The 57671-nt window shown below is 63.1% G+C and carries 52 protein-coding genes, 1 tRNA gene and 1 other RNA gene (1 of these 54 running past the window's edge); 9 read left to right on the top strand and 45 right to left on the bottom strand.

What is annotated here, in order from left to right:
• Positions 1-282: the end of an ABC transporter ATP-binding protein/permease gene (locus CYR32_RS15405; protein WP_101825980.1), read on the top strand. Its footprint begins 1464 nt before the window's first position; 282 of the gene's 1746 nt are visible here — the last part of the coding sequence; the start codon falls outside the window, past its left edge; the stop codon is at positions 280-282.
• A 67-nt stretch (positions 283-349) separates the two neighbouring features.
• Here CYR32_RS15405 and CYR32_RS15400 read toward each other — a convergent pair whose 3' ends face one another.
• The 13 genes from CYR32_RS15400 to xerD form a co-directional block, all read right to left on the bottom strand.
• A complete protein-coding gene (locus tag CYR32_RS15400) occupies positions 350-1990 on the bottom strand; it encodes a PTS transporter subunit EIIC (protein ID WP_101825978.1) in 1641 nt (546 codons plus the stop codon).
• Positions 1991-2201: 211 nt separating this feature from the next.
• Positions 2202-3476, bottom strand: a complete 1275-nt coding sequence (gene fabF, locus CYR32_RS15395; protein WP_101825976.1) for a beta-ketoacyl-ACP synthase II — start codon at positions 3474-3476, stop codon at positions 2202-2204.
• The gene (locus CYR32_RS15390; protein ID WP_420912845.1) at positions 3473-4000 is read right to left on the bottom strand and encodes a winged helix-turn-helix transcriptional regulator; all 528 of its coding nucleotides are present in this window, start codon (positions 3998-4000) and stop codon (positions 3473-3475) included. The genes fabF and CYR32_RS15390 overlap by 4 nt, the downstream gene beginning before the upstream one ends.
• A gap of 206 nt (positions 4001-4206) precedes the next feature.
• Complete coding sequence (locus CYR32_RS15385) at positions 4207-4386, bottom strand: hypothetical protein (RefSeq protein ID WP_101825972.1); 180 nt, start codon at positions 4384-4386, stop codon at positions 4207-4209.
• A 40-nt stretch (positions 4387-4426) separates the two neighbouring features.
• A complete protein-coding gene (locus CYR32_RS15380) occupies positions 4427-5494 on the bottom strand; it encodes a class I mannose-6-phosphate isomerase (RefSeq protein ID WP_101825970.1) in 1068 nt (355 codons plus the stop codon).
• Positions 5495-5511: 17 nt separating this feature from the next.
• Positions 5512-6369, bottom strand: a complete 858-nt coding sequence (locus CYR32_RS15375; RefSeq protein ID WP_101825967.1) for a glucose 1-dehydrogenase — start codon at positions 6367-6369, stop codon at positions 5512-5514.
• A gap of 371 nt (positions 6370-6740) precedes the next feature.
• Positions 6741-6814 (bottom strand) — tRNA-Gly (locus CYR32_RS15370).
• Between the two features lie 104 nt (positions 6815-6918).
• Entirely contained in the window at positions 6919-10047 is a 3129-nt protein-coding gene (locus tag CYR32_RS15365; RefSeq protein ID WP_101825965.1) for a chitinase, read from the bottom strand.
• 167 nt (positions 10048-10214) lie between these two features.
• Positions 10215-11732, bottom strand: coding sequence for a lysine--tRNA ligase (lysS, locus tag CYR32_RS15360; protein WP_101825963.1), 1518 nt, complete (start codon positions 11730-11732; stop codon positions 10215-10217).
• 9 nt (positions 11733-11741) lie between these two features.
• Positions 11742-12840, bottom strand: a protein-coding gene (prfB, locus tag CYR32_RS15355) for a peptide chain release factor 2 (RefSeq protein WP_101825961.1) whose coding sequence is annotated in 2 segments (ribosomal slippage) — positions 11742-12764 and positions 12766-12840 — 1098 coding nt in all. Because the reading frame shifts where the segments join, the coding sequence is not laid out codon by codon here.
• 129 nt (positions 12841-12969) lie between these two features.
• The gene (gene recJ, locus CYR32_RS15350) at positions 12970-14697 is read right to left on the bottom strand and encodes a single-stranded-DNA-specific exonuclease RecJ (RefSeq protein WP_420912844.1); all 1728 of its coding nucleotides are present in this window, start codon (positions 14695-14697) and stop codon (positions 12970-12972) included.
• Positions 14698-14723: 26 nt separating this feature from the next.
• Positions 14724-15431 (bottom strand): bifunctional protein-disulfide isomerase/oxidoreductase DsbC, encoded by a 708-nt coding sequence (gene dsbC / locus CYR32_RS15345; RefSeq protein WP_101825957.1) that lies wholly within the window; start codon positions 15429-15431, stop codon positions 14724-14726.
• Between the two features lie 42 nt (positions 15432-15473).
• Positions 15474-16379, bottom strand: a complete 906-nt coding sequence (gene xerD / locus CYR32_RS15340; RefSeq protein WP_101825955.1) for a site-specific tyrosine recombinase XerD — start codon at positions 16377-16379, stop codon at positions 15474-15476.
• Positions 16380-16499: 120 nt separating this feature from the next.
• Here xerD and fldB point away from each other — a divergent pair, with 120 nt between their 5' ends.
• Entirely contained in the window at positions 16500-17018 is a 519-nt protein-coding gene (gene fldB / locus CYR32_RS15335) for a flavodoxin FldB (RefSeq protein ID WP_101825953.1), read from the top strand.
• A 6-nt stretch (positions 17019-17024) separates the two neighbouring features.
• Here fldB and CYR32_RS15330 read toward each other — a convergent pair whose 3' ends face one another.
• Positions 17025-17480, bottom strand: coding sequence for a protein YgfX (locus CYR32_RS15330; RefSeq protein ID WP_101825951.1), 456 nt, complete (start codon positions 17478-17480; stop codon positions 17025-17027).
• On the bottom strand, positions 17461-17727 hold the full coding sequence (gene sdhE, locus CYR32_RS15325) for an FAD assembly factor SdhE (RefSeq protein ID WP_101826006.1): 267 nt from the start codon (positions 17725-17727) through the stop codon (positions 17461-17463). Before sdhE ends, CYR32_RS15330 begins: the two co-directional genes overlap by 20 nt.
• 228 nt (positions 17728-17955) lie before the next feature.
• Here sdhE and ygfZ point away from each other — a divergent pair, with 228 nt between their 5' ends.
• Entirely contained in the window at positions 17956-18951 is a 996-nt protein-coding gene (gene ygfZ, locus CYR32_RS15320; protein ID WP_101825949.1) for a tRNA-modifying protein YgfZ, read from the top strand.
• Positions 18952-19026: 75 nt separating this feature from the next.
• Here ygfZ and trhA read toward each other — a convergent pair whose 3' ends face one another.
• Entirely contained in the window at positions 19027-19683 is a 657-nt protein-coding gene (gene trhA / locus CYR32_RS15315; protein ID WP_101825947.1) for a PAQR family membrane homeostasis protein TrhA, read from the bottom strand.
• Between the two features lie 192 nt (positions 19684-19875).
• On the opposite strand from trhA, the gene CYR32_RS15310 reads away from it, so the two are divergent.
• Positions 19876-20484, top strand: a complete 609-nt coding sequence (locus tag CYR32_RS15310) for an HD domain-containing protein (RefSeq protein WP_101825945.1) — start codon at positions 19876-19878, stop codon at positions 20482-20484.
• Positions 20485-20488: 4 nt separating this feature from the next.
• On the opposite strand, the gene rbsK is transcribed toward CYR32_RS15310, so the two are convergent.
• The 12 genes from rbsK to gudD form a co-directional block, all read right to left on the bottom strand.
• The gene (gene rbsK, locus CYR32_RS15305) at positions 20489-21415 is read right to left on the bottom strand and encodes a ribokinase (protein ID WP_101825943.1); all 927 of its coding nucleotides are present in this window, start codon (positions 21413-21415) and stop codon (positions 20489-20491) included.
• Positions 21412-22320 (bottom strand): allose kinase, encoded by a 909-nt coding sequence (gene alsK, locus CYR32_RS15300; protein ID WP_101825942.1) that lies wholly within the window; start codon positions 22318-22320, stop codon positions 21412-21414. Before alsK ends, rbsK begins: the two co-directional genes overlap by 4 nt.
• A 14-nt stretch (positions 22321-22334) precedes the next feature.
• Entirely contained in the window at positions 22335-23006 is a 672-nt protein-coding gene (alsE, locus tag CYR32_RS15295) for a D-allulose 6-phosphate 3-epimerase (RefSeq protein ID WP_101825940.1), read from the bottom strand.
• Positions 23007-23050: 44 nt separating this feature from the next.
• The gene (locus CYR32_RS15290) at positions 23051-24070 is read right to left on the bottom strand and encodes an ABC transporter permease (protein WP_101825938.1); all 1020 of its coding nucleotides are present in this window, start codon (positions 24068-24070) and stop codon (positions 23051-23053) included.
• Positions 24071-24089: 19 nt separating this feature from the next.
• Positions 24090-25070, bottom strand: a complete 981-nt coding sequence (locus CYR32_RS15285) for an ABC transporter permease (protein WP_241523833.1) — start codon at positions 25068-25070, stop codon at positions 24090-24092.
• Positions 25071-25146: 76 nt separating this feature from the next.
• Positions 25147-26685, bottom strand: coding sequence for a sugar ABC transporter ATP-binding protein (locus tag CYR32_RS15280; protein WP_101825934.1), 1539 nt, complete (start codon positions 26683-26685; stop codon positions 25147-25149).
• A gap of 2 nt (positions 26686-26687) precedes the next feature.
• Positions 26688-27671, bottom strand: a complete 984-nt coding sequence (locus CYR32_RS15275; protein WP_101825932.1) for a substrate-binding domain-containing protein — start codon at positions 27669-27671, stop codon at positions 26688-26690.
• A 57-nt stretch (positions 27672-27728) separates the two neighbouring features.
• A complete protein-coding gene (locus CYR32_RS15270; protein WP_101825930.1) occupies positions 27729-28550 on the bottom strand; it encodes a DeoR/GlpR family DNA-binding transcription regulator in 822 nt (273 codons plus the stop codon).
• A gap of 514 nt (positions 28551-29064) precedes the next feature.
• The gene (locus tag CYR32_RS15265; RefSeq protein ID WP_101826004.1) at positions 29065-30207 is read right to left on the bottom strand and encodes a glycerate kinase; all 1143 of its coding nucleotides are present in this window, start codon (positions 30205-30207) and stop codon (positions 29065-29067) included.
• A 101-nt stretch (positions 30208-30308) separates the two neighbouring features.
• Entirely contained in the window at positions 30309-31193 is an 885-nt protein-coding gene (gene garR, locus CYR32_RS15260; protein ID WP_101825927.1) for a 2-hydroxy-3-oxopropionate reductase, read from the bottom strand.
• Between the two features lie 68 nt (positions 31194-31261).
• A complete protein-coding gene (gene garL, locus CYR32_RS15255; protein ID WP_101825925.1) occupies positions 31262-32029 on the bottom strand; it encodes a 2-dehydro-3-deoxyglucarate aldolase in 768 nt (255 codons plus the stop codon).
• Between the two features lie 28 nt (positions 32030-32057).
• Positions 32058-33443, bottom strand: coding sequence for a glucarate dehydratase (gene gudD, locus CYR32_RS15250; RefSeq protein ID WP_101825923.1), 1386 nt, complete (start codon positions 33441-33443; stop codon positions 32058-32060).
• A gap of 440 nt (positions 33444-33883) precedes the next feature.
• Here gudD and garD point away from each other — a divergent pair, with 440 nt between their 5' ends.
• Positions 33884-35449: a galactarate dehydratase gene (gene garD / locus CYR32_RS15245; RefSeq protein WP_101825921.1), complete on the top strand. Its 1566-nt coding sequence runs from the start codon at positions 33884-33886 to the stop codon at positions 35447-35449.
• Positions 35450-35465: 16 nt separating this feature from the next.
• On the opposite strand, the gene CYR32_RS15240 is transcribed toward garD, so the two are convergent.
• The 8 genes from CYR32_RS15240 to CYR32_RS15205 form a co-directional block, all read right to left on the bottom strand.
• Positions 35466-36212 (bottom strand): SDR family oxidoreductase, encoded by a 747-nt coding sequence (locus CYR32_RS15240; protein WP_101825919.1) that lies wholly within the window; start codon positions 36210-36212, stop codon positions 35466-35468.
• Positions 36213-36275: 63 nt separating this feature from the next.
• The gene (gene gcvP / locus CYR32_RS15235; protein WP_101825917.1) at positions 36276-39155 is read right to left on the bottom strand and encodes an aminomethyl-transferring glycine dehydrogenase; all 2880 of its coding nucleotides are present in this window, start codon (positions 39153-39155) and stop codon (positions 36276-36278) included.
• Between the two features lie 79 nt (positions 39156-39234).
• On the bottom strand, positions 39235-39621 hold the full coding sequence (gene gcvH, locus CYR32_RS15230; protein WP_101825915.1) for a glycine cleavage system protein GcvH: 387 nt from the start codon (positions 39619-39621) through the stop codon (positions 39235-39237).
• Positions 39622-39705: 84 nt separating this feature from the next.
• Entirely contained in the window at positions 39706-40803 is a 1098-nt protein-coding gene (gene gcvT / locus CYR32_RS15225; RefSeq protein WP_101825913.1) for a glycine cleavage system aminomethyltransferase GcvT, read from the bottom strand.
• A 487-nt stretch (positions 40804-41290) separates the two neighbouring features.
• A complete protein-coding gene (ubiI, locus tag CYR32_RS15220; RefSeq protein WP_101825911.1) occupies positions 41291-42502 on the bottom strand; it encodes an FAD-dependent 2-octaprenylphenol hydroxylase in 1212 nt (403 codons plus the stop codon).
• Between the two features lie 19 nt (positions 42503-42521).
• Positions 42522-43700, bottom strand: coding sequence for a 2-octaprenyl-6-methoxyphenyl hydroxylase (gene ubiH / locus CYR32_RS15215; protein WP_101825910.1), 1179 nt, complete (start codon positions 43698-43700; stop codon positions 42522-42524).
• A gap of 4 nt (positions 43701-43704) precedes the next feature.
• Positions 43705-45015 carry a Xaa-Pro aminopeptidase gene (pepP, locus tag CYR32_RS15210; RefSeq protein WP_101825908.1) on the bottom strand — a complete coding sequence of 437 codons (1311 nt, stop codon included), beginning with the start codon at positions 45013-45015 and terminating at the stop codon, positions 43705-43707.
• A gap of 63 nt (positions 45016-45078) precedes the next feature.
• Complete coding sequence (locus CYR32_RS15205) at positions 45079-45654, bottom strand: YecA/YgfB family protein (RefSeq protein WP_101825906.1); 576 nt, start codon at positions 45652-45654, stop codon at positions 45079-45081.
• Positions 45655-45898: 244 nt separating this feature from the next.
• Between CYR32_RS15205 and zapA the strand changes: the two genes are divergently transcribed.
• From zapA to CYR32_RS15190, 3 genes are all read left to right on the top strand, one after another.
• Positions 45899-46228, top strand: a complete 330-nt coding sequence (zapA, locus tag CYR32_RS15200) for a cell division protein ZapA (RefSeq protein WP_072932761.1) — start codon at positions 45899-45901, stop codon at positions 46226-46228.
• Between the two features lie 99 nt (positions 46229-46327).
• Positions 46328-46511, top strand: a non-coding RNA gene (gene ssrS, locus CYR32_RS15195) — 6S RNA.
• Between the two features lie 77 nt (positions 46512-46588).
• The gene (locus CYR32_RS15190; protein WP_101825904.1) at positions 46589-47200 is read left to right on the top strand and encodes a 5-formyltetrahydrofolate cyclo-ligase; all 612 of its coding nucleotides are present in this window, start codon (positions 46589-46591) and stop codon (positions 47198-47200) included.
• 56 nt (positions 47201-47256) lie between these two features.
• Here CYR32_RS15190 and serA read toward each other — a convergent pair whose 3' ends face one another.
• Both serA and rpiA read right to left on the bottom strand, forming a co-directional pair.
• The gene (gene serA, locus CYR32_RS15185) at positions 47257-48498 is read right to left on the bottom strand and encodes a phosphoglycerate dehydrogenase (protein WP_101825902.1); all 1242 of its coding nucleotides are present in this window, start codon (positions 48496-48498) and stop codon (positions 47257-47259) included.
• Positions 48499-48885: 387 nt separating this feature from the next.
• Entirely contained in the window at positions 48886-49542 is a 657-nt protein-coding gene (gene rpiA, locus CYR32_RS15180; RefSeq protein WP_101825900.1) for a ribose-5-phosphate isomerase RpiA, read from the bottom strand.
• Positions 49543-49727: 185 nt separating this feature from the next.
• On the opposite strand from rpiA, the gene CYR32_RS15175 reads away from it, so the two are divergent.
• Positions 49728-50621, top strand: a complete 894-nt coding sequence (locus tag CYR32_RS15175; RefSeq protein WP_101825898.1) for a LysR family transcriptional regulator ArgP — start codon at positions 49728-49730, stop codon at positions 50619-50621.
• Positions 50622-50669: 48 nt separating this feature from the next.
• On the opposite strand, the gene CYR32_RS15170 is transcribed toward CYR32_RS15175, so the two are convergent.
• From CYR32_RS15170 to CYR32_RS22100, 7 genes are all read right to left on the bottom strand, one after another.
• A complete protein-coding gene (locus CYR32_RS15170) occupies positions 50670-51392 on the bottom strand; it encodes an oxidative stress defense protein (RefSeq protein ID WP_101825896.1) in 723 nt (240 codons plus the stop codon).
• 273 nt (positions 51393-51665) lie between these two features.
• Positions 51666-52283, bottom strand: a complete 618-nt coding sequence (gene argO / locus CYR32_RS15165) for an arginine exporter ArgO (RefSeq protein ID WP_101825894.1) — start codon at positions 52281-52283, stop codon at positions 51666-51668.
• 187 nt (positions 52284-52470) lie between these two features.
• On the bottom strand, positions 52471-53409 hold the full coding sequence (gene mscS / locus CYR32_RS15160; RefSeq protein ID WP_101825892.1) for a small-conductance mechanosensitive channel MscS: 939 nt from the start codon (positions 53407-53409) through the stop codon (positions 52471-52473).
• A 315-nt stretch (positions 53410-53724) separates the two neighbouring features.
• Entirely contained in the window at positions 53725-54804 is a 1080-nt protein-coding gene (fbaA, locus tag CYR32_RS15155; protein WP_101825890.1) for a class II fructose-bisphosphate aldolase, read from the bottom strand.
• A gap of 121 nt (positions 54805-54925) precedes the next feature.
• Positions 54926-56089: a phosphoglycerate kinase gene (pgk, locus tag CYR32_RS15150; protein WP_101825888.1), complete on the bottom strand. Its 1164-nt coding sequence runs from the start codon at positions 56087-56089 to the stop codon at positions 54926-54928.
• A gap of 69 nt (positions 56090-56158) precedes the next feature.
• On the bottom strand, positions 56159-57175 hold the full coding sequence (gene epd / locus CYR32_RS15145) for an erythrose-4-phosphate dehydrogenase (protein ID WP_101825886.1): 1017 nt from the start codon (positions 57173-57175) through the stop codon (positions 56159-56161).
• Positions 57176-57572: 397 nt separating this feature from the next.
• Positions 57573-57671, bottom strand: a 99-nt coding sequence (locus CYR32_RS22100) for a hypothetical protein (RefSeq protein WP_420912846.1), incomplete at its 5' end; no start/stop codon positions are given.

Below are 57671 nucleotides of genomic sequence, written 5' to 3'. Positions count from 1 at the left end.
CACCGCCTCTCGCCGGGCGAGCAGCAGCGGCTCGGCTTTGCCCGCGTGTTGCTGATCAAGCCTGACATCCTGTTCCTGGACGAAGCCACCAGCGCGCTGGATGACGAAACCGAGCAGCAGATGTACACGCTGATGGTGGATTACCTGCCGAAGATGACGCTGGTGAGCGTGGCGCACCGCAACAGCGTGGCGAAATACCACCAGCACTGCTGGCGCTTCTCGAATGACCGGGAGCAGCGCGCGATTGTGCTGACCCCCGCAGCGCTGCCGGTGGTCTCCTGACCTGAGGCAGTAAACAGAAACGGCGGCCACTGGCCGCCGTTTTACATAGATCCCGCTCAAGGGCTGCTTATGCCGTTGTGCCCAGCGCCACCTTCACCTGGTTGGCAATCCTCTCCACCTGCGGGCCATAGATCACATGCACATCGTGCTCGGTAACCCGCTTCACGCCGTGCGCACCGGTGGTTTTCAGTTTGTCATCCAGCACCTGCGCCATGTCATTGACCTTCACCCGCAGGCGGGTAAAGCAGCAGTCCACCTGGAGGATGTTGGCCACGCCGCCCAGCCCGTCGATGATCACCTGCGACTGGTCACCGGCGGCAGGTTTGGTGCCCACGGCCGCCGTGGTGCCGGTAGCGGGCTGCGGCGAGTTGGTGACTTCCCCCAGCTCCCCTTCACTTTCGCGCCCCGGGGTTTCTACCCGCATTTTCAGGATCACCCAGCGGAAGGTGAAGTAGTAAAGCGGCGCATAGATCGCCCCAAGGATCAGCGCATCCCACCAGTGGGTGCGCGCGCCGCCCAGCACGCCGAAGATCAGGAAATCGATCGCCCCGCCCTGCACATTGCCGATCATCACATTCATGATCTGCATCAGCATAAACGACAGGCCGGTCAGCAGCGCATGCACAATGTAGAGCACCGGCGACACGAAGATAAAGCAGAACTCCAGCGGCTCGGTGATGCCGGTGGTAAACGAGGCCAGCGCCCCGGCCAGCATCAGCGCCTTGACCCGCTCCTTATGCTGCGGCCGGGCGGTGTGGTACATCGCCAGCGCGGCGGCGGGCAGGCCGAACATCATCACCGGGATCTTGCCCTGCGCCAGGAAGCGCGTCGCCTCGCGCGTCACCTCATCGGGGATGGAACCGGGCGTCGAGAGCGCGGCGTTGAAGATGTTCAGTGCGCCGACGATGCTCTGGCCGTCCACGGTGGTCATGCCGCCAATCGGCGTGAAGCGCACGGTTTCATTGATGATGTGGTGCAGCCCGGTCGGTATCAGCAGCCGTTCCGAGGCGGCATAGATAAAGGTGCCGATTTCCCCGGTTTTGCCGATAAGCTCACCCACCCACAAAATGCCCAGCGCCACGGCCGGCCAGATCAGCGCCATCACCACCCCGACCAGCGGCAGCACCAGCACGGTGATGATCGGCACAAAGCGCCGGCCGCCGAAGAAGGCGATCGCCGTCGGTAGGGTGATGGTATAGAAGCGGTTATGCAGCAGCATCACGATAAGCCCGGTCAGCACCCCGCCCAGCACGCTCATGTTGTAGGTAAAGATGCCGAGCGTGTTGGTGAATTCGGCGGCGTACATCATCGCCTCGGTCTGCTCCATGCCCTGCCCGGTGAGGTGCGCCACCGTGGTGGTGGCCGCAGTAATGCCCTGCGCCTTCAGGCAGAAATTCACCCCGACATGCAGCGCGATAAAGCCAATCGCCGCCGAGAAGGCCGCCGTGGCTTTCTCCGCATTCGCCAGCCCCATTGCCGTCGCCACCGCAAAGAACAGCGGCAGGTTGGCAAACAGCGCCCCGGAAACCGCCCGGATAAAGCCGATAATCAACTGCGGGTAGCGCATATCGTTGAACGCATCCCCGGTGATGGCCGGGTTCTGCAAGGCCGCCGCCAGCCCGAGGAAGATCCCGGCTGCGGCGATCACCGAGATAGGCGTCATCAGCGCCTTACCCAGATCATGGATTTTGCTGCTGAGTTTGATCATGTGCCGAACTCCTTGAGGCAAGGTGAAAATTCGTACTTTGAGTAAAGTCACGAACCCCGGCGTTGTATAGACGCTATCCCCCAGAGTATGAGTTTGGTCACATTTTCACCGTTTCGTCAGGCCAATGATTTTCCCTGCACAATTATGCGTTTTCGCGCCCCGGCGAATGGTGATGGCCGGATTTACCCGATCATCACCGCCTGCCGTTGCCTCAGCCTTCCCAGCGTTTGAAGATCACGCTGGCGTTGACGCCGCCAAAGCCGAACCCGTTGGAGAGCGCGTACGCCATCGCCATCGGCCGCGCCTCCCGGCCCACCAGATCCACCCCTGCTGCTTCCGGGTCGGGCTGCTCGAGGTTGCGGGTCGGCGGCGCAATCTGGTCACGCAATGCCATCACCGTGAAGATCGCCTCAATGCCGCCCGCCGCGCCCAGCAGGTGCCCGGTAGAGGATTTGGTCGAGGTGACGGCGATGCGGTTTTCACTGCCGAACAATGCCTTGATTGCCGCCAGCTCGCCGCGGTCGCCCACCGGGGTGGAGGTGGCGTGGGCGTTCAGGTGCTGCACCTGGTGCGGTTCAATGCCCGCCTGGCGCAGCGCGATGCTCATCGCCCGCCGTGCGCCGCTGCCGTCTTCCGGCCCGGCGGTCAGGTGGTAGGCGTCGGCGCTGGTGCCGTAGCCCACCACTTCCGCCAGCGGCGTGGCCCCGCGTGCCAGCGCATGTTCCAGCGTCTCTACCACCAGCATCCCCGCGCCCTCGCCCATTACAAAACCGTCACGGGCGGTGTCGAACGGGCGCGATGCCTGTTCCGGCGTGTCGTTGAAACCGGTAGAGAGCGCCCGCGCCGCGGCAAACCCGCCGAGGCTGACGCGGTCAATCGCCGCTTCGCTGCCGCCGCAGATCACTACATCGGCTTCATTGTTGCGCAGCAGGCGCGCCGCATCGCCAATCGCCTGCACGCTGGCGGCACAGGCAGCCACCGGCGTCCCCATCGGGCCTTTAAAACCAAACGCCATCGAGACATGGCCCGCTGCCATATTGGCGAGGAACGAGGGGATGGTGAACGGCGACAAACGGCGCGGCCCACGGTTTTCAGTGGTGGTCACGGCGTTGGCAATCGCCGGGAAGCCGCCGATGCCGGAGGCGATCACCGTGGCGGTGCGTTCGCGCTCTTCCTCCGTCTCCGGCTGCCAGCCCGCCTGCGCCAGCGCCTCTTTGGCTGCCCCCAGCGCGAAAGTGATGAAGCGGTCCATCTTTTTCTGCTCTTTGACCGGCACAGCCTGATCGACGTCAAACCCCGCTTCCGGGTCTTCGGCGATCGTCGGCACCACGCCGCCGATTTTTACCGGCAGGTCGGCCACCACCGGCTCCGCCAACAGCCGGATGCCGGATGCGCCCGCCAGCAGGCGCTGCCAGACCGGCCCGACGCCACAGCCCAGCGGGGAGACGATCCCCATGCCGGTCACGACAATGCGTTGCAAACTCATGGTGTGTTCTCCTTGTTGGCTGATTCAGCCTGATGTTCGGCAGCGGCGCGCGCGAGGCGGGCCACCATTTTCTCGTCGGCGGCCGGGCCGGCCACCAGGTGATGGGTGCTGAGGCTGACGGGTGTCTGGTGAACCGGGTCAAACAGCACCGGCTCGACCACCGTGCCGGTGCTGCGCGCTGCCAGCGCGATGCTGGCCCCCTCCGGCGAGAAGTGGGCGTTGCCCCACTGCAACAGCGTGAACAGCACCGGCTCCAGCCCGCGCCCGGCGGGCGTCAGCCGGTATTCATAACGCAGCGGCCGGGTACTGTAGGGCGTTTTTTCCAGCAGCCCGTTCTCCACCAGCGTCGCCAGGCGGCGGCTGAGGATATTTGGCGCAATCGCCAGGCTTTGCTGGAACTCATCAAAGCGGCTGAGGCCGTGGAAGGCGTCACGGATAATCAGCAGGCTCCACCACTCCCCGACCCGTGCCAGGCTGCGCGCAATCGGGCAGCGCTCATCGCCTAAATTTTTGCGTTTCATCATTACCTCACTTGCATAATGCAAGCCACTCTACCGGAGTCACTTTTATTATGCAATCCACTCATTGGACGCACGGTTTATGCCCTGGCGAGGCTGAGTCATGGAAAAACAGAAGGCACGTGGCGGGAACGGCGGGACGCGGAGAGCAGGAAGCGGGAGGCACCGGCCGGCGCCTCCCGATTAAGGCGGTTGATCAACCACCGCGCGGATCAGGGCACCGGCACCACAGAGATAATCTTGACCTCTTTGCCGTTGGCCTGCTGCTTCGCCTTCTCCAGCACTTCCGGGCTTTTGTCGGTGAGTTCCTGCTCACTCACAATCACCAGCTCTTCGGCGCTGGCATGGCTGCCGTCCTGACGTTCAAAGACCACTTTATAACTGGCGCTCATCTCTGCTCCTTTGGTTAACTTGTTTATGGGCGGCGGCCGTTTACCGCCGCGTATCCCACACATCGCCCAATAAGCCGATGGTGTGGTCATCGCACCCCTGCGCACGCAGCGGGGCGCGCACATCCTGTTCCAGATCCGGCACATAGCCCACCAGCACCTCGCCGGGGCCGTGGAACGTCACCTGCCCCAGCGCCGCCGGCAGCAGCAGGCTTTCCGCCCGGCCCAGCGGATAACGCACGCCGTCAGCTTCCAGTTCGCACGGCTCGCCGATGTTGGCGATGAGCCGCACACTGCTGAACCGGTAGTCATACTGCGCGCTGAGCTGCCAGCGCTCCAGCGCGAAATAAGGCCCGGCACAGCACAGGATGCGGCGGCAGGCGGGCGTCTCTTCCCGCAGCAGCCCCGGGTGCGGCAACGAGACCAGCTCCGGGCGCAGCTCATCAAGCAGCGCGTCGATGTTTTTCTCCTGCGTGGCCCGGGCGATGGGCGATCCATCCTCCATCTGCCACGGCATGGCGTGCTGCTGGATGTTGGAAGTCTGCTCGATCTCATAGATCAGCGTGTCCGGCCCGAATGAGTGCAGCATGCCGCCCGGCACGTAGAAGGTGTCCCCGGCGCGTACCGGGTAGCGGTACATGACGGCATCGTAGTTACCGTCCAGCAGCGCACTGCGCAGGGCGGCGCGATCCACCCCCGGCTTGATGCCCAGCAGGCAGGTCGCGCCCTCGGCGGCCCAGAGGATATGCCACGCCTCGGTTTTGCCGTTGGGCTGGCACTCCAGCCGCGCCGCTGCCTCGTCATTGGCATGGAGATGCACCGGCAACATGCCGTGGCCGTCAATAAACTTGGTCAGCAGCGGAAAATGGGGGCCGCGCCAGCCCGGCGCGACCAGGTGATCGGGATAGCGTTTGGTAAGCTCGCGCAGGCTCATGCCTGCCAGCTCCCCGTTTTTCACGGTGGCGATCATGCCGTCTACGTCGCTGACCTCCCAGGTTTCAGCGACCCGGCCTTCCGGCAGCCCTGCCTTGCCCAGTCTTTCCCTGATGTTATGCCCGCCAAACGCATGTGTGGCGAGCGGCAGGGTCAGCGATAAAGGATAAGCCTTCATGCGTCCTCCTGCGGGCATCAGATGATGGGCTGACCACCCGTGACGGCGATGTTGGCACCGGAGATGTAGCTCGCTTCGTCGCTGGCCAGCATGACATACGGCGCAGCCAGTTCAGCCGGCTGGCCGACACGTTTGATCGGCATGGCGCTGCCCAGCTCTTTGACCTGTTCGGCGGGCATGGTGGCCGGGATCAGCGGCGTCCAGATCGGGCCGGGCGCGACAGTGTTGGAGCGGATGCCCTTCTCAGCCAGTAACTGTGCCAGGCTGCCGGACATATTGAGGATGGCGGACTTGGTCGCGGAGTAGGCCACCAGCATCGGTTTCGGCTGGTCAGCGTTGATAGAGGTGGTGCTGATGATTGAGCTGCCTTGCGGCATGTGCGGCACGGCGGCTTTCACGATACGGAACATCGCATAGATGTTGGTTTTCATCGTGCGGTCGAACTCTTCTTCGCTGATCTCATCCAGCGACTGGCGCACCATCTGGAAGGCGGCGTTATTGACGATGATGTCGATGCGGCCGAACTCCTCCACGGCTTTGTCGACCACGGCGCGGCAATGTTCAGCCTCGGTCAGGTCACCCGGCACCAGCACCGCTTTCTGCCCGGCCTCTTCCACCAGCCGCGCGGTATCTTTGGCATCTTCATGCTCATTCAGGTAGGAGATCAGCACATCGGCCCCTTCGCGGGCATAGGCAATGGCGACCGCCCGGCCGATGCCGGAATCGCCGCCGGTGATAATGGCTTTTTTGCCCGTCAGCCGGCCGGAGCCTTTGTAGCTGGTTTCACCGTGATCCGGCGTCGGTTTCATATCAAAAATGGTGCCCGGTACGGATTGCTGCTGTTCAGGTTGCGGGGGAGTTGGACGGTTTGTCATGACTCTGTCTCCTGTTAGCTGATGGCGAAGATCGCCTGAGAATGGGGCCAGGCTGTGGCCTGACGCTAAAAATTCGATGTACCTCACAGGGTTATGCAAAACGTTATGCTGTTTTCAGTATAGTCCATTGACGGAGATTGCAAGTTTGGGGGCGGGGAAGAGAAGGAAGAGGTGCCGGTAACAGGTGAAAAAGAAAGGATGTCCGGCAGGCGTGCAAACGCCATGAATAGAAGCATGGTGGTGCGATAAACGTACCAGGTAATAGGGGATAACAAGAAAATACAATGTGGGAAATGGGGATTAAAATCAGCTTTTAAGCTTTGCTAGAACTGGGTTTGCTGGAGGTCAGAGGGTGTTGCTGGAGGTGTTTTTGGAGCGGGTGAAGGGAATCGAACCCTCGTATGCAGCTTGGGAAGCTGCCGTTCTACCATTGAACTACACCCGCGTCGGTGTGCGTTGGGCATTATAACCCTAACCGCCTGAGTGACAAGCGATAAAACACCGCCAATTGGCGGTGTTTTGAGCAGTCAGTTCAGCGGAGGCGAAAATTTACCGGTTGAAGCGGCACGGGGCCTGATAGTAGGCGCGCATTTTCTCTGCCAGCCAGCCGCCATCGTCGCCGTTGGAGTGGATGGTGGTGATGCTGACGGTAGACCCGCCGCCCCAGAGGATAGAGAAAATGTTGTAGTCCGGCAGGTTATAGACCTGCTGTTGTGACCAGTCATAGCCGTTGTCACGTTGCAGGAACTCCCCCACCCGGCTGACGCCGTAATTCACCGGGTTAACCGCCGTGTTGCGCAGCCCGCTGTAGACCCTGGAGACGTCGCGGCCGATGCGTTCATCGCCCATAAAGAAGCTGCCGCCGGAGCCGAAGTGTGAACTCGCGATCAGCCGGGTGCCCTCCTCTTCCGTCGGCATATGGCCGCCGGGGATCTGCCAGATCATCGCCGGTTTGTTCAGCCCGGCGGCGGTGTATTTCACCAGCTTCAGGTAGTTGAGCCAGCTTGAGGCGTTCCAGCCGTAGTGCGGCAGCGCGTCGGGGCTGAAGCAGTCACGCTCGAACTTATCAAACACGATGAAGTCCGGCGCGTACTGGCCCTGGTAGACGCGCAGCTCGTCGATGAAGTCCACCACCGCGTCGGCGTGGGCGCGCGCATCCACATTCTCCCGCAGTACCCAGTCCGCGGTGCCGGTCGCCCAGACGTTGGTCTGCCAGCCGAAAGGCACATCCGGGGCGAAGTGGCGCACGATAAAGTTAATCGCCTGCAGGTAGCCGTACAGATCGTCGCTGAAGGTCGGCAACAGCGGCATGTTGAACTTCAGCAGCGGCTGGAGATCCCGCACCGCAATCTGCAACTGGCTGTTGACCTTCACGCTGCCCAGCGCCCGCACCACGGTGTAGCCGTGCGGCTCCTGCTGCATCGCACCGAGGAAATCGGGGTTCAGCACAAAGGTCACCGGCACCGGGTGCGCCGCGTCTTTGTGGCTCTGCGCCGCCACGCACTGGGTGATGAAGCTGCCGAAGTGGTTCCGCAGCCGCTGCATATCCTGGAGGTCCGGCAAGGCGCTGCCGCCGCTGGCGTTGGCGGTGTAGACCACCATCACCGGCATCACCGGGCGGTTCGCCGCCTGCGCAATTTTACGCGCCACCTCGCAGGTGCGGTGCACCGGCAGGCTCTCAAGATCCAGATAACCGTCGCGGTTTTTATCCACTTCTGCCGCCGGAATCGGGTCACCGCCGCCGTCGAAGCCGTCATATTTGAAGATGGCGCTGACCGGCACGCCGTTGTAGGCGGTGACGGAGGCCTCGGCGTTGACCGTGACGCCGCCGTGAGCGAGGTAGTCCGGCCAGCCGCGCACCTGGAGATCCACCCCCTGTTCGAACACCAGCCGCAGGTCATGGCTGCTGCCGGAGACGGTGACGATGCCGTCGCGCAGCGGCAGGTAGCTGCGGCCGTTCAAGACCAGTTTCTCCGCGCTGATGCGGTACTCCCCCGCCGCCAGCGGGTACGGGATCGCCAGCTTGCCGCTGCCGTTCAGGGTGAAATAGTACTGGGTCGCGCCGTCGGGGCTGATCAGGGACACATTGAGTTTATGGCTGCCGGCGGGCAGCCCGCTGGCCTGAAGCGTCGCCTTGATCATCGCCCCGGTATTGAGCCGCCGGGTCTGGTAATCCACCGTCACCGGCAGGGTGTTGTTTTTATTCGGGATAAAGGAGGTCAGCGCCGTCAGGCCTGAGAACTCGGTGTTATTGATGCAGGTGGTGCTGATCTTCACCTGGCAGGCGACCTGATGCGCCAGCTTATGGAGGGTCAGCGGCGTGCCGAAGGTCAGGCGGTGGTCGCCTGCTACCGTCTGCCCGCCCTGGGTCAGGGTAATGCCGATGCTGCCCTGCTTCACGCTGCTGTTGCTCATCAGCGACAGCGAGGCAGAGGCGAAAATCAGCGGCGCACGGTAGGCCAGCGTCAGGTGGTAAGGCGAGTTAGTGTCTGAGAGCGTCAGCGTAAGCTGCGGCTGTTGCGGGGCCAGGCTCGCTTCCTGATTCTCCAGCACCGGCAGTTGCAGGCTGTAGCGCCCGTAGGCCAGGCTCTTGATGCGCTGCGTGCTGTTCCATTGCAGGGTATAGGTCTCGCGGCTGTTGTCCGGGCCGGTGAGGGTCACCTGCGGCGCGGGGAAACCGGGCAGCGGCCCGGCGGGGGTGGCGATCACCAGTTCCCCCTGCCGCGCCGGGTCATTGACCAGCGTGACATAGACATCGCCCAGGGTCACCGGCGTCTGTGTGGCGCTGAGGCTGAAGCTCAGGGTGCCGGTGGCCCCGGGGGCCAGGCTCATTTTTCCGCCCTGCGGCAGCACCAGCGTGTTTTTCTCCAGCGGCCAGCCGCCGTCACGGGTCACGGTGGGCGCGGTGCCGGAGAAGAGCGTGCCGCCGAAGGTGCTGTATTCGTCCGGGTGGCCGGTGGCCAGGAACTCAATTTTCGCCTGCGCCAGGTCGATCATCTGTTGGCAGGTGTTGGTCAGGCTGAAGGTGACTTTCTGGTACCAGCTGCTGGAGGAGATGGCGCTGACGCTCACCGCCACGCTGGCCCCTGCCGCCGTGCCGCCGGGGGTGGCCGGTGCCTCTTCCGGCTCCGGGTCAGCCTCTGCGGCGTCCGGCACGGGAGGTTCGTCCGGCAGCACAGGGTCTTCCGGAGGCATTGGCTCATCCGGCAGTTCCGGCTCCTCCGGCACATCAGGCAGGAAGTCATCGGCCGGGGGCTGCACCTCCGGCTCTGCGGGCGCGTCCGGTATTACCGGCCCGCTCTCCTCGCCGGAGGCCAGCGTCAGCGTCCAGTGGCTCACCTTAAACGGGATCTGGGTCGCCGCCAGGTTGAATACCAGCGTGCCCTTCTTCCCCGGTGCCAGCAGCAGCGGCCCGCCGTTATCCAGCACCACCCGGCTGTGTTTCACCGGCCATTCATCAATAAAGGAGATATCCGGCGTTTTGCCGGGCATCAGGGTGCCGCCGACCGGCGCGTACTGGTCGATGCTGCCGTTGGCGGTAAAGCAGAGTTCGGCCTGATTGAGATCCAGCGGCTGGGTGCCGAGGTTACTGAAGGTCAGCGTCGCCGGCTGGTACCAGCTGTTGACATCAATCGCGCCGGCGGCCAGCTGCAGGCCGGACGGTAGTTGTGTTGCCATGGTGTGCCCCTCGTCTGAACGTGTCTGACAAGCGTCACACTAAGCCCCTGTTATTCCTATCATTTACATTATAAAAAAATATCAGGGCCGGTCATAACACATCACTCACGCCGGATAACAGGCATAAAAAAGAGCGCCGGAGCGCTCTTTCAGGACATCACAACGGGTTATTTCTGCGGGCGCATCGCCGGGAACAGAATCACGTCGCGGATGGTGTGGCTGTTGGTGAACAGCATCACCATACGGTCGATGCCGATGCCCAGGCCGGCGGTCGGCGGCAGGCCGTGCTCCAGCGCGGTGACGTAATCTTCGTCATAGAACATCGCTTCGTCATCCCCTGCATCTTTGGCATTCACCTGCTGCTGGAAGCGCTCCGCCTGATCTTCGGCGTCGTTCAGCTCAGAGAAGCCGTTGCCGATTTCACGGCCGCCGATGAAGAACTCAAAGCGATCGGTGATCTCCGGGTTCTCGTCGTTGCGACGCGCCAGCGGCGACACTTCCGCCGGGTACTCGGTGATGAAGGTTGGCTGGATCAGGTGGCTTTCAGCGGTCTCTTCGAAGATCTCCGTGACCACGCGGCCCAGGCCCCAGCTCTTCTCAACCTTGATACCGAGCGAGTGCGCAATGGCGACGGCTTTGTCGAAGTCATCCAGGTCGGCCAGGTTGGTTTCCGGGCGGTATTTCTGGATCGCCTCTTTCATCGTCAGCTTGTCGAACGGCTTGCCGAAGTCGAACTCCTGGTCGCCGTACGGCACCACGGTGGTGCCCAGCACATCCTGCGCCAGGGTGCGGAACAGGTTTTCGGTCAGGACGATCAGGTCACGGTAATCCGCGTACGCCATGTAGAGTTCCATCATGGTGAACTCAGGGTTGTGGCGCGGGGAGACCCCTTCGTTACGGAAGTTACGGTTGATTTCGAACACGCGTTCGAACCCGCCGACCACCAGGCGCTTCAGGTAGAGTTCCGGCGCGATACGCAGGTACATGTCGATGTCGAGCGCGTTATGGTGCGTGATGAACGGACGCGCCGACGCGCCGCCCGGGATCACCTGCATCATCGGCGTTTCGACTTCCATGAAGCCGTGCTCCACCATAAAGGTGCGGATGCCGGACATGATCTGCGAACGCACCTTGAAGGTGTGGCGTGACTCGTCGTTGGCGATCAGGTCGAGGTAACGCTGACGGTAACGGGTCTCCTGGTCAGCCAGGCCGTGGAACTTATCCGGCAACGGGCGCAGGGCTTTGGTCAGCAGGCGCAGTTCGGTGCAGTGGATCGACAGTTCGCCGGTTTTGGTTTTGAACAGCTTGCCGCGCGCGCCGAGGATGTCGCCCAGGTCCCACTTTTTGAACTGCTCGTTGTAGACGCCTTCCGCCAGATCGTCACGCGAGACGTAGATCTGGATCTTGCCGCCGACGTCCTGCAGGGTGGCGAAGGAGGCTTTGCCCATGATACGGCGGGTCATCATGCGGCCGGCGACGGTGACTTCGACGCCCAGTGCTTCCAGCTCGTCGCTCTCTTTGCTGTCGTACTCAGCGTGCAGGATGTCGGAGGTGCTGTCACGGCGGAAATCGTTCGGGAACGCCACGCCATTTTCGCGCAGGGCGGCCAGCTTTTCGCGGCGCGCCTTGAGTTCGCTGTTGAGTTCCTGCGCCTGCTCTGCGCCTTGGGGTTGTTGCTCAGACATTTCGGTTCCTTATAACCCGGCTTTCAAACTTGCCTCAATGAATTTGTCCAGGTCACCGTCCAGCACGGCCTGGGTATTACGTGTTTCAACGCCGGTGCGCAGATCCTTGATGCGGGCATCATCCAGCACATAGGAGCGGATCTGGCTGCCCCAGCCGATGTCAGACTTGTTCTCTTCCATCGCCTGTTTCTCAGCATTTTTCTTTTGCATCTCAAGCTCATACAGCTTCGCCTTCATCTGCTTCATCGCTTGATCTTTGTTTTTATGCTGGGAACGGTCATTCTGGCACTGGGTGACCGTGCCGGTCGGAATGTGGGTAATACGCACCGCGGATTCCGTCCGGTTAACGTGCTGGCCGCCCGCGCCCGAGGCACGGTAGACGTCAATGCGCAGGTCTGCCGGGTTGATCTCGATGTCGATGTCCTCATTCACTTCCGGGTAGACAAACGCGGAGCTGAAGGAGGTGTGGCGGCGGCCGCCGGAGTCAAACGGGCTTTTGCGGACCAGGCGGTGGACGCCGGTCTCGGTGCGCAGCCAGCCAAAGGCGTAGTCGCCGATGATCTTGATGGTGGCGGATTTCAGCCCGGCCACGTCGCCGTCGGACTCTTCGATAATTTCGGTTTTGAAGCCTTTGGCCTCGGCCCAGCGCAGGTACATACGCACCAGCATACTGGCCCAGTCCTGGGCTTCGGTGCCGCCGGAACCGGCCTGGATGTCCAGGTAACAGTCGGCGCTGTCATACTCACCGGAGAACATGCGGCGGAACTCAAGCTGTTGCAGCTTGCCGTCCAGCCCGTTCAGCTCCTCAACGGCTTCGTTGAAGGTGTCTTCGTCCTCGGCTTCCACCGCCAGCTCCAGCAGGCCGGAAACATCTTCCAGCCCCTGGTTCAGCTGGTCGAGGGTTTCGACGATCGCTTCCAGTGAGGCGCGCTCTTTGCCCAGCGCCTGCGCGCGTTCAGGCTCGTTCCAGACGTCGGGCTGTTCCAGCTCGGCGTTTACTTCTTCCAGTCGCTCTTTCTTGGCATCGTAGTCAAAGATACCCCCTCAGGACCGCTGTCCGTGCAGACAGGTCCTGAATACGGTTTTTTACCGGATTAATTTCAAACATAGTTTTTAAGTCTTACGTTAGTGTCGCAGATGACGGAATGCCATTCGAACCGGTAATTCTAGCGGATCTGGCAGCCGGTTTATAGCGAGTTGCGCCGATTTCTGGCCGGTGGCCCTGCCCTGCGGCCGCTCAGCGCGGCCACAGGTGCTGGATTAATAATTGCACATTACGGTTGCCGCGGAACTCATTGACGTCGAGTTTATACGCGAGCTGCACTTCGCGGACGCTGCTGTCCGGCCAGAGGGTGGTGTCGATGTTGAAGGCGATGCCGTCCAGCAGCGGGCCGCCGCCCAGCGGCTCCACCATCAGCTTGAGGTGGCGCTCGCCCACCAGCCGCTGTTGCAGGATGCGGAACATGCCGTCAAAGGTCGGCTCCGGGAACGCCTGCCCCCAGGGGCCGCCCTCGCGCAGCAGCTCGGCCGTCTCCAGCGTCATCTGCTGCGGGGCCAGTTCGCCGTCTGACCAGATCACCCCTTCGAGCTGGGCCGGGTCGAGCCAGTCACCCACCAGCTCGGCAAAGCAGTCGCGGAAGCGCTCAAACTGCGCCTCCTCCAGCGACAGCCCGGCCGCCATCGCGTGGCCGCCGAACTTGATCATCAGGCCGGGGTGCAGGGTGTCGAGCCGCTCCAGCGCGTCACGCATGTGCAGCCCGGCGATCGAGCGGCCCGAGCCTTTCAGCACCCCTTCGCCCGCCGGGGCGAAGGCGATCACCGGCCGGTTGAAGCGCTCTTTGATGCGTGAGGCGAGAATGCCGACCACGCCCTGGTGCCACTCCGGGTGATACATCGCCAGCCCGTAAGGCAGCTCGGTGGTGGTGCGCTCCAGCTGGTCGCAGAGCACCAGCGCTTCCGCCTGCATCCCCTGTTCAATCTCGCGGCGCGTCTGGTTCAGCGCGTCGAGATCGCTGGCCAGCGCGCGCGCCTGGCCGATGTCATCACTCAGCAGCAGCGCCACGCCGATCGACATATCATCCAGCCGCCCGGCGGCGTTGAGCCGCGGCCCGAGGCCGAAGCCGAGGTCGCTGGCCGCCAGCGTGCGTGCCTCGCGCCCGGAGACCTCCAGCAGCGCGCGGATGCCGGGGCGGCATTTGCCGGCGCGGATGCGGTTCAGCCCCTGGAACACCAGGATGCGGTTGTTGGCATCCAGCGGCACCACGTCCGCCACTGTGCCGAGCGCCACCAGGTCGAGCAGCTCCGCCAGGTTCGGCTCTTTCAGGCCGCGCTGGGCGAACCAGCCCGCGTCGCGCAGCGCGGTGCGCAGCGCCAGCATCAGGTAGAAGGCGACGCCGACCCCCGCCAGGGATTTGGACGGGAAGGCGCAGTCGGCCAGGTTCGGGTTGATGATCGCCTCCGCTGCGGGCAGCGTCTCGCCCGGCAGGTGGTGGTCCGTCACCAGCACCTGAATCCCCTTCTGGTGCGCCAGGTCGACGCCCGCATGGGAGGAGATGCCGTTGTCCACGGTGAGGATCAGCTCCGCGCCGCGCGCGGCCGCCTGCTCCACCACTTCCGGGCTGAGGCCGTAGCCGTCATCAAAGCGGTTCGGCACCAGGTAGTTCACCTCGCTGCCGCCCATGCTGCGCAGCGCCAGCACGGTGAGCGCGGTGCTGGTCGCGCCGTCGGCGTCGAAATCCCCGACCACCATGATGCGCCGCCGCTCAGCCAGTGCCTGTTGCAGCAGCGCGACCGCCCGGTCAATGCCGCTGAGTTGCTGGTAGCTGAGCAGGCCGCGCACGCCGCGCTCCAGCTCCTGGGGCGCACGGACGCCGCGTGCCGCATAGAGGCGGCGCAGCAGCGGGTTAATGTCGGCGGGCAGGCCGTCGGCGGGGGCCGCCTCGCGGCGGCGGAGGGTTGTTTGCATGATCACTCAGGGCTTACCACCGTTCTTTAATTTTGTGCGGATTTCTGGGCATCCAGCATCGCCGCCATCTCTTTCGGCGGCTGGTAGCCGGGCACCATGCTGCCGTTTTCCAGCACGATGGCCGGGGTGCCGGAGACGCCGAACTGCACGCCCAGCTCGAAGTGGCGGGCGATGTCGGTGTTGCAGGTGGCCGGGGAGACTTTCTCACCGCGCATCGCCTCATCAAAGGCGTTGTTGCGGTCAGCCACGCACCAGATGGCCTGCATCTGCTTCTCAGTCACCGACTCCAGCCCCTGGCGCGGGAACGCCAGATAGCGCACGGTGATGCCCAGATCGTTGTACTCTTTCATCTGCTCATGCAGTTTGTGGCAGTAGCCGCAGGTGATGTCGGTGAACACCGTAATCACATGTTTCTGGTGCGCCGCCTTGTAGACGATCATCTCCGGCTCAAGTTTGTTCAGCTTGTCCAGCAGCAGGCGGTTGGTGGTGTTCACCGGCTGCTTGCCGCTGACGTCATACAGCGGCCCCTGCACCATGTAACGGCCGTCGTCGGTGGTGTAGAGCACGCCGTTTTCCGTGAGCACGGTTTTCAGCCCGGCCACCGGCGCAGGCAGGATCTCAACATGCTGCACGCCCAGCCCTTTCAGGCTGGCTTTAATGGCGGCGTCGTCCGCCTGCGCGGTGCCGCACAGCACGGCGGTCAGCAGCGCCAGCGACACAAAACGGTTTTTCATGGTCTGTTCCTTGTGCGTAAGTCTGAAGAGTTCACCCGGCACTCAGGCGCGGGGGTGATGCTGTTGGTGCAGCTGTTTCAGCCGTTCCGTCGCCACGTGGGTGTAAATCTGGGTGGTCGAGAGGTCGCTGTGGCCCAGCAACATCTGTACGACCCGCAGATCCGCGCCGTGGTTCAGCAGATGGGTGGCGAAGGCGTGGCGCAACACATGGGGCGACAGCCGCTCGCTGTCAATGCCGGCAAGGATCGCATAGTGCTTGATGCGATGCCAGAAGGTCTGGCGCGTCATTTTCTGGCTGCGGTTGCTGGGGAACAGGATGTCGAGGGCCTGGCCGTTGAGCAGCCAGCCGCGGCCGAACTCCAGGTAAGTTTCCAGCCAGTGGATCGCCTCCTCGCCCAGCGGCACCAGCCGCTCTTTATTGCCTTTGCCGATCACCCGCACCACGCCCTGCCGTAAACTGACGTCGCTCAGCGTCAGCCCCACCAGCTCCGAGACGCGCAGCCCGGTGGCGTAGAGCAGCTCCAGCATCGCCTTGTCACGCAACTCCAGCGGGTTTTCGGTGCTGGGGGCCTGCAACAGCGCCTCGATCTGCGCCTCGCTGAGGTCTTTCGGCAGCCGCTGCGGCAGCTTCGGCGACGAGAGCAGCGCCGTCGGGTCATCGCTGCGCTGCTTTTCGCGGTAGAGGTACTGGAACAGGCGGCGCATGGCGCTGAGCAGGCGCGCCGAGCTGCTGGCCTTGTAGCCGCCCTCGACCCGTTCGGCCAGAAACGCCTGCAGCGCCGGGGCGTCGGCGGTCAGCAGTGTGGCCTGATGGTGGTGCAGCCAGGCCGCCAGCGCCTGTAAATCCAGCCGGTAGGAATCGAGGGTGTTCTGTGCCAGATTGCGCTCCAGCCAGAGGGCATCAAGGAACTGTTCAATCAGGCTGTGATCGTGCTCATGCTCTGTCACGCTGGCTCCCGGGATGAGGTAAATTCGCCCGCCATTATGCCTTATCAGCGCGCAAAAGCGTGGGCCAAATCTGATACACTCACCTTATCTGCAATTCAGTAACCAAATGGCAACATAAAGATGAAGATTGGTCTGTTTTACGGTTCAAGCACCTGTTACACCGAAATGGCAGCAGAAAAAATCCGCGACATCCTGGGCGAGGAGCTGGTTGACCTGCACAACCTGCGCGATGCCGACCCCAAACTGATGGAAGAGTACCCGGTATTGATCCTCGGCATCCCCACCTGGGATTTCGGCGAGATCCAGGAGGACTGGGAGGCGGTCTGGAACCAGCTGGTCACGCTGAGCCTGAAAGGCAAGATTGTGGCGATGTACGGCATGGGCGACCAGCTCGGCTATGGCGAATGGTTCCTCGACGCCCTCGGCCTGCTGTATGACCAGCTGAAGCCGAAAGGCGTGCATTTTATCGGCTACTGGCCCACCGACGGCTTTGAGTTCACCAGCCCCAAAGCGGTCACCCCGGACGGCAAACACTTTGTCGGGCTGGCGCTGGATGAGGTCAACCAGTACGACCTGAGCGATGAGCGCATCCAGCAGTGGTGCGAGCAGATCCTCGAAGAGATGGCCCCGCTGCTGTAACGCCCGTCAGGCGCTGCCGTGGCCCGCGCCGGGCGAGGCGCCCGGCTGGCGCGCATAAAGGCAGAGGCTGCGCCACGCCGCCGGCGTCATGGCGTCAGAGGCGAGCCAGAGACGCCGGCGGCGGCGCTGCCAGAACGGCTGCCGCGTGCCGTTGGGCAGCGGTTGCAGCGTCAGGATCATGCCGCTGCGCAGCTGCCACGGCGCGCGCACCAGTTGCCACTCACGCTGTTTCCAGCGCAACTGCCCCGGCGAGAGGAACACCAGCTCCCCGTGCCGCGCGGAGATGTTTTTCTGGCTGCGGATGCACTGGAACACCAGCAGCACCACCAGCGACAGCCACACCAGCAGGTAGCCCTCCGGCCACGGGGCCAGCAGCACCAGCAGGATCAGCCCGCCATGCAGGAACAGGGAGAAGAGCTGGGTACGCCAGGAGACGCGGACATCACATCGCCACTGGGCCACGGTCTTTATTTCGCGTCTGAATCAGGGTAACCATGCGCTGCAATTCGCTGTCCTGCGGCGCGCCGTGATTCATCAGCCAGTTGAACAGATCCGGGTCGTCGTTCTCCAGCAGGCGGACGAACAGCTGCTTATCCGTGTCGTTCAGGGTGTCATATTCATGTTCAAAGAACGGCATGATGGCGATATCCAGCTCACGCATACCGCGGCGGCATGCCCAGTGGATGCGCGCCCTATTATTAATATCCATGTGTTTTACCGGCCTTTTTTCTGTCAGGGGAAGTTCATCATTGTAAATTGATTTTAACATTCTGCACGCACTCCGGCGTGGCAATTCGGCACATGCCGAAAAAAGAGCCGGCGGCGGCGGTGTGCATCCTTCTGCGCGGCCGATGCCACGAATACCTGTTGCAATCCCCGGCACCTCTTTTACCATTAAGGCAAACCCTTATGGCCCCTCTACTGGCAGGAACCTTATATGGCGTATACCACCCCGTTTCCCCCGCAAAAACCGTCCGCGTCTTCCCATCTGCCCCTGACCCTGATCTCGCTGGAGGCGTGGGCGCTGGTGACGGTCACCGGCGCTGACACGGTCAGTTACCTGCAAGGCCAGGTCACGGCCGATCTGGCGTCGCTGGGCGCTGACCAGCATGTGCTGTGCGCCCACTGTGACGCCAAAGGCAAAATGTGGAGTAACCTGCGCCTCTTCCCGCACGGCGACGGCTGGGCCTATCTGGAGCGCCGCAGCGTGCGTGACAGCCAGCTCGCTGAAATCAAGAAGTATGCGGTGTTCTCCAAAGTGACCTTTGCCGCCGGGGATCAGGCGGCGCTGCTGGGCGTGGCCGGTTTCCAGGCGCGCGCCGCGCTGGCCGGGGTGTTTGACCAGCTTCCGACGGCGCAGCAGCCGGTGGTGCAGGCCGGTGACTCGACGCTGCTCTATTTCGCCCTGCCGGCCGAGCGCTACCTGCTGGTGACCACGCCGGAGAAAGCCGCGGCGCTGGTAGAGAAGCTGGGCGGGCAGGCGCAGCTCAACGACAGCGAGCAGTGGCTGGCGCTGGACATCGAAGCCGGTTACCCGGTGATCGACAGCGCCAACAGCGCGCAGTTTATCCCGCAGGCGACCAACCTTCAGGCGCTGCCGGCGGGCATCAGCTTCAGCAAAGGCTGCTATGCCGGGCAGGAGATGGTGGCGCGCGCCAAATACCGCGGGGCCAACAAGCGCGCTCTCTACTGGCTGGCCGGCCAGGCGGCGCGGGTGCCGGCGGCGGGGGAAGACCTGGAGATGCAGATGGGCGAAAACTGGCGGCGCACCGGCACGGTGCTGGCGGCAGTGCAGCTCAGCGACGGCACCCTCTGGGTGCAGGTGGTGATGAACAACGATCTCGCCCCCGACAGTGTGTTCCGCGTGCGGGAAGAGACCAGCGGCACCCTGGCGATCCAGCCGCTGCCCTATTCGTTGGTGGAAGAGAAATAAGCGTCCTGCGCTGAAAAAAAACGGAACCCGAGGGTTCCGTTTTTTATGCGCGCTTTTCATCACACGTGCGTCTTATCAGACGTAAAGATAGATCGCCAGAAAGTGGCAGAGGCTGCCGCCCAGCACAAACAGGTGCCAGATGGCGTGGCCGAAGCGCCAGCGCTCCGAGGCGTAGAAGATCACCCCCAGGCTGTAGACCACCCCGCCGAGCGCCAGCAGCGCCACCGCCGCCCAGGGCAGGGTGACTGCCAGCTGGTAGACAACGATCAGCGAGAGCCAGCCCATCAGCAGGTAGGTGATCAGTGACAGCTTTTCAAAACGGTGGGCAAAGGCGAGTTTGAACAGCACGCCAATCAGCGCCAGCGCCCAGATCACCGCCATCAGCCCTTGCGCCAGCGGCGAGTTCAGCCCCACCAGCAGGAACGGCGTGTAGGTGCCGGCGATCAGCAGGTAGATGGCGCAGTGGTCAATCTTCTTCAGCCAGTATTTGGCGCGCGGCTGCGGCATCGCATGGTAGAGGGTCGAGGCCAGGTAGAGCAGCACCATGCTGCCGCCGTACACGCCGTAACTGATCAGGGCCGCCGCCGTGACCCCCGCGCCCCACCCTTTGGCCAGCAGCATAATGGTGCCGATAATGCCCAGCAGCAGGCCGACGCCGTGGCTGATGCTGTTGGCAATCTCCTCCGCCCACGGGTACGCGGCAGGCTTCTCGCGGGTAACGGTATCCGTCATCGTGTTGCGGTTCCTCTCAGCATAAATTTAACAACCGACCTTATCCAGTAACAGGCGTAGCCTAGCTGAGAATGGTTTCAGTGTACACGTGTACGCTAAAAATAAACGGCGAAACCTTGTCATAACACGCCGTTAACGAAATACTCGCTGTTAACGGAATAATCACTTTTCACTGTTTTCCCAGGAGTCGCCATGTCGTTGCTATCCCCTGCCCTTGATTTTGGTTCCATGACCGAGGTGTTCCATTTCCTGATGGAGATCGACAAGCTCAAAACCGTGGAGCGCCGCACCAAAGTGCTCGGCACCACCCGGCAGGAGAACTCCGCCGAACACAGCTGGCACTTTGCAGTGGCGGCGATGAGCCTCGCCCCCTACGCCGGGGAAGCGGTCGACCTGCAAAAAGTGATTCAGATGGCGCTGCTGCATGACATCGTGGAGATCGACGCCGGGGATGTGCTGGTGTATGACCTCGCCGGGCGCGCCGCGGTGAAAGAGAAAGAGCAGGCCGCTGCCGTGCGTTTATTCGGCCTGCTGCCGGAGCCGCAGCACAGCCGGTTCCTGGCGCTGTGGCATGAGTATGAGGCGGGCGAGACGGCGGAAGCGCGCTTTGCGCTGCTGATCGACCGGGTGCTGCCGGTGATCATGAACCTGAACAACCAGGGGCAGAGCTGGGTAGAGAACGGCGTGCGGCTGGAGCAGGTGCTGAGCCGCAACGCCTTTATCGGTGACGTCCACCCGGAGCTGTGGCGTCACCTGGAAACCCATCTGCACGCCGCCCAGCAGCAGGGCTGGCTGAAATAACCCCTCAGGCGCACGCCTGCTGGCGCGCCAGCGCCTCGGCGTACTCCGGCATCGAGGCGGCCGCGCCCGGCCGCTCCACGCAGACCGCCGCATAGGCGGAGGCGAAGCGCGCCGCCTGAATCAGCGTCGCCCCGGCGGCCAGCCGTGCCGCCAGCGCCCCGTTAAACGCATCCCCCGCGCCGGTGGTGTCTACCGGGGTGGCACGGCAGGCGGGGATCAGCGTGGTCTCGCCGTTCATGGAGAGCAGCGCCCCCTGGGTGCCGAGGGTGATAATCAGCGCCGCGACGCCTTTGCGGTGCAGTACCTCCGCCGCCTGCCGGGCAGAGGGCACATCCGTGACCGTCACGCCGCTGAGCAGCGAGCACTCGGTGGCATTCGGCGTCAGCAGGAAGAGCTGCGGCAACAGCGTGTCCGGCACCGGCTGGAACGGGGCCGGGTTGAGGATCACCGGGGTGCCCGCTTCCCGCGCCAGCGCGATCGCCCGCGTCACCGCCGAGAGGTTATTTTCGAGCTGGGTCAGCAGAATATCCGCCGCCGCAATCGCCGGGCGGCACTGGTCGATCTCCTGATCGGTGACCGTGAGGTTCGCGCCGGGGTCAACCGCAATCATGTTTTCCGCATCCTCCCCCGCCACGTAGATCAGTGCGTTGCCGGTGGGACGCTCGCCGGTGGAAAACAGCGTCACGGCGTCAAACCCGGCGCTGTCGAGGTGGCGGCGGGCAAACTGGCCGAAATCATCCCGCCCCACCTTGCCGATGTAGTGCACCCGCGCCCCGGCCTTAAGCGCCGCAATCGCCTGGTTGGCCCCTTTGCCGCCTGCGCCCATCATGCTGGTGCGCGCAATCAGGGATTCGCCCGGCTGCGGGAAACGCGCCATCCCGGCGACGATATCCAGGTTAAATGACCCAAAAACGCATACTTTGTTGCTCATGCCTGCCTCCTGCTGCCGGAAAAAGCCAGATCGCGCGCGGCCGCCAGACAGGCACCGCGGCAGCCGGTCTCGTCGGTGACGTCGCTGAAGGTGATCGCCAGCCCCGCCGCCGGTTGCGGCGCGCGCAGGTGGGCGCGGATCTGCGCCACCAGCGACGCCTGCGGGAAGCCCGGCATCGCCAGCACGCCGCCGCCCAGCACCAGGTGCTCCGGGTCAAAGATATTCATCTCGGTGGCGATCGCCTGCGCCAGCCGGGTGATAAACGCCTGCAAATCGGGGTGTTCGCCCAGCGTCGCAAACAGCGCGCCGATGGCCGTCTCAGGGGCGCGCGCCGCAGTCCACGCCGCCAGCCAGTGCCCGGCAGTGACGCTCTCGACGCAGCCGTGTTTGCCGCAGCGGCACGCCGTCTCCAGCCCCGGCCAGGGAATATGGCCCAGCTCGCCCGCCGCCCCGTGCGCGCCGTGGTAGAACGCGCCGTCCAGCCACAGGCTGTTGCCCATGCCGGTGCCGAGGTAAACCCCGGCCGCCACGCGCGGCAGCTGCGGCAGGCGGGTTAAGTCCCACCACATCAGGTGGTTGACGTCCTTGTCCATGCGCACCTCCACCCCCAGCGCCTGCGCCAGCTGCGCCGCCACCGGCTGGTTGTCCAGCGCCGGGATAAACGGCAGTGACAGCACCCGCGCCCGGTCGCGTGACAGGATGCCCGGCAGGCCGAGCATCACCCGCGTGTCACCCAGGGCGGGCAGCGCGGCACCGATAAGCTCAGTCAGCCCCTGTAACGGCTGCGGCTGCTGCGCCCAGTCCGCGGTTTTCACCTTGCGGTAGCCGCTGAACTGCTGCTGTGAATCCATAATAATCAGCCGGGTGTGCGTACCGCCGATGTCGACCCCAAGAAATTGCTGCATACGCTTCTCCGCGTTTACGCCGCCCGGCGCATGTGATCGAGCATTTTGTCCCAGGCCGCGTCCAGGTCGCTGTCGAGGTTGAACAGGCCGGAGCTGCCGACGATCAACACCTCCGCCCCGGCGGCCATCAGGTCGTGGTAGGTGCCGGTGTTGCAGGAGCCGTCGATCTCGATCAGGTAGCGGTAGCCGTGCTCCCGTTTCAGGTCACGCAACTGGCGGATCTTCTCCAGCATCTCCGGGATAAAGGGTTGCCCGGCGTAGCCCGGGTCGACCGTCATCACGGTGATCTTATCCAGCAGGTGGATGTAGTGGCGCAGGTACTCCACCGGTGTCGCCGGGTTCAGCACCACGCCGACCTGCTTGCCCAGCGTGCGGATCTGGTTGATCACCCGGAAGGCGTCGCGGTTGATGGTTTCGGCATGGGGGCAGATGAAGTCCGCCCCGGCCTCGGCGATCGGCTGGATGAAATCGGTGGGGTTTTCCACCATCAGGTGGACATCCAGCACCAGCGGGGTGTGCGGGCGGATCTGCTGGATGAAGAACGGCGACAGGGTGATGTTCTTCACGTAGTGGCCGTCCATGATGTCGATGTGCAGCATGTCGGCACGGCGGTTGAGCACCTCAAGCTGCTGGCGGATCTCCATCAGGTTCATGCACATCAGTGAGGGCGAAATTTTGTATTCCATGATCAATGTCCCCAGGGGTAAAGGATAAGGTGAAAGGTAAAGGGTCAGCGCCGGGCCTGCGCGGCGCTGCGGCGCACCGCCCGCCGTTGCAGGTAGTGCTGGCGGAAGAATTTGCCCGCCAGCACCAGGATCAGTACCGCGCCCCACATCGCCAGGCTGAAATGCGGGCTGACGTTAAGCAGGTTGAGGCCGGTGGCGATCACCTGTAACACGATCAGCGCCAGCACCACCCCGCTGACGCGGCCGAAGCCGCCGAACGGATCGGTGCCGCCGAGGATGATCGCCAGTACCGTCAGCAGCAGGTAGGAGTCGCCGTAGCCCATGCGGGCGGAGTTAAAGCGTGCCATCATCACCAGCCCGGCGATCACGCAGAGCAGGCTGGAGATCATGTAGATCGCCATCAGCACCCGGTGGGTGTTCACGCCGCTGAAGTGGGTGGCGTTGATGTTGCTGCCGCTCATGTAGATGGTTTTGCCGAGCCGGGTTTTCTCCAGGAACAGCGCCAGCAGCGCGGCGGTGACCAGGAAGATGATCAGCGGCACCGGCATTCCCAGCACGGTTTCCGCGCCGATAAAGCGCACAATTTCCGGCATCCCGCTCAGGGCCGCGCCGCGTGTCAGGTAGATGCCGAGGCCGTTGACCATGGTCATGGTGGCGAGGGTCACCAGAATCGGGTGCGCGCCGATGTAAGCCACCAGCGCGCCGGTGAAGAGGCCGATCAGCGCCGCCAGCAGCATCGCCCCGGCCAGCGCCACCACCAGCCACAGCGCCTGCATCGCCAGCCCCGCTTCCGGCGGCAGCCAGGTCAGGAACACCCAGGCCATCAGCAGACTGGTGAGGTTGGCGGTGGCGATGATGCAGAGGTTCAGGCCGCCGCTGAGGATCGGGATGAACATCGCCAGCGTCAGCAGCCCCAGCTCCGGCAGCTGGAACGCCACGCTCATAAAGGTGCCGCCGTTGAAGAACTGCCCCGGCAGCGCCAGGCTGAACCCGGCCACCACCAGCACCAGCAGCGCCAGCAGGCTGCGGGTGGTGCTGTCCACCTTGTTGATCTGTTTGAACATAGCCCCTCCGGGGATGGCGTTACACAAAGCCGACGTCGGTCTCTTTGCGCTTTTTGTAGTGGGTCACGGTGATGGCGGCGACAATCACGATGCCGATCACCACATTCATGAAGTAGTTGGAGACGCCGATCAGGTTCAGGCCGTTTTTCAGCATGCCGATCAGGAAGACGCCCATCAGCGTGCCGACCACGCTGCCCTTGCCGCCGTTGAGGCTCGCCCCGCCGAGCACCGCCGCCGCCAGCACATCCAGCTCGCCGCCGACCAGCGCATTCGGCACCACCTCACCGACGCGGTAGACCTGCACCAGCCCGCCCAGCGCCGCCATCGCGCCGAGGTAGCCGTAGGCGAACAGGTGCAGCAGCCCGACGCGGATGCCGATGCGCCGCGCCGACTCCTGATCGCCGCCCATGGCGAACAGCTGGCGGCCGAGGTGGGTGCGGTTGAGCAGGAGCCAGGTAAACAGCGCCACCGCCAGCATCACCAGCAGCGGCAGGCCGATCTGGTAGGTCTGGCCGCCGGCACTGAACGGCAGCACCTGCAGCGGCATCGTCCACCATTCGGGCAGGTCGTAGAGGCTGCGGCCGTTGGTCAGCCACATCAGCATGCCGAACAGCAGCGCCTGCATACTGATGGTGACGATGATCGAGACGATGCGCAGGCCGTAGATCAGCAGGGCGTTGAACATGCCGAGCAGCGCCCCGGCCGCCACGCCGAGCGCGATGCTCAGCGCCGGGTTTGAGAGGCCATAGCTCATCGCCAGGGTGGCGATCAGGTATTGCACCACCGAGGCCACCGCCGCGAACGAGATGTCGATGCCGCCGGTCACCAGCACCACAAACAGCCCGAGGGCGAAGATGCCGCTCACCGCGTAACTCTCGCTGAGGTCGAGCAGGTTTTGCAGCGTCAGGAACTGGTCGCTGAGCAGCGAAAAGGTCACGATGACCACCACCAGCACCCAGGCGAGGTAGCCCTCGTTATGGCGCGGCAGCAGGCGGCGCAGCGGATTGGCTGCGGTTTTCCTGGCCGGGGCCGTTTTCTTGTCCGGTGAGTTTTTCACCGGTAACGGGGAGTTAACATCAAGCATTGACCGCCTCCGCAAGCTGTTGCTGGCTGATGTTCTGCGGCAGGTATTCGCCGAGGATGCGCCCCTCGCTGACGTGCAGCACCCGGTCGCAGTTGAAGTAGACTTCCGGCACTTCGTCGGAGATCAGCAGCACCGAGATGCCCTCGTCCGCCAGTTGGTGGATCAGCGCGTAGATGCTGGCTTTGGCCCCGACGTCCACCCCGACGGTGGGCGAGTCGAGGATCAGGATTTTCGGTTGGGTGAGTACCCACTTCGCGAGTACGATCTTCTGCTGGTTGCCGCCGGAGAGCGTGGAGATCGCCTGATCCGGGTTGCCGACTTTTACCCCCAGCTTCTCGATCCATTGCAGGATCAGTTTGTTTTTGCGGTACTCGTCGATCAGGTGGAAGCGGCCGCGCAGCTGGTCGAGGATCGCCAGCACGGTGTTGTCCGCCACTGACTGTTGCAGCACCAGCCCCAGCGTCAGCCGGTCTTCGGAGACGTAGCCGATGCCCGCTTTGATGGCGTCTTCATGGCTGCGGAAGCGCACCGGTTTGCTGTCGAGGTAGAGTTTGCCGCTGTCGGGCCGGGTCATGCCGAACAGGCTCAGCGCCAGCTCGGTGCGCCCGGAGCCGAGCAGCCCGCACAGCCCCAGCACTTCGCCCTGGTGGAGTTTGAAGCTGACATCCTGGTACTGCCCGGCGCGGCTGAGCTTTTCCACCTCCAGCATGATGCGCCCGGCGTGGCGGTTCGCCCCTTTCAGCTTGTAGTCGAGGGTCAGGCCGGTCATCAGCTCCGTGAGGCGCTGGCTGGTCACCTCCGCCGCCGGGAAGGTGCCGACTTTCCTGCCGTCGCGGATCACCGTCACCCGGTCGGAGATCTCCAGCACCTCGTCGAGCCGGTGGCTGACGAACACCACGCTGATGCCGCGGCTTTTCAGGTAGTGCACGGTGCGCAATAACTGGTTCACCTCGGTGCGGGTCAGTGAGGCGGTCGGCTCATCCATGATCACCAGCCGCGCCTCCGCCACCAGCGCCCGGCAGATCGCCACCTGCTGGCGCTGGGCGATCGGCAGCTCAGAGACCAGGCTGTCCGGGTCGAGCGAGAAGTTCAGCTCCGCCAGGATGCGTTCCGCCGTGGCGCGCAGCCGCGCCGGGCGGAACCAGCCGAACAGGCCGTGCAGGTTGTGCTCAAAGGCGATGTTCTCCGCCACCGTCAGGTTGGGGAACAGCGACAAATCCTGGTAGATCACCTGGATGCCGAAGGCGCGGGCCTGGTCCGGCGTCAGGCGGCGGAACGTCTCCCCATTGAGGGTGATGCGGCAACCGGCGTCCGGCTGGTAGACGCCGGAGATCACCTTGATCAGCGTGCTTTTGCCGCAGCCGTTGGTGCCGGCGAGGCAGTGCACCTCGCCCGGCATCAGCGTCAGGGCGATCTCATTCAACGCCCGCTGGCCGCCAAAGGTCATCGACAGCTGCTGCACGTCGATAAGCGGCTGGGTGCCGGGCGGTGCGGCAGGCGCACCGGCCGGGAGAGTCTCAGCAATTGCCATGATTACAGCCCCATTTTGACCAGTTTCGGCAGGTTGGCTTTGTCCAGGCTTTCGGTCGCATTGCCCAGAATGGTGTGGTTGGCTTCATCCACTTTCACTTTGCCCATGCCCTCGATGGTCATGCCGTCGGTGATCTTCTCGCCTTTCTCCAGCATGTCCGCTACCCGCACAAACACCTCCCCGGCGACCATCGGGTTCCAGATGTAGCCGCCCTTGATCGCGCCACGGTTCACCAGCGATGCCCCCTGGCCGGGGCTGAACGGCCCGATGACGCAGATGTCGTTGGTTTTGCCGCGGTTCATCACCGCGCGCCCGGCACCAATCGGCCCCTGGGAACCAAAGGCCACCACCCCTTTCAGATCCGGGTATTTGGCCATCAGGTCATTGGTGGTGCGCATGGTGTCATCCAGCGATTCGGCCACGCCGAACTTGTCCGCCACCATCTCCATTTTCGGGTAGTGCGCTTTCTGGTAGTCGATGGCGGAGTCCGCCCAGAGGTTGTGCAGCGGCACCGTGAGGCTGCCGACGTAGACCGCATATTTGCCCTGCTCTTTCATGCAGGCGGCCAGCGCCTTCATGTGGTTGATGCCGTGGTCTTTGGCGTCCACCAGCTCGAAATCCCAGTCGGCAAATTTCTGCCCCGGCGACTCATGCACAATCACCTTGATGCCCGCCGCCTGCGCCCGTTTCAGCACCGGCTCCAGCACTTTGGCGTCGTTCGGCACCACGCCTATCACATCCACTTTCTGCGCGATCAGGTCTTCAATCGCCCGCACCTGCAACGCCGGGTCGGCGGCGGTCGGCCCGACCTGCCAGGCGTCGATGCCGCGTTTGGCCGCCTCGCTTTTGATGCCCGCCTCCATGGCGTTAAACCACGGGATGCCGCCAATCTTCACCACCACGCCCATGCGGATCTTCTCCGCGCCGTGCGCCGACACAGAGAGCAGCGCCGAAGCAAACAGACAGGCCAGTACCGATTTTTTCATGATGTTCTCTCCATAAGCGGTGGCCGGACGCCACCCGTTGCGATCAGTGGGTTACGGTTAGCCGCCCCGGCGGCGCTGGGCGGCCGGGGCCACCTCAATCACATCCACGTTGTTCCAGGCCAGCTCCTGCCGGAACTCCTCATCGTCCAGCCGGTCGGTGATCAGGGTGTCGATCTCCCGGTAGTGGCAGATGCGGGCGAACGAGCGGCGGCCAAATTTTGTGGCGTCCGCCAGCAGGAATTTGCGCTCCGAGGCGAGCAGCATCTGCTGTTTCAGCCGCGCGTGGTGTTCGTTGCTCTCACGGATGCCCCCCTCCGGGCTGAGGCCGTGGCAGGAGAAAAAGACCTTGTTGATGACAAACTCCTTCAGCATCTGCTCGGCCAGCACACCGATGAAATCCTCATACTTCGCCGAATACTCACCGCCGAGGCCGATGGTGCGCACATTGGCTTTGGCGGCCAGCGTCTGGATGATGTGCAGCGAGTTGGTCAGCACCACCAGTTCGATGTCCGGGATCTGCCGCGCCAGAAACCAGCTGGTGGAGCTGCTGTCGAGCAGCAGACAGTCACCTGGTTCGATAAAGCCCAGCGCCCGTTTGGCGATGCGGGTTTTCATCTCCGGTGCCTGGTTGCTGCGCTGGCGGAACGACTCCCCCTGCTCAATCTGCCCCGACAGCGGGCGCTTCTCCGGCGTGGGGGTGTCGATGTAGACCGCGCCGCCGTGGCTGCGCAGCAGCACCCCGCGCCGCTCCAGCAGCGTCAGGTCACGTCGGGCGGTCTCCAGCGAAATCCGGCACAGCTCGGCCACTTCCTGGACCAGCACCCGCCCCCGCTGGCTGAGGAGGTCGGCGATAAAGCGATGGCGTTCTACAGGCAACATGGGTCTTCTCCTGGCTGATGTGATTACGATACGTAAAGGGTCAATGGGATTTTGCGGGAGGGGTCAAAGCCGCCGGGCGTGCGCATTTGCCCGGCACAGCACGTGATGCAGCTCACGGAAAAGGGGAAAGGCGTGAAATGTTAATGTTCTGATCTGTGTGGTGGCGTGCAGATAACCGGGGTTTTTGATGCCCCCACCTCAGGCGGGAAGTTGTAAACGGTCACAATCCCTCGCGCCCTTCCCTGACCGTTCGTGCCCGTTTCTGTGGCGATGACCGTTTCTGACCTGCGCCCCGCCTGTAAAGCGTAGCCACAACGCAGGCGGCACGTACGGTAAACCGGTTGCGCTGCGCCACAAAATTCACTTAAAAACCGGGCGGAAAATGCCCGTTATGGGGGTGTACAGAGGGGGGAAACGGTAATAAGCGGAAGAAACAGCAGGGCAACCGTTCTTAATTTCAAAAAAATGGCCCGCCGGGGCAAGCCGGCAGGCCATGTTTCATCGGGGATAGAAATCAGCAGCCGGGGCTGGCGAGCTTCCAGGTGGCCGCGATGTTACGCGCGGTCATCCGCACATTGTCACCGGCATGCTCCAGCGCCTCATCAAGGGTGCAGATGGTGTAGAGCACGCTGAATACCGCGTCCAGCCCGTGCTGGTGTACCACGCCGACATCCGCCGTCAGGCTGCCGGCAATGCCGATCACCGGCTTGTTGTACCGCTTGGCGACCTTTGCCACGCCAATTGGCACCTTGCCGTGGATGGTCTGGCTGTCGATGCGCCCTTCGCCGGTGATCACCAGATCCGCGTCTTTGACCAGCGCCTCCAGCCCCAGCGCCTCGGTGACGATCTCAATGCCGCGCCGCAGGTCGGCCCCGCAGAACGCCAGCAGCGCCGCGCCCATGCCGCCCGCCGCCCCGGCACCCGGCACCGTGTCTACCTCAATGCCGAGATCGCGCTTAATCACCCCGGCGTAGTGCGCCAGATAGCCGTCAAGCTGCGTCACCATCTCCGGCGTCGCCCCTTTCTGCGGGCCGAAAATCGCCGAGGCCCCCTGTTCGCCGGTCAGCGGGTTGGTGACGTCGCAGGCGACTTCGATCTGGCACTGCGCCAGCCGCGGGTCGAGTTCAGAGACGTCAATGCTTGCCAGCTCCGCCAGCGCCGCGCCGCCGTGGCCAAGCTCATCGCCCTGCGCGGTACGCAGTTTTGCCCCCAGCGCCTGCGCCATGCCGGCACCGCCGTCGTTGGTGGCACTGCCGCCGATGCCGATAATGCAGTGTTTCACGCCGTGGTCCAGCGCGTTGCGGATCAGCTCGCCGGTGCCGTACGACGTGGTGCGCAGCGGGTTGCGCTGGTGCGGGGGCACCTGCTCCAGCCCGCTGGCGGCCGCCATCTCAATAAAGGCGCTCTGCTCATCACCGGAGAGGCCGTAAAACGCCTCGATCGGGTCGCCGAGCGGGCCGGTGACCCTGACGCGCACAATGCGCCCGCCGGTGGCGGCCACCATCGCCTCCACCGTGCCCTCGCCGCCGTCCGCCACCGGCAGTTTCACATATTCCGCCTGCGGGAAGATCTCGCGGAAACCGGCCTCGATCTGGGTCGCCACCTCCAGCGCGGACAGGCTCTCTTTGTAGGAGTCCGGTGCAATGACAATTTTCATAGATAACCCTTTCATCAACATCCTGTAACGCGGCAGGGGCCGTGCCCTGCCCTCTGAATCCTGCCGGGCAGCCGTGTTGCGCGCCGCCCCGGCCGGGCCGGTTACCGGGTGATTTCAGCTTTCGCTAATTTCTCATAATAGCAGGCCAGCGCACTGTGGTCGGCCTTCTCCAGCCCGTCCGCTTTCAGCATCTGCATCATCTCCATCACCGCGGCGGTCAGCGGCAGCGGCGCGCCTACCTCGTGCGAGGTGTCCAGCGCGTTGGCCAGATCCTTGATATGCAGGTCGATGCGGAAACCCGGTTTAAAGTTACGATCCATCACCATCGGCGCTTTGGCGTCGAGCACCGTGCTGCCCGCCAGCCCGCCGCGGATCGCCTGGAACACCAGATCCGGCTCGACCCCGGCTTTGGTCGCCAGCGTCAGCGCTTCGGACATCGCCGCGATGTTGAGCGCCACGATCACCTGGTTGGCGAGTTTGGTGACGTTGCCCGCGCCGAGGTCGCCGGTGTGCACCACCGAGGCGGCCATCGCTTTCATCACTTCGTAGCAGCGGTCAAACACCTCTTTGTCCCCGCCCACCATCACCGACAGCGTGCCCTCAATCGCTTTCGGCTCGCCGCCGCTGACCGGGGCGTCAAGCATCGCCACGCCCTGGGACGCCAGCGCCTCACCGATCTCGCGGCTGGCCAGCGGCGCGATGGAGCTCATGTCGATAAGCGTCGTGCCCGCTTTCGCCCCTTCAATCACGCCCTCTTTACCGAGCACCACCTCTTTGACCTGCGGCGAGTTCGGCAGCATGGTGATGATGATGTCGCTCTGCTGCGCCACCTCGCGCGGCGTGGCGGCTTCCACCGCGCCACCTTCGGTCAGGGCGCGGATGTTTTCCGGGTGGTGGTCCAGCACCACCAGTTCATAACCGGCCTTTTGCAGGTTTTTGGCCATGGGTTTGCCCATGATGCCCAGCCCGATAAAACCAATCTTCATGGTTCATTCCTCTTGAGAAAACACGCTGACGCGTGGAAACAGGGGCGCGCCGCAGCGCGCAGGAAAACTTATTTTTTAAAGCGGTCGCACAATGCCACGGTGGCGGCGCGGAAGATGCCGAGGTCACTGCCGACGGCGACAAAGGTCGCGCCCATCTCCAGGTAGCGGCGCGCATCCGCTTCCACCGGCGCCAGGATGCCGCTGGGTTTGCCGTGCGCCTTGGCGCGCTCGAAGATGTGGCGGATGGCGGCCTGCACCTCCGGGTGGTTGGCCTGCCCAAGGTAGCCCAGGGTCGCGGCCAGATCGCTGGGGCCGACGAAGATGCCGTCGATGCCGTCCACCGCGGCGATCTCATCCAGGTTGTCGATGCCGGGCCGGCTTTCGATCTGCACCATCACCGCGATGTTGTCGTTGATCGAGGTGAAATACTCCGGCACCAGCCCGTAGTTATTGGAGCGGTGGGAGACGGAGACGCCGCGGATGCCCGCCGGCGGGTAACGGGTGGCGGCCACCGCGTTGCGCGCCTGCTCCGCCGTCTCGACAAAGGGGATCAGGAAGTTGTAGAAGCCGATGTCCAGCAGCCGTTTGATGATCACCGGCTCGTTGTAGGGCGGCCGCACCACCGCGGCGCTCGGGCTGCCTTTCAGTGCCATCAGTTGCGGCACAAAGGTGGTGATGTCATTCGGGGCGTGTTCGCCGTCCAGCAGCAGCCAGTCAAACCCGGCCAGCCCCAGCACTTCGGCGGAGGTGGGGTTGGCGAGGGCGCACCAGCAACCAATCAGGGTGTCGCCCTGCAACAGTTTCTGGCGGAACAGATTAGGGTAAGTCGCGGTCATGGTCAGTTTCCTTGAGGTTGCGGGCGGCTCAGCGCACCAGGCAGGGGCGTTTATTGTCGAAAGTCCAGCCGGGGATCAGGAACTGCATCCCGGCGGCATCATCCCGCGCGCCCAGCCCGTGGATGTTGTAGAGTTCGTTGGCTTTCATCAGCTGATCCCAGTCCAGCTCCACGCCCAGCCCCGGTGCCTCCGGCACCTGAACCTTGCCGTTGCGGATCGCCAGCGGTGAGCGGGTCAGGCGCTGGTTGCCCTCCTGCCAGATCCAGTGGGTGTCGATGGCGGTGATCTGCCCCGGCGCAGCCGCGGCCACCTGGGTGAACATCGCCAGGGAGATGTCGAAGTGGTTATTGGAGTGGGAGCCCCAGGTGAGGCCGAATTCGTGGCAGAGCTGCGCCACGCGCACCGAGCCCTGCATCGTCCAGAAGTGCGGGTCAGCCAGCGGGATGTCCACCGACTGCAACGACAGCGCGTGGCCCATCTGCCGCCAGTCGGTGGCGATCATATTGGTGGCGGTCGGCAGGCCGGTGGCGCGGCGGAACTCCGCCATCACCTCACGGCCGGAGAAGCCCTGCTCCGCGCCGCACGGGTCTTCGGCATAGGCCAGCACATGGCGCAGTTGCCGCCCCAGGGAGATCGCCTCATCCAGTGACCAGGCCCCGTTCGGGTCGAGGGTGACGCGCGCCTGCGGGAAGCGCTGGGCCAGCGCCGTGACCGCCTCCGCCTCTTCCGCCCCGGCCAGTACGCCGCCCTTCAGCTTGAAATCGTTGAAGCCATATTTTTCATACGCCGCTTCGGCCAGCCGCACAATGGCGGCCGGGTCCATTGCCGCTTCGTGGCGCAGGCGGTACCAGTCGCAGCGATCGTCCGGCTGGCTCTGGTAGGGCAGCCCGGTACGGGTGCGGTCGCCGATGTAGAACAGGTAGCCGAGCATCTCCACTTCGCTGCGCTGCTGGCCGTCGCCGAGCAGCGAGGCGACGCTGACGCCGAGGAACTGCCCGAGCAGGTCGAGCATTGCCGCCTCGATGCCGGTCACCACATGGATGGTGGTGCGCAGGTCAAACGTCTGGGTGCCGCGCCCGGCGGCGTCGCGGTCAGCGAACCGGTGGCGCACCGCATTCATCACATTTTTATACTCGCCCAGCGTCCGGCCGAGCACCAGCGGTTGCGCCTCCTCCAGCGTGCGGCGGATCGCCTCGCCGCCGGGGATCTCGCCCACGCCGGTGCGCCCGGCGTTATCTTCCAGCACCACAATGTTGCGGGTGAAGAACGGCGCATGCGCCCCGCTCAGGTTAAGCAGCATACTGTCATGGCCGGCCACCGGGATCACCCGCATGGTGGTGATCCGGGGGGCTGAGGTGTCGGGGCGTGAGGCGGTGCCGGAGAGTGGGGCGACGTGTGGGGCGTTATGGCTCATGCGGTGAATCCTCCTTGTCCATCGGGCCGGCAGGCCGGGAACGGCGGCTGCCGGAACGTCATTATTGTTATGCAGAAGCCGGGGCCAGGCGGCCGTTCAGGCCGGGCTGCCGTGGTCAGCGGCGACAAACAGCAAAAAGTATAAGAAGCGCCCCGGCGTTACACATTGGACAAAAGAACAGGATTGGCACGAATTAACCGGCGGGGTTGTGGCATCTGCCCAAGAGACTGCGCCGCAGTTCACGAAAGGCGGCGCGGCCGCGGCGTGATGGCCTTCACGCCCGGTTGGTCGCCTGCCCAGAAACCGGGGGAAAAGCGGCGCGGGGTTCGGTCATCCGCATAATGATTAGGCTGCTAAGGCTCCCGTATACTGCTGACTGGCGCGGCCCGCTGCGGCCGCCGACTCTTTTAACCGGTCATCAGCAACATAAGGATGTCACCATGCTTACGCCCCCCGCCTCCTCCGGCCAGCCGCTCTATATCAAAGTGCATGAAGACGATAACGTGGCGATTGTGGTCAACGATCTGGGCCTCAAAGCCGGGACACGCTTCGCCGATGGGCTGACGCTGACCGAGCACGTCCCGCAGGGGCATAAAGTGGCACTCTGCGCTATCCCCGCCGGGGGCGCGATTGTGCGTTACGGCGAAATCATCGGCTATGCCGAACGCGACATCGCGCAGGGCAGCTGGATTGATGAATCCCTGGTGACGCTGCCCACCGCGCCGCCGCTGGAGAGCCTGCCGCTGGCGACCCGCGTCCCTGCCCCGCTGCCGCCGCTGGAGGGCTACACCTTCGACGGCTACCTGAATGAGGACGGCAGCGCCGGCACCAAAAACCTGCTGGGGATCACCACCAGCGTGCACTGCGTGGCCGGGGTGGTAGACCATGTGGTGAAACTGATTGAGCGCGATCTGCTGCCGCGCTACCCGAACGTTGACGGCGTGGTGGCGCTGAACCACCTCTACGGCTGCGGCGTGGCGATCAACGCCCCGGCGGCGGTGATCCCGATCCGCACCATCCACAACATCGCCCTGAACCCCAATTTCGGCGGCGAGATCCTGGTGGTCGGCCTGGGCTGTGAGAAGCTGCAACCGGAGCGGCTGCTGACCGGCACGCCGGATGTGCAGCCGCTGTCGTTGGACGCCGCCAGCGTGGTGCGGTTGCAGGATGAACAACATGTCGGCTTCGGTGCGATGGTGGATGACATTTTGCAGACCGCCGACCGCCACCTGCAACGGCTGAACCGCCGCCGCCGCCAGCCCTGCCCGGTCTCATCACTGGTGGTGGGAATGCAGTGCGGCGGCAGCGACGCCTTCTCCGGCGTGACCGCCAACCCGGCAGTCGGATTTGCCTCTGACCTGCTGGTGCGCTGCGGCGCAACGGTGATGTTCTCAGAAGTGACCGAAGTGCGGGATGCCATTCACCTGCTGACGCCGCGCGCGGCGGATGAGCAGGTCGGCAGGCGGCTGCTGGAGGAGATGGCCTGGTACGATAATTACCTCGAACAGGGGCAGACCGACCGCAGCGCCAACCCGTCTCCCGGCAATAAAAAAGGCGGCCTGGCGAATGTGGTGGAAAAGGCGCTGGGGTCGATTGCCAAATCGGGCCGCAGCGCGATTGCCGAGGTGCTGTCACCCGGCCAGCGGCCGACCCGGCGCGGGCTGATCTTTGCCGCCACGCCCGCCAGTGATTTTGTCTGCGGCACGCAGCAGCTCGCCTCCGGCATTACCCTTCAGGTGTTTACCACCGGGCGCGGCACCCCCTACGGGCTGACGGCAGTGCCGGTGATCAAGATGGCGACCCGCACCGCGCTGGCGGAGCGCTGGCACGACCTGATCGACATCAACGCCGGGACGATCGCCACCGGCGAGGCAACCATCGAGCAGGTGGGCTGGGAACTCTTCGAGCTGATTCTGGATGTCGCCAGCGGCCGTAAACAGACCTGGTCAGACCGATGGGGTATCCATAACGCGCTGGCGGTGTTCAACCCCGCGCCGGTGACCTGACCGCCCTGTTTGGCCGCTATTTGCCGCCCGCCAGATCGATAAACGACCCGGTGACGTAGGAGGCGGCATCGGAGAGCAGCCAGCTGATGGCGGCCGCCACCTCTTCCGGCTGCCCGCCGCGCTGCATCGGCAGCAGCGCGCCGAGCCGGTCAACCCGCCCCGGCTCGCCGCCGTCGGCGTGGATGTCAGTGTAGATCAGGCCGGGGCGCACGCTGTTCACCCGGATGCCCTGCGCCGCCACCTCCAGCGAGAGGCCGGTGGTCAGGCTGTCCATTGCCCCTTTTGATGCCGCATAATCCACATATTCGCCCGGCGCGCCGAGCCTTGAGGCCGCCGAGGAGACGTTGACAATCGCCCCGCCCTGCCCGCCGTGGCGCGTCGCCATGCGTTTCACCGCCTCGCGGCAGCAGAGGAAACTGCCGGTGACGTTGGTCGCCAGCACGCGGTTGATGCGGGCGGCGTCCAGCTCCTCTACCCGTGCCTGTCTGAACAGGATACCGGCATTGTTGACCAGCGCCGTCAACGGGCCGAACACCTCATCCACCGCGGCAAACATCGCCACCACCTGCGCCTCGTCGGCGATGTCAGCGGCAAAGGCGTGCGCCTCTCCCCCGGCCGCCCGGATCTCCGCCACTACGTCGTCCGCCGCCGCCTGATTGCTGCGGTAATTCACCGCCACCCGGTAGCCTTCGCGCGCCAGCAATAACGCCGTCGCCCGCCCGATCCCCCGGCTGCCGCCGGTCACCACTGCGATTTTCTGCATGATTTCTCCTGATAAAAAAGGCCCGGATAACCGGGCCTTTGGGGAAAGTCACGTCTGACGCGCTTACTGGTAGTCGCTCATCGGTACACAAGAGCAGAACAGGTTGCGGTCACCGTAGACATCATCCAGGCGTTTCACCGCCGGCCAGTATTTGTTTTCACGCGCCGCTTCGCTCGGGAACACTGCCAGCTCACGGCTGTAGGCGTGTTGCCAGTCGTTGACCAGCTCCGCCTGGGTGTGCGGCGCATTCACCAGCGGGTTGTCATCCTGCGGCCACTCACCGGCGGCCACGCGGCTGATTTCCGCGCGGATCGCCAGCATCGCGTCGATGAAGCGGTCCAGCTCCAGCTTGCCCTCGGACTCCGTCGGCTCCACCATCAGCGTGCCCGCCACCGGGAAGGACATGGTCGGCGCGTGGAACCCATAATCGATCAGGCGCTTGGCGATGTCCATTTCACTGATGCCGGTCGCCTCTTTCAGCGGGCGGATGTCGAGGATGCATTCGTGCGCCACGCGGCCGTCACGGCCGGTGTAGAGCACCGGGTAAGCCTCTTTCAGCCGGGTGGCGATGTAGTTGGCGTTGAGGATCGCCACCTGGCTTGCCTGCTTCAGCCCCTCGGCCCCCATCATGCGGATGTACATCCAGCTGATCGGCAGGATTGAAGCGCTGCCGAACGGCGCGGCGGAGACCGCCCCGTTCTGCGTCAGCACGCCGTCAATCGCCATCACGCTGTGGCCTGGCACAAAGGGAGCCAGGTGCGCTTTCACGCCAATCGGCCCCATGCCCGGGCCGCCGCCGCCGTGCGGGATGCAGAAGGTTTTGTGCAGGTTGAGGTGCGACACATCCGCGCCGATATAGCCCGGCGTGGTGATACCGACCTGCGCGTTCATGTTCGCGCCGTCGAGGTAGACCTGCCCGCCATACTGGTGGACGATCTGGCACACCTCGCGGATGGTCTCTTCATAGACGCCGTGGGTCGACGGGTAGGTCACCATGATGCAGGAGAGATGGTCACCGGCCTGCGCCGCCTTCTCCCGCAGGTCATTCAGGTCAATGTTGCCCTGTTTGTCACAGGCGACCACCACGACGTCCATGCCTGCCATCTGCGCCGACGCGGGGTTGGTGCCGTGGGCGGAGCTGGGGATCAGGCAGAGGTTGCGTTCGCCCTGGTTGCGGCTCTCGTGGTAGTGGCGGATCGCCAGCAGCCCGGCGTATTCGCCCTGCGCGCCGGAGTTCGGCTGCATACAGAGGGCGTCATAGCCGGTGAGTTGCACCAGCCACTGCGACAGCTGGCCGATCATTTGCTGATAGCCTGCCGCCTGCTCCGGCGGGCAGAACGGGTGCAGCTCCGCGAATTCCGGCCAGGTGATCGGGATCATCTCCGCCGCGGCGTTGAGCTTCATGGTGCAGGAACCGAGCGGGATCATCGCCTGGTTCAGCGCCAGATCCTTTTTCTCCAGACGGTGCATGTAGCGCATCATCTCGGTTTCGCTGTGGTAACGGTTGAACACCGGGTGGGTCAGGATCGAATCGCGGCGCAGCAGCGCGGCCGGGATCGAGCCGCTGTCCTGGCTGGCGGCGCGATCGAGTTTTTCGACATCCAGGCCGTGATCGTCCCCCAGCAGCACCGCGAACAGCGCCTGCACATCCTCACGCGTGGTGGCTTCATCCAGCGTGATGCCCACCGCGCCGTGGATGTCGGTGCGCAGGTTGATGCCGAAGCTCAGCGCGCGCGCCAGCACCGCGGCCTTGTCTTGCACCTCGACGGTCAGGGTGTCGAACCAGCTGCTGTGGCGCAGCAGCAGCCCGCCCTGCTTCAGCCCGGCGGCCAGGATGTCGGTGAGGCGATGGATGCGCCCGGCAATGCGCTTCAGCCCTTCCGGGCCGTGGAACACGGCGTAAAGGCTGGCGATGTTCGCCAGCAGTACCTGCGAGGTGCAGATGTTGGAGTTGGCTTTCTCGCGGCGGATATGCTGTTCGCGGGTCTGCATCGCCATGCGCAGCGCGGTGTTGCCTGCGGCGTCACGCGAGACGCCGATGATGCGCCCCGGCATGGAACGCTTGAATTCGTCGCGGCAGGCGAAGAACGCCGCGTGCGGGCCGCCGTAGCCCATCGGCACGCCAAAGCGCTGGGCCGAGCCGAATACAATGTCCGCGCCCTGTTTGCCCGGTGCGGTGAGCAGCACCAGCGCCATGATGTCCGCCGCCACGGCGGTGATGATGCGGCGCGTTTTCAGTTCGGCCAGCAGCGCGCTGTAGTCATGCAGCTCGCCGGTGGTGCCCGCCTGTTGCAGCAGCACGCCGAACACCCCCTCCAGCTCCAGCACTTTTTCGGCACGGTCGATGATGACCTCAAAGCCGAAGGTGCCGGCGCGGGTGCGCACCACATCCAGCGTCTGCGGGTGGACGTCATCCGCCACGAAGAAGCGGTTGGCCTGTTTGAGTTTGCTGGCGCGTTTCGCCATCGCCATCGCTTCGGCGGCAGCGGTGGCCTCGTCCAGCAGCGAGGCGGAGGCGAGATCCAGCCCGGTGAGATCCTGCGACACCTGCTGGAAGTTCAGCAGCGCTTCCAGCCGCCCCTGCGACACCTCCGGCTGATAGGGGGTGTAGGCGGTGTACCAGCCGGGGTTCTCCAGCATGTTGCGCAGGATCACCGGCGGCGTCAGCACCGCGCTGTAGCCCATGCCGATGTAGGTTTTGTAGCGCTGGTTCTGTGCCGCCATCGCTTTCAGCTCCGCCAGGGCCTGATGCTCGGTGGCGGCCTCGCCCACCGCCGGCGGCCCCGGCAGCTGGATGTCGGCCGGGACGATCTGCTGGATCAGGGCCGACAGCGAGGATGCGCCGACGGCATCCAGCATCTGTTGCTGTTGTGCCGCAGAGGGGCCGATGTGGCGTTCAACAAACGCCGCGCGGTGTTCAAGTTGGCTGAGAGTCTGGGTCATTGCTACAGATTCCTGAAATCATGCATGGGGACGGGACATGGGCAGAACGGGTGCGCCCGGCGCGAACCGGGCTGCGGGGTTACTCTTCAATGCTGCTCTGGTAGGCGGCGGCGTCAAGCAGGTTGCCCAGCTCAGACGGGTCAGCCGCCTTGATTTTAAACAGCCAGCCGGCGGCGTAGGGTTCGCTGTTGACCAGCTCCGGCGAGCCGTCCAGTTCGCTATTCACCTCAACAATCTCGCCGCCGATCGGCGCGTAGATGTCTGAGGCGGCTTTTACTGACTCCGCCACCGCGCAATCGTCACCGGCGGTGACGGTGCGGCCGGTTTCCGGCAGGTCAACGAAGACCATATCGCCCAGCAGCGACTGCGCGTGCTCGGTGATGCCGACGCAGTAGACGCCGTTGCCCTCGTCACGCACCCACTCGTGGGAGCTTGCATATTTCAGTTCGGTTGGCACATTGCTCATCAGGCCTTCTCCTCGGACGTTATTTTTTAATAGGGTTGCGTGTTGTCGCTGACTCATCTGCAGCAAAACGGGGCGCGCCGTGGCTCAGTGGCCGGTGGGTTTCCCGGCGCGCACAAAAACAGGTTTGGTGACCCGCACCGGCATTTCGCGGTTGCGGATCTGCACGATCGCGTGGTCACCGATCCCGGCCGGAACGCGGGCCAGCGCGATGCTGAAGCCCAGCGTCGGGGAGAAGGAGCCGCTGGTGATGACGCCTTCCCGGGTGTCGCCGGCGTCATCAATAAAGTGCACCGGCAGGCCGTTGCGCAGCACGCCTTTCTCCGTCATCACCAGGCCGACCAGCTGGTCGGTGCCCTGCTCACGCTGCTTCTCCAGCGCCTCGCGGCCGATGAAATCACGATCTTCCGGCTGCCAGGCGATGGTCCAGCCCATGTTGGCCGCCAGCGGCGATACGCCCTCATCCATCTCCTGGCCGTAGAGGTTCATGCCCGCCTCCAGCCGCAGGGTGTCACGTGCGCCGAGGCCCGCCGGTTTTACCCCGGCCGCCAGTAATTGCTGCCAGAAAGCGGCAGCCTGCGCGTTGGGCAGGGCGATCTCATAGCCCGCCTCACCGGTGTAACCGGTGGTGGCGATAAACAGGTCACCGGCCTGCACGCCGAAGAACGGCTTCATGCCCTCCACGGCCCGGCGCTGGGCGTCGGTGAACAGCGTTCCGGCACGCTCTTTGGCCTGCGGGCCTTGTACGGCAATCAGCGCCAGATCGTCACGCTCGGTGATCGCCACGCCATAAGGCGCGGCATGTTCGCTGATCCAGGCCAGATCCTTTTCCCGCGTGGCGGAGTTCACCACCAGCCGGAACGCGTCTTCTGCCAGGAAGTAGACGATCAGGTCATCAATCACGCCGCCGGAGGCGTTCAGCATCCCGGTGTAGAGCGCCTTGCCGGGCTGGGTCAGTTTGGCGACGTCGTTGGCCAGCAGGTAACGCAGGAATTCGCGGGTGCGCGCGCCGTTCAGGTCAACAATCGTCATGTGGGAGACGTCAAACATGCCCGCGTCCTGCCGCACCGCGTGGTGCTCGTCGATCTGGGAGCCGTAATGCAGCGGCATCATCCAGCCGTGGAAGTCCACCATGCGCGCGCCGCACGCGATGTGTTGATCATAGAGCGGGGTCTGGTTCGCCATGTTTCCCTCATTTGCCTGCTGGTTGGTGTGCTTTTGCGGTCATTTTTCAGCCAATCCCGTTGGCTGAAGTATAGCGACGCAATCGTTACCCTTTTGCTGAACTTATCACCGAACCGGGTGGTGATCCATAAGCTGAAATAGGCCGGGTCGCGCCGGGCACCAAAAAAGTGCGGCCTTATCGTGCAGAATATTCCACTGAAAAACTGCGGGGCGCGGCACATAATTAACAATCAATGCCCAGTTCATACGATATTCCATAACATCAACAGGGCGCAGGACTGAAAACAGCAAAAGGCCCCACCCTCTTCAGATAATTAAAACTAATGCGAAAACCGGGGTGAAATTAGAATATTTCAAACGGAAAACGGCCTGCCCTGTTTTAGGGCAAAAGGGCTATCTCAGAAGAAGCGGGGAAAGGAAAAGCAGGAAATGCGTTGAAAAAGTGGGAATTGGGCGGCAAACAGGGCGTTTGCCGCCGGGGCCGTTATCAGGCCGGGGGGTTAAGCCAGTCGGGCAGGTCGTTCAGCCCCATCGCCTGGCGTACCAGACGCGGCTTCACGCCCGGCAGGTTGTCGGCCAGCGCCAGGCCGAGGTCACGCAGCAGCTTTTTCGCCGGGTTCTGCCCGTCGAACAGGTCGCGGAACCCCTGCATCCCCGCCAGCATCAGGGCGGCGCTGTGCTTGCGGCGGCGCTCGTAACGCTTCAGGTAGAGGTGCTGGCCGAAATCTTTGCCCTGCTTTTGCAGGCGGCGGATCTCCGCGGCCAGTTCGGCGGCGTCCATAAAGCCGAGGTTGACCCCCTGCCCGGCCAGCGGGTGCACGGTGTGCGCCGCGTCGCCGATCAGCGCCAGCCGGTGGGCGGCAAAGCTGCGGGCGTAACGGCCGGTGAGCGGGAAGGTATGGCGCTCGCCTTCAACCCGGCACAACCCCAGGCGCAGGTCGAACTGCATCGCCAGCTCACGGTTGAACGCGGCCTCATCCAGCGCCGCCAGCCGTGCGGCTTCTTCCGGCGGCAGTGACCAGACAATCGAGCAGAGGTGCGGGTCGGAAAACGGCAGGAACGCCAGGATGCCGTCGCCGTGGAACACCTGCCGCGCCACGCCCTGGTGCGGTTCCTCAGTGCGGATGGTTGCCACCAGCGCCGTGTGGCCGTAATCCCAGAAGGTCAGCGGGATATCGGCGTGGCGGCGCAGCCAGGAGTTGGCGCCGTCCGCGCCGACCACCAGCCGGGCGGTGAGCATCCGGCCATCTTCCAGGGTGATAAAGGCCTCATTTTCGCCCCAGGCGACGCTTTTGAGCTGCGCCGGGGCCAGCATCGTCACCTCAGAGAGCGAGGCGGCACGCTGCCACAGCGCCTGTTGCAGCACCGGGTTTTCGATAATGTGCCCAAGGTGGGCGTAGCCGTAATCGTCGGCGCGGAAGGCGATGCGGCCGAAGCTGTCGCGATCCCACACTTCCATGCCGGCGTAAGGGCTGGCGCGGCGCGCGGTGATGTCGTCCCAGACGCCGATATGTTGCAGCAGCCGCTCGCTGGCGGCGTTGATCGCCGAGACGCGTACCGAATGTTCCGCCGTCAACGGCGTCTCCGCCTGCGGCTGGTGTTCCAGCACCGCAATACGCAGCCCGCTGCCGTGCAGGCTGCATGCCAGTGCCAGCCCAACCATGCCGCCACCGGCAATGACCACATCAAAAGATTGCATAATGAGTTTCCTGTTGGCCTCAGCGCGCCACCCATCCCAGGGTACGGCGGGCAAAGGCATCGCGCAGCAGTGGAGTCTGTTCCATTGCCATCAAACCAAGGTTACGCCCGGCTGCCAGCGGTGCGTAACGGTTGGCGAAAAGGTGAATCAGGCCGTCCGTCACGCCGACGGTGGCCTGCTGGTCAGGGCGGCGGCGCGCCTGGTAGGCGCTGAGCACCGCGCCGCTGCCGGTGTCACGCCCCTGCGCGGCGGCATCCGCCACGGTTTCCGCCAGGGTCATCACATCCCGCAGGCCGAGGTTGAACCCCTGCCCGGCGATCGGGTGCAGCGTCTGTGCCGCATTGCCCGCCAGCGCCAGCCGGTGGCTGATGTGGCTGTCGGCGATGCGCAGTTGCAGCGGATAGACCTCCCGCTGCCCCGCCTTGAGGATTTTGCCCAGCCGCCAGCCAAAGGCCTGTTGCAGCTGGGCGATAAATTCCGCCTCGCTCCAGCCGCTGACCTCCGCCTGCCGCTCGCGCGGGTGGCACCAGACCAGCGAACTGCGCCCCTGCGACATCGGCAGCAGCGCCAGCGGCCCATGTTCGGTGAAGCGTTCAAACGCCCGCCCCTGCGGCAGTTCTGCCGTGGTGACGTTGGCGATCACCGCAATCTGCGGGTAGTCGCTCACCTGCCACTGTACCCGGCAGGCGCGGGCCAGCGCGGAGTGGGAGCCGTCGGCCGCCACCAGCAATTGGGCGCTCAGGGTTTCGCCGTTGTCCAGCGTGACGGCGGCGTGCTCCTGTTGCCGGTCGACACTGACCACTTTGGCCGGGCAGTGCAGGTGCACGCCCGGCGCTTTGCGCAGCAGCGCGAACAGCCGCCGCCCGGCGTCATGCAGCTCCACCACGTTGCCCAGCTCGGTGACGTGGAAATCCCGCGCGTGCAGGTTCACCAGCCCGGCGTGGCCGCGATCACTGACATGAACGTGGGTGATCGGCGTGGCGCAGTCGCGCAGTGCCGGCCAGATGCCGATGCGCGCCAGCTGGCGGCAGGTGCCCTGCGCCAGCGCAATCGCCCGAGCGTCAAAGCCGGGGTGCTGCCGGTCTTCCGGCAGCGCGGCCTCGACCAGATCGACCCGCACACGGCCGCCGGTCAGCGCCGACACCGCCAGCGCCAGGGTCGCCCCGGCCATGCCGCCGCCTACAATAATCATGCTCATACGCTTACCGTGCCGCCGCCATCAGGGCTTCAATCTCGTCCGCCTCTTTCACCACGCCGCCGGTCAGGATCTCGTTGCCGTCGGCGGTGATCAGGATGTCATCCTCAATGCGCACGCCGATGCCGCGGTATTCCGCCGGGACGTCAGCATCCGGCGCGATGTAGAGACCCGGCTCCACCGTCAGCACCATGCCCGGCTCCAGCACGCGGTCACGGTCGGTGCCGTAGTGGCCGACGTCATGCACATCCAGCCCCAGCCAGTGCGACAGGCCGTGCATGAAATAGGGGCGGTAGGCCTTCTCCGCCAGCAGCTGCTCTGTCTCGCCGTGCAGGATGCCGAGCTTCACCAGCCCCTCGATCATCACCCGCGCCACCGCCTGCGTCACCTCCAGCATGCTGGTGCCGGGTCGGTAAAGCTCCAGCGCCTTGTATTCGGCCGCCAGCACGATGTCATACACCGCGCGCTGGGCCGGGCTGAATTTGCCGTTAACCGGGAAGGTGCGGGTGATGTCCCCCGCGTAGCTGCGGTATTCGCAGCCGGCGTCGATCAGCACCAGGTCGCCGTCCCGCATTTCACACTCGTTTTCGGTGTAGTGCAGGATGCAGGCGTTGTCGCCGCTGCCGACGATGGTGTTATAGGCCGGGAAACGCGCGCCGTGGCGGGTGAACTCATGCTGGATTTCGCCCTCCAGCTGATACTCAAACATGCCGGGGCGGCAGCGTTCCATGGCGCGGGTGTGGGCGAGCGCGGTGATCTCCGCGGCGCGGCGCATCACGGCTACCTCTTCCGGCGATTTGAACAGCCGCATCTCATGCAGCCACGGCCGCCAGTCGGTGAGGGTGGCCGGGGCGGCAAGGTTCTGGCGCGCGCCGTTGCGCAGTTTTTCCAGCGCACCGAACACCAGGGTGTCAGCGTAGGCGTAGCGGCCTTGCGCGTGATAAATCACGTCCAGTCCGTTCAGCAGCAGGTGGAGTTGTGTGCCGATTTCATCAAACGGCAGGGCGCGGTCCACGCCCAATTTGGCCGGGGCGGCTTCCTGCCCCAGGCGGCGGCCAAACCAGATCTCCGCCGTCAGGTCACGCACCCGGTTAAACAGCACGCTGTGGTTATGGGTGTCATCGCTTTTAATCAGGATCAGCACCGCTTCCGGTTCGTTAAACCCGGTGAGGTACCAGAAATCGCTGTCCTGGCGGTACGGGTAGTCGCTGTCCGCGTTTCGGGCGGCTTCCGGGGCGGCAAAAATCAGCGCGGCGCTGGCCGGGGCCATTTTTGCCAGAAGTGCCTGGCGGCGGTTCTGAAACTCCTGCTGGGTCATCCCCTTCTCCTTTTAGTTTGCGTTAACAACCAATCACTTACCGGCCCTGACCGGCTTATCTTTTTAGTGCAGCGTGGGCTTGCGCACTTCCGGCGCGGTCGGCCCCGGCTCGGCAAACTCCGCATGGCAGAGGATCGCCGCGACGCGCACGTACTCCACCACCTCCTCCAGCGACTGCTCCAGCTCTTCCTGATCCTCATCTTCCTCATAGCCGAGCTGGGCGATGTTGCGCAGGTCGTCAATCGCCTCGCCGACTTCGTCCTTGACCTGGGCCAGCTTCGGCTGCATGACGCCGAGGCCGAGCAGGAAATGGTTCACCCAGCCGGAGAGCGCGTCGGCGCGGTCAAAGACGCTGGCGTCGTCGTCCGGCATCAGCATACGGAATTCGAAGCCGTCATCTTCCAGCGTTTCGCGCGTCACCTGGTAGAGCTCCTGCAACGGTGCATTCAGCGCCTGCGGGAAGGCGATGCCTTCGTTGGTCAGGTCATGGACCAGCGCCTGCCAGCTGGCGTCGCGGTTGCCGCCACACAGCAACCCGCTGACCAGGCCGTGCATTTCAGCGGCGGTCAGGGCGACAGCCTGCTGGCGGAGTGCCTGATTTACGGCATCATAAGTAGGAAAAGGTTTATTTATCGACATACGTATTGGTCATCGTTGGCAGGATAAGTTCATGGTATGCTACCACCAAGATCCGTCGCTGTACCAGATTAGCTGAGACCCGGTTAAGGGTTGATTATCCCTGACAGCTTAGTAGAGTACGCCCTCTGGCGCGGAGAAAACCCGCCTTTAAAAGAGGGTTGTATCCTGGTATTGAGGTATATATAGTGGCGCCCGCTTTCACCGGTGCGGTAAGCGGACGCGGAAATTGAGGCAGGAAGGTGGCATGGCTGCACAACCGGTAGATATTCAAATTTTTGGCCGCTCATTACGGGTGAACTGCCCGCCAGAGCAACAGGATGCGTTGAATCTGGCCGCAGAAGATCTGAACCAGCGGTTGCAAGATCTGAAAGTTCGCACTAGAGTCACAAATACAGAGCAGTTAGTTTTCATCGCGGCACTGAATGTGTGTCACGAACTGGCGCAAGAACGCTTGAAAACGCGTGACTATGCCGCCAATATGGAACAGCGCATCCGGATGTTGCAACAGACCATCGAACAGGCGCTGCTTGAACAAGGCCGTATCTCTGAACGTCAGGGTGCGCCTTTCGAATAACCCCCGCGGGTGATGCGAATCTCTGTTCAGGCAAAAAAATGATTGCTTAAGCGGTTGATTTTTAAATGTAAGATCTTTAAAGTCAGCAGCGAGTAAAAAATTTCTCTGAGGTGTTCGTCAGCGGGCCAGTCCCCTGAGCCGATATTTCATACCACAAGAATGTGGCGATCCGTAATTGGTGAGCATGCTCGGTCCGTCCGAGAAGCCTTAAAGTTACGACGCTGCGTTCACCTTGAACCAAGGGTTCAAGGGTTACAGCCTGCGGCGGCATCTCGGAGATTCCCTTCTTTACCCGGCAGCACCCCGTTGCCCGTTCTGTTTACACCGACCCGTTTTTCCGTATGGACACGGTTTCCCCTTATGAAAACAGACCACCCCATTCAACACCCCGATACCCCTTTGCTGCGCCAGCATCTGCGCACGGAAGTCCGCCATCGCCGCCGCGCGTTGACACCGCAGCAGCAGCAGCAGGCCGCTGTTCAGGCTGCCCAACGCATTGCCGATCATCCGCGTATTCAGGCGGCGCAGAGCGTGGCGATGTTCCTCTCGTTTGACGGCGAACTGCCGACCCGCCCGGCCATTGAGCGGCTCTGGGCGCTGGGAAAACGCGTGGTGTTGCCGGTACTGCACCCCTTCTCACCCGGCCACCTGCTGTTTCTCAATTACCAGCCGGGGACGGCATTAATTCCCAACCGGTTGAGGATCCCGGAGCCGCCGCTGGATGTGCGCCATATTCTGCCGCTGCATCAGCTGGAGGTGATTCTGACGCCGCTGGTGGCCTTTGATGACCGCGGCCAGCGGCTCGGCATGGGTGGCGGCTTTTATGACCGCACGCTGGCACAGTGGCGTACGCGCGGCCCCTACCCGATTGGGCTGGCGCATGACTGCCAACAGGTGGAGAGCATCCCGGCGGAGCCGTGGGATGTGCCGCTGCCGGAGATCATTACCCCCGGCAAGGTGTGGCGCTGGTAACGCGCGGCCATAAAAAAACGGGTGCCGTAGGCACCCGTTTTTTCAGCAGCAACCGGTCAGTACAGCAGGCGGGCGCGGATGGTGCCCGGGATCGCTTTCATCAGTTGCAGTGCGGTGTTGGCCCCGTCGGCGCTGTCGCTTTCGACGTCAATCACCACGTAACCGATCTGCGGGCTGGTTTGCAGGTACTGTGCCGCGATGTTGATGCCCTGCTCGGCGAAGATCTGGTTAATGCGCGTCAGCACGCCCGGGCGGTTTTCATGGATGTGCAGCAAACGGCGGGCGTTGGCACCGTGGCTCGGCAGGGACACTTCCGGGAAGTTGACTGCCGACAGCGTGGAGCCGTTGTCAGAGTATTTCGCCAGCTTGCCCGCCACTTCGGTGCCGATGTTTTCCTGCGCTTCCTGAGTGGAGCCGCCGATGTGCGGGGTCAGGATCACGTTGTCAAACTCACACAGCGGGGAGTTGAACGGGTCGCTGTTGGTGGCCGGCTCTTCCGGGAAGACGTCAATCGCCGCGCCCGAGAGGTGTTTGCTGGCCAGTGCGTCGCACAGCGCCGGGATGTCCACCACCGTGCCGCGTGAGGCGTTGATCAGGATCGCGCCCGGTTTCATCAGCCTGAACTCTTCTGCGCCCATCATGTTCTGCGTGGACGGCGTCTCCGGCACATGCAGCGACACCACATCGCTCATGTTCAGCAGCTCAGAGAGGTGGCGCACCTGCTGGGCGTTGCCGAGCGGCAGCTTGTTCTCGATGTCGTAGAAGTAGACCTGCATCCCCAGCCCTTCGGCCAGTACGCCGAGCTGCATACCGATGTGGCCGTAGCCGATGATGCCGAGGCGTTTGCCGCGCGCTTCAAAGGAGCCGACCGCCAGTTTGTGCCAGACGCCGCGATGCGCTTTGGCGTTGGCCGCCGGGATGCCGCGCATCATCAGCAGCAGTTCGCCCAGCACCATTTCGGCCACGGATCGGGTATTGGAGAAAGGCGCGTTGAACACCGGAATGCCGCGTTTGGTGGCAGCCGCCAGGTCAACCTGGTTGGTGCCGATACAGAAACAGCCCACGGCCACCAGCTTCTCTGCCGCCGCAAACACCTCTTCGGTGAGCTGAGTACGCGATCGGATGCCGACAAAGTGCGCATCGCGGATCGACGCTTTCAGCGCTTCGGTATCCAGCGCCCCTTTGTGGTATTCAATATTGGTATATCCGGCAGCACGCAGATTTTCAACGGTGCTCTGATGAACCCCTTCCACTAACAGAAACTTAATTCTGTCCTTCTCCAGTGATACTTTTGCCATGACCCGACCCTATTTTTCAGACTTCAGAAACGGCTGTCGTGCAACGTTTTGCCGCAGCGCCGCTTCAACATAACAAATATTCAGCGGGCGGCAATACAAACGATTGCGGCCTGCCCAGCATAAGGCGCACCGGCGCTGGTGGATTTTGGCGAAAAATGCTGGGGAAGCGGGAACGGTCAGAATGATAGGAAAATCAAATCGTGGATTGTGACATATGTCACCAAATTTCAGCGTGATAAGAAAAGATATTTCAGGGGGAAAAATATGACCGGTCATAAGAGACGGTTATCACCGCGATGCCTGCCGCCGCCGGCAGCGGCACCGCGTGGCCGGGCCTGAGGCGATGGGTGCGGAAACCTGCCCCGGCGGCCGGGGCAGATCGGGCACTTATTTTATGGTCTTCACACCCTCCGGGGTGCCGATCAGCGCCACATCCGCGCCGCGGTTGGCAAACAGCCCCACGGTGACCACCCCCGCGATGCCGTTGATGCGGTTTTCCAGCGCCACCGGGTCGAGGATCGTGAGGTTACGCACATCCAGGATGATGTTGCCGTTATCCGTCACCACGCCCTGGCGGTACTCCGGCTGGCCGCCCAGTTTCACCAGCTCACGCGCCACATAGGCGCGTGCCATCGGGATCACCTCAACCGGCAGCGGGAAGTTGCCCAGCACGTCCACCTGTTTTGAGGCGTCCGCGATGCAGATAAATTTGCGCGCAATCGCCGCAATGATCTTCTCACGCGTCAGCGCCGCGCCGCCGCCTTTGATCATCTGCATATGGCCGTTGATCTCGTCGGCACCGTCGACGTAGATGTCGAGGCTGTCTACCTCATTGCAGTCAAATACCGGGATGCCAAGGCTCTGCAATTTGGCGGTGGAGGCGTCGGAGCTGGAGACCGCCCCGTCAATCTGGTGTTTGATGGAACCCAGCGCGTCGATGAAGTGCGCCGCCGTGGAGCCGGTGCCGACCCCCACGATGGTGCCCGGCGTCACGTAATCAAGTGCTGCCCATCCGACCGCTTTTTTCAGTTCATCCTGCGTCATAGTAAGTTCATTGCTCCCGCTGCGAAAACGTGTGCGTATTATAGAGCAAGCGCTGCTGAAAAGGGCGCGCAATCCACCGCGGGGGATCACAGTTCCACCGGGGGATACCGGTGATTTTGCCCCCGCAGCGCGGCAAAATTGTGGCATAGTGCGCTAATACAACGACTTCAGGGGACAGATTTCCAATGAAACGCCCAGACTACCGAACGTTGCAGGCGCTGGACGCGGTGATCCGTGAGCGCGGCTTTGAACGCGCCGCACAGAAACTTTGCATCACCCAATCGGCGGTATCCCAGCGCATTAAGCAGCTTGAGAACCTCTTCGGCCAGCCGCTGCTGGTGCGTACCGTGCCGCCGCGCCCCACCGAGCAGGGGCAAAAGCTGCTGGCGCTGCTGCACCAGGTGGAGCTGCTGGAGGAGGAGTGGCTGGGCAATGACACCGGCAGTGACTCGCCGCTGCTGCTGTCGCTGGCGGTCAACGCCGACAGCCTGGCGACCTGGCTGCTGCCGGCGCTGAAGCCGGTGCTGGCGGACTCGCCGATCCGCCTGAATTTGCAGGTGGAAGATGAAACCCGCACCCAGGAGCGGCTGCGCCGGGGCGAAGTGGTGGGCGCGGTCAGTATCCAGCCGCAGCCGCTGCCGAGCTGCCTGGTGGACCAGCTCGGGGCGCTGGACTACCTGTTCGTCGCCTCTAAACCCTTTGCCGACCGTTACTTTCCGAACGGCGTAACCCGCAGCGCGCTGCTGAAAGCACCGGCGGTGGCGTTCGATCATCTCGATGATATGCATCAGGCGTTTTTACAGCAGAACTTTGACCTCTCGCCCGGCAGTGTGCCCTGCCACATCGTTAACTCGTCGGAAGCCTTTGTGCAGCTGGCGCGTCAGGGCACCACCTGCTGTATGATCCCGCATTTGCAGATTGAGCGTGAACTGGAGAGCGGCGAACTGATCGACCTGACGCCCGGCCTGTTCCAGCGGCGGATGCTGTTCTGGCACCGTTTCGCCCCGGAGAGCCGCATGATGCGCAAAGTCACGGATGCCCTGATCGCCCACGGCCATCAGGTATTGCGGCAGGATTAAAAACGGCCCGTCAGGGCCGTTGGAGTGCATCAGCAAGGCAGGCGCGGATTACGGGCGCTGCAACTCAAACACCACGTCGACCTGGTCGTCAAAATGGATGGTCTGCTGATCGTAGGTTTGCGCCGCATCACTCTGCGGGGCCGCCTCGGCCGTTTTGTACATGCGCATTACCGGCATCGGCTGGTAGTTGGCGACATGGTAACGGATGCTGAACACCGGCCCCAGTTTGGCTTTGAAGCCGGCCGCCAGTGCGCCCGCCTGCTGGGTGGCGTTATCAATCGCCTTCTGGCGCGCCTGGTCGCGGTAGGTTTCCGGGTTGGCGACCCCCAGCTCCACGGCACGGATCTCATTCAGGCCCGATTTCAGCGCGCCGTCCAGCAGATCATTCAGTTTGTCCAGCTGGCGCAGCGTCACCTGTACCTGACGTGACGCGCGGTAGCCTTTCAGCTCCGAGCGGCCATCTTTCAGGTAGTTATACTCCGGCTGGGTGCGCAGGTTAGCCGCGTTGATATCTTTTTTATCGATGCCGTTTTTCTGCAGGAAGGAGAAATACTCGGCCACTTTGCTGTCAGCCTGCTGCTTCGCGGTCGCCGCGTCTTTAGAGGAGACGTTCACCTCAATGGCCAGGGTGGCGATGTCCGGGGTGGCATCCACACTGGCGGTGCCTGAGGTCACCACATGCGGCCCTTCCGGCAGTTCAGCGGCCTGAACCGCCAGTGATGCACTTCCCATTCCCATCATTGCGGCTAAAGCCAATGCCTTTAACTTCACGGTAGCTCCTTAATTCATGCGTTGTACGCCGGGAGAATGTCCCTTCAGCCCTTATTAGTCACCAAATGTCACGGGGCAGCAATACGCTTTTCAATAGTTTACCCGTCGGGGGCACCCGCGCCGGGGAAGGGTTCCCAGCCCCGGCCTCTCCGGTAAAGGTAAACCCGGCAATATCAACGCCAGCATAACGTGCGGCAGCGCACCCTCTCTATAGGATTACGGCGAATCACAGCGCCTGTTGCGCTGTTTTCTACCCACCTCACAGTTTTGGCCTCAGCGGGCGAGCGCCTGAAGCGCCAGTTGCAGTGCGATGCCCCACATCACCAGCCCCACCAGCAGGTTAATGATGCGCTGGGCGCGGGCGGTACGCAGCACCGGGGCCAGCCAGGCCGCCAGCAGCGCCAGCCCAAAGAACCAGACCAGTGAGGCACAGGCGGCCCCCAGGGCGAACCAGCGCCGCGCCTCCGGCGCAAACTGGCCGCCCAGGCTGCCGAGCACCACAAAGGTATCGAGGTAGACGTGCGGGTTGAGCCAGGTCACGGCCAGCAGCGTGAGCACGATTTTCCAGCGGCTCTGCCGTACGAAACTCTCCTCGCTCTGCACGTCACCGGGGCGGGCCGCACTGCGCAGCGCGCCGAAGCCGTACCACAACAGGAAAGCCACACCGCCCCAGGTCACCAGTGCCAGTAACAGCGGCGAGCGGCTGAGCAGCGCGCTGCCGCCGAATACGCCGCCGCAGATCAGCGCCACATCGCTCAGCGTACAGAGCGAGGCGATCATCAGGTGGTACTGGCGGCGGATGCCCTGATAGAGCACAAAGGCATTTTGCGGGCCGAGCGGCAGGATCATGGCCGCGCCGAGCAGGAAGCCCTGGAAATAGGTGGTCAGCACAATTAACGTCCCTTTGAGAGGCGGCCACACCGTGCGGCCGTCCGGAATGGGCGCAGTGTACGGGCGCGGCGTTATCAGAGGAAACGCAAAAATCTTATCAGCGATAAGGGCGGCTAATGGCCCCCCGCCATAAAAAAGGGGCGCCTGGCGGCACCCCTGTTGTATTGCGCATTTCACGCGGCACGGCTCAGTTTGTGCGGCCGTTCACCGGGTTTTCTGCGCCCTTTTTCAGGCTCAGGTTACGCCCCTCTTGCGGTGCGTCAGCGGGTTCCGCCGCGTTGTTGTCCGCTTTGTAGAGGTGAACGTCCATCTGCGGGTAAGGAATGCCGATGTTGTGTTTATCCAGCGCACGCTTGAAGCTTTCCAGCGTGTCCCAGAAAGTCTCCTGCGCGTTGCCGTTGGTGGTCCAGAAGCGCACCACGAAGTTCAGCGTGGAGGCCCCCATCTCATTCAGGCGCACTACCACGCCTTTATCATGCATGATGCGCTCATCTGCGGCCACGATGTCGCCCAGCACCTTCTTCACCGTGTCGATGTCGGCGTCATAGGCCACGCCCACCACAATCTCGGTGCGGCGGTTCGGCTCACGCGAGGTGTTGATGATGTTGTTGGCAATGATTTTCCCGTTCGGCACCACCACCATTTTGTCGTCCGGGGTACGCAGCGTGGTGTGGAAAATCTGCACCTCTTCTACCGTCCCGGAGACGCCGCCCAGATCCACATACTCACCGGCGCGGAACGGACGGAAAATCACCAGCAGCACACCGGCCGCAAAGTTAGACAGCGAGCCTTGCAGCGCCAAGCCCACGGCCAGACCGGCGGCACCCAGTACCGCGATCACCGAGGCGGTCTGCACACCGATGCGGCCAAGTGCCGCGATGATGGTGAACGCGATCACCCCGTAACGGACGATGGCCGCCAGGAAATCGGACACGGTGTCATCAATGCCGCGGGCATGCATGACTTTGCGGAGGGTGCTGGAGATCACTTTGGCGGCCATAAAGCCGATGATCATAATGACAATCGCCGCCACGATATTCACTGCGTAATGGATCAACAAACCCTGGTTGCGTGCCAGCCAGTCACCTGCACTGTTAATTCTGTCTACCACGTTCAAATCGTCCATTCATCCCACCTTTGTTATTTTCACAGTCCCCCCTGATACCGGGGGTGCGTCATACCTGTCTGTTACTCTGTGCCCGGCGCTAAGTATGGCAATGCGCCAGCGCAGTAAAACCACAAAGTTTGTCAAGGTTTTCAAGCCCGACAAGCACGCCTATAAGGGTAACTAACAAAATCCGCTCCTGCCAATCCGCAGCCGTGGATCGCGCCCCGGGTGCCGAAAAACGGGCCGATCCGGCCAAATTCCGCGCAGACCACCCGCCTCCGGCCATAAAAAAAGGCCCCCTTGCGGGAGCCTTCTCAGCATTCAGACAGGCAATCAGAGCACGTCGATCGCGTTCAGTTCTTTGAACGCCTGCTCCAGGCGGGTCACCATGGAGCTCTGCGCGGCACGCAGCCAGACGCGCGGATCGTAGTATTTCTTGTTCGGCTGGTCTTCGCCTTTCGGGTTGCCCAGCTGGCTCTGCAGGTACGCTTCGTTTTCTTTGTAATACTTCAGGATACCTTCCCAGTTTGCCCATTGGGTGTCGGTATCGATGTTCATTTTGATTACGCCGTAGCTGACGGAATCTTTGATCTCCTGCGCGGAAGAACCGGAACCGCCGTGGAAGACGAAGTTCAGGCTGTTGTGCGGCAGGTTATGTTTCTTGGAAACGAACTCCTGAGAATCACGCAGGATGGTCGGGGTCAGTTTCACGTTACCCGGCTTGTACACGCCGTGCACGTTACCGAAGGAGGCAGCGATGGTGAAACGCGGGCTGATGGCGTTCAGTTTGGTGTAGGCGTAGTCCACGTCTTCCGGCTGGGTGTACAGGGCGGAGGCGTCCATGTGGCTGTTGTCCACGCCATCTTCCTCACCGCCGGTGCAGCCCAGTTCGATCTCCAGGGTCATGCCCATTTTGTCCATGCGCGCCAGGTACTTGGAGCAGATCTCAATGTTCTCTTCCAGGGACTCTTCGGACAGGTCGATCATGTGGGAGGAGAACAGCGGTTTGCCGGTCGCGGCGAAGTGTTTTTCACCGGCATCCAGCAGGCCGTCGATCCACGGCAGCAGTTTTTTGGCGCAGTGGTCAGTGTGCAGGATAACCGGCACGCCGTAGTGTTCGGCCATCTGGTGCACGTGGTGTGCGCCGGAGATGGCACCCAGAATCGCGGCACCCTGAGGGATGTCGGTTTTCAGGCCTTTACCGGCGATGAACGCCGCGCCACCGTTGGAGAACTGCACGATAACCGGCGATTTAACTTTCGCGGCGGTTTCCAGCACAGCGTTGATGGAGTCAGTACCTACGCAGTTAACTGCCGGCAGTGCGAAGTTGTTTTCTTTCGCTACCTGGAACACTTTCTGAACGTCATCACCTGTGATGACACCCGGTTTTACGAAATCAAAAATTTTAGACATTTTACGTCGTCCTGTTTCGTCGGCCGTAGAGAGAAATGAATCGGTAAGCTGTTGCGCCCTGCCCCAGAAACGCGGGGCGAAACAGCAGGAACGGGCAGCCTGGGCGGCCCGTCCAGGTTAATTACTGCTTGGCACGCTCTTCCAGCATTACAACTGCCGGCAGTTTTTTGCCTTCCACGAACTCCAGGAAGGCACCGCCGCCGGTGGAGATATAGGAAATCTTGTCAGCAATCCCGAACAGGTCGATGGCTGCCAGCGTGTCACCACCGCCTGCGATGGAGAAGGCCGCGCTGTCGGCAATTGCCTGCGCGACAATTTCGGTCCCTTTACGGAAGTTCGGGAACTCAAATACCCCTACCGGGCCATTCCACAGGATGGTCTTGGCGTTTTTCAGGATCTCCGCCAGACGCTCCGCAGAGGCATCACCCAGGTCAAGGATCTGTTCATCATCTTTGATGTCGTTGACTGATTTCAACGTTGCCGGCGCGGTTTCGGAAAACTCCGTGGCAACGCGCACATCGGTCGGTACCGGAATGTCACAGGTTTCGAGCAGCTTTTTCGCTTCTGAGGTCAGGTCCGCTTCATACAGGGACTTGCCGACGTTGTGGCCCTGGGCTGCAACGAAGGTGTTGGCGATGCCGCCGCCGACAATCAGCTGGTCAGCGATTTTGGACAGGGAATCCAGCACGGTGAGTTTGGTGGAGACTTTAGAACCGCCGACGATGGCGACCATCGGGCGGGCCGGGTTGCCCAGCGCTTTGCCCAGGGCGTCGAGTTCAGCAGAGAGCAGCGGGCCGGCACAGGCCACCGGCGCGAATTTGCCGACGCCGTGGGTCGATGCCTGGGCGCGGTGCGCGGTGCCGAAGGCGTCCATTACAAACACGTCGCACAGGGCGGCATATTTTTTGGACAGCGTCTCGTCATCTTTCTTCTCGCCTTTGTTAAAGCGGACGTTTTCCAGAACTACCAGTTCACCTTCTGCAACGTCAACGCCGTCCAGATACTCTTTTGCCAGGCGCACCGGGGAAGAGAGCTTCTCTTTCAGGTAGTTCACCACCGGCAGCAGCGAAAACTCTTCGTTGTATTCGCCTTCGGTCGGGCGGCCCAGGTGAGACGTAACCATGACACGTGCGCCTTGCTTCAGCGCGGTTTCAATCGTCGGCAGGGAGGCGCGGATACGTGCGTCAGAGGTAACTTTGCCCTCTTTTACCGGCACGTTCAGATCAGCGCGGATAAGCACGCGTTTGCCGGCCAGATCCAGATCGGTCATTTTAATTACAGACATGGTGAACCCTCTCGTTGATTCTCTTTTAAAGTTGCTTGAGCGGCGCGCCGGCAAAACCGGTGCACCGTACTAGAAACCGCTTGCGGCCATTGCCCTGGTGGTGTCTAACATCCGGTTGGCAAAGCCCCACTCATTGTCACACCAGACCAGTGTTTTGATCAGGTGCTGCCCACTGACCCGCGTCTGTGTGCCGTCAACGATGGCACTGTGCGGATCATGGTTAAAATCTATCGAGACTAATGGTAGTTCCGTATAGTCAACTATACCACGAAAAGCCCCCTGTGCGGCCTTCTGCAACAGCAGGTTGACGTCACGCACCGCGACGCAGGCCCCGACAAAAACGCTGAGATCGATGGCCGTCACATTGATGGTCGGCACCCGCACGGAGATCGCTTCAAAGCGATCCTGGAACTGCGGAAAGATGCGCGTGATGCCCGCCGACAGCTTGGTATCGACCGGGATGATCGACTGGCTGGCAGCACGGGTGCGGCGCAGATCCGGGTGATAGGCGTCAATCACCGGCTGGTCGTTCATCGACGAATGGATGGTGGTCACGGTACCGGATTCGATGCCGTAGGCGTCGTCCAGCAGCTTGATAACCGGGATGATGCAATTGGTGGTACAGGAGGCGTTAGAGACGATGCGATCCTCGCGGCGCAGCGCGGTATGGTTCACCCCGTAGACCACGGTGGCGTCGAGGTCATGCCCGCCCGGGTGGGCAAACAGCACCTTTTTGGCCCCGGCAGCGCGGTGCGCGTCGCCGTCCGCCCGGCTGCCGTAAACGCCGGTGCAGTCCAGCACCACGTCCACGCCGAGTTCGCCCCACGGCAGCGCCGCCAGATCCGGCTCATGCAACAGGCGGATGGTGTCATCCCCTACCCACAGCAGATCGCACTCCTGCCGCACATCCCAGGCAAAACGCCCGTGGCTGGTGTCATATTTCAGCAGGTGTGCCATGCCTTCAGCCTGCGCCAGTTCATTGATCGCGACCACGGCGATCTCCGCCCGGCGGCCGGACTCATAAAGCGCGCGTAAAACGCTGCGGCCGATGCGGCCAAACCCGTTTATCGCGATGCGGATGGTCATGCTTTTCCCTGATTTGCGGTCACTGTGCCAGCCTTCTAGAGTAATGCAGCGCGCCTCCGGGAGGAATCCTCCCGCGGTGTTTACATCATCACATCAATATTGTGATCACCGTCACATTCTTAATTTTGCTGGGATATTTCCCAACTGAAACGGTTCAGCCGAGCATAAACCAAAGCGATCCTAAAGAAAATGATCTGACCCCTGCCTCAGACGATCCTGATGCAATTGCTGAAAAAACCGTCTCTTTTTCACTGCGGGCGCATGAATCACCCCGGCATTGCCCGGCATGCGATGCCGGAAAGCCCATTTTCCCCTCTTCCCCGGGTTTCAGCCCATAAAAAAAGCGCCCCGCAGGGCGCTTTTCAGGAACACCGGCAGCCCGGCGTCAGCGGCGGGCTTAGCCCAGCAGCGCTTTCGCCTTCTCTACCACGTTTTCCACGGTGAAGCCGAACATCGTGAACAGCTGGTCAGCCGGGGCGGACTCGCCGAAGGTGGT

Origin of the sequence: Chimaeribacter coloradensis, from assembly GCF_002858715.1 — a bacterium.
Taxonomy (GTDB): Bacteria; Pseudomonadota; Gammaproteobacteria; order Enterobacterales; family Enterobacteriaceae; genus Chimaeribacter; species Chimaeribacter coloradensis.
The sequence above is the reverse complement of the archived record's forward strand: the minus strand, read 5'-3'. Positions and strand labels throughout refer to the sequence as shown.

Bases quoted from the DNA above. Each gene is read 5' to 3' on its own strand.
- CYR32_RS15400 (WP_101825978.1), bottom strand. From the start codon at position 1,990: ATGATCAAACTCAGCAGCAAAATCCATGATCTGGGTAAGGCGCTGATG.
- fabF (WP_101825976.1), bottom strand. From the start codon at position 3,476: ATGAGTTTGCAACGCATTGTCGTGACCGGCATGGGGATCGTCTCCCCG.
- CYR32_RS15390 (WP_420912845.1), bottom strand. From the start codon at position 4,000: ATGATGAAACGCAAAAATTTAGGCGATGAGCGCTGCCCGATTGCGCGC.
- CYR32_RS15385 (WP_101825972.1), bottom strand. From the start codon at position 4,386: ATGAGCGCCAGTTATAAAGTGGTCTTTGAACGTCAGGACGGCAGCCAT.
- CYR32_RS15380 (WP_101825970.1), bottom strand. From the start codon at position 5,494: ATGAAGGCTTATCCTTTATCGCTGACCCTGCCGCTCGCCACACATGCG.
- CYR32_RS15375 (WP_101825967.1), bottom strand. From the start codon at position 6,369: ATGACAAACCGTCCAACTCCCCCGCAACCTGAACAGCAGCAATCCGTA.
- CYR32_RS15365 (WP_101825965.1), bottom strand. From the start codon at position 10,047: ATGGCAACACAACTACCGTCCGGCCTGCAGCTGGCCGCCGGCGCGATT.
- lysS (WP_101825963.1), bottom strand. From the start codon at position 11,732: ATGTCTGAGCAACAACCCCAAGGCGCAGAGCAGGCGCAGGAACTCAAC.
- recJ (WP_420912844.1), bottom strand. From the start codon at position 14,697: ATGCAAACAACCCTCCGCCGCCGCGAGGCGGCCCCCGCCGACGGCCTG.
- dsbC (WP_101825957.1), bottom strand. From the start codon at position 15,431: ATGAAAAACCGTTTTGTGTCGCTGGCGCTGCTGACCGCCGTGCTGTGC.
- fldB (WP_101825953.1), top strand. From the start codon at position 16,500: ATGAAGATTGGTCTGTTTTACGGTTCAAGCACCTGTTACACCGAAATG.
- sdhE (WP_101826006.1), bottom strand. From the start codon at position 17,727: ATGGATATTAATAATAGGGCGCGCATCCACTGGGCATGCCGCCGCGGT.
- ygfZ (WP_101825949.1), top strand. From the start codon at position 17,956: ATGGCGTATACCACCCCGTTTCCCCCGCAAAAACCGTCCGCGTCTTCC.
- trhA (WP_101825947.1), bottom strand. From the start codon at position 19,683: ATGACGGATACCGTTACCCGCGAGAAGCCTGCCGCGTACCCGTGGGCG.
- CYR32_RS15310 (WP_101825945.1), top strand. From the start codon at position 19,876: ATGTCGTTGCTATCCCCTGCCCTTGATTTTGGTTCCATGACCGAGGTG.
- rbsK (WP_101825943.1), bottom strand. From the start codon at position 21,415: ATGAGCAACAAAGTATGCGTTTTTGGGTCATTTAACCTGGATATCGTC.
- alsK (WP_101825942.1), bottom strand. From the start codon at position 22,320: ATGCAGCAATTTCTTGGGGTCGACATCGGCGGTACGCACACCCGGCTG.
- alsE (WP_101825940.1), bottom strand. From the start codon at position 23,006: ATGGAATACAAAATTTCGCCCTCACTGATGTGCATGAACCTGATGGAG.
- CYR32_RS15290 (WP_101825938.1), bottom strand. From the start codon at position 24,070: ATGTTCAAACAGATCAACAAGGTGGACAGCACCACCCGCAGCCTGCTG.
- CYR32_RS15280 (WP_101825934.1), bottom strand. From the start codon at position 26,685: ATGGCAATTGCTGAGACTCTCCCGGCCGGTGCGCCTGCCGCACCGCCC.
- CYR32_RS15275 (WP_101825932.1), bottom strand. From the start codon at position 27,671: ATGAAAAAATCGGTACTGGCCTGTCTGTTTGCTTCGGCGCTGCTCTCT.
- CYR32_RS15270 (WP_101825930.1), bottom strand. From the start codon at position 28,550: ATGTTGCCTGTAGAACGCCATCGCTTTATCGCCGACCTCCTCAGCCAG.
- CYR32_RS15265 (WP_101826004.1), bottom strand. From the start codon at position 30,207: ATGAAAATTGTCATTGCACCGGACTCCTACAAAGAGAGCCTGTCCGCG.
- garR (WP_101825927.1), bottom strand. From the start codon at position 31,193: ATGAAGATTGGTTTTATCGGGCTGGGCATCATGGGCAAACCCATGGCC.
- garL (WP_101825925.1), bottom strand. From the start codon at position 32,029: ATGACCGCGACTTACCCTAATCTGTTCCGCCAGAAACTGTTGCAGGGC.
- gudD (WP_101825923.1), bottom strand. From the start codon at position 33,443: ATGAGCCATAACGCCCCACACGTCGCCCCACTCTCCGGCACCGCCTCA.
- garD (WP_101825921.1), top strand. From the start codon at position 33,884: ATGCTTACGCCCCCCGCCTCCTCCGGCCAGCCGCTCTATATCAAAGTG.
- CYR32_RS15240 (WP_101825919.1), bottom strand. From the start codon at position 36,212: ATGCAGAAAATCGCAGTGGTGACCGGCGGCAGCCGGGGGATCGGGCGG.
- gcvP (WP_101825917.1), bottom strand. From the start codon at position 39,155: ATGACCCAGACTCTCAGCCAACTTGAACACCGCGCGGCGTTTGTTGAA.
- gcvH (WP_101825915.1), bottom strand. From the start codon at position 39,621: ATGAGCAATGTGCCAACCGAACTGAAATATGCAAGCTCCCACGAGTGG.
- gcvT (WP_101825913.1), bottom strand. From the start codon at position 40,803: ATGGCGAACCAGACCCCGCTCTATGATCAACACATCGCGTGCGGCGCG.
- ubiI (WP_101825911.1), bottom strand. From the start codon at position 42,502: ATGCAATCTTTTGATGTGGTCATTGCCGGTGGCGGCATGGTTGGGCTG.
- ubiH (WP_101825910.1), bottom strand. From the start codon at position 43,700: ATGAGCATGATTATTGTAGGCGGCGGCATGGCCGGGGCGACCCTGGCG.
- pepP (WP_101825908.1), bottom strand. From the start codon at position 45,015: ATGACCCAGCAGGAGTTTCAGAACCGCCGCCAGGCACTTCTGGCAAAA.
- CYR32_RS15205 (WP_101825906.1), bottom strand. From the start codon at position 45,654: ATGTCGATAAATAAACCTTTTCCTACTTATGATGCCGTAAATCAGGCA.
- zapA (WP_072932761.1), top strand. From the start codon at position 45,899: ATGGCTGCACAACCGGTAGATATTCAAATTTTTGGCCGCTCATTACGG.
- CYR32_RS15190 (WP_101825904.1), top strand. From the start codon at position 46,589: ATGAAAACAGACCACCCCATTCAACACCCCGATACCCCTTTGCTGCGC.
- serA (WP_101825902.1), bottom strand. From the start codon at position 48,498: ATGGCAAAAGTATCACTGGAGAAGGACAGAATTAAGTTTCTGTTAGTG.
- rpiA (WP_101825900.1), bottom strand. From the start codon at position 49,542: ATGACGCAGGATGAACTGAAAAAAGCGGTCGGATGGGCAGCACTTGAT.
- CYR32_RS15175 (WP_101825898.1), top strand. From the start codon at position 49,728: ATGAAACGCCCAGACTACCGAACGTTGCAGGCGCTGGACGCGGTGATC.
- mscS (WP_101825892.1), bottom strand. From the start codon at position 53,409: ATGGACGATTTGAACGTGGTAGACAGAATTAACAGTGCAGGTGACTGG.
- fbaA (WP_101825890.1), bottom strand. From the start codon at position 54,804: ATGTCTAAAATTTTTGATTTCGTAAAACCGGGTGTCATCACAGGTGAT.
- pgk (WP_101825888.1), bottom strand. From the start codon at position 56,089: ATGTCTGTAATTAAAATGACCGATCTGGATCTGGCCGGCAAACGCGTG.
- epd (WP_101825886.1), bottom strand. From the start codon at position 57,175: ATGACCATCCGCATCGCGATAAACGGGTTTGGCCGCATCGGCCGCAGC.